The sequence below is a fragment of the Parasphingomonas caseinilytica genome, from assembly GCF_036663755.1.
In the GTDB taxonomy this organism is placed as follows: domain Bacteria; phylum Pseudomonadota; class Alphaproteobacteria; order Sphingomonadales; family Sphingomonadaceae; genus Sphingomonas.
This window is the reverse complement of the sequence record NZ_JAXOJL010000013.1, coordinates 1-52,175: the sequence shown is the minus strand read 5'-3', so window position 1 is coordinate 52,175 and position 52,175 is coordinate 1. Positions and strand designations below refer to the sequence as shown.

Genomic DNA, 52,175 nt, shown 5'->3' with positions numbered 1-52,175 from the left:
GGCCCAGCTCAGCGCCATCGCCCGACAGCTCAACGAGCGGCCGAGAAAAACCTTGATGTACCAAACGCCAGCTGAAATGTTCGCACAGAGCGTTGCGACGATCGGTTGAACCCACCGGCGTAAGCGGCCTGTCCGCTTTGACCATTGCCGCTGAACGTGCGGAACGTCCGATCCTGGATTAAGGGCGCAACTTAGCAGACGTTGCGCTCATTCAGTCGCCGCTGCCGCTTCATTTGTGATATGAACAATCCACCAAACAGGATCGCACAAGCTGGCCAGCCGAACTGCTGAACGCGAGCCAATGCATCCCATCGTGCAGCGATCTCCGCCACAACGCATCGCTCAATCTTCATGTCAGCAATTCTGAAGTGCGCAGGATCGTTCTGGCAACGTGCTGAGGGAAGATAGTGCGTGTCCCGCAGCATGACGTTCTCTTGTATGCCTGCCAACATGACTCCGAGGAAAAGGACGATAAGGGTGATCGCTGCTGCCGCCTCCAGACTCCTTTTCCCCCGACCAAATTGCTTTCTGAGCGTCCGCATACGGGTAAGCATAGGCACCTGCGTCACGACCGCAACTGGTAGTTAGCGGCCGATTGCAGAGCCGTTAGAGCAGACGCACTCCGATGTAACAGGATAAAAAAAACAAAATGACATAGAAGCCGATGACAAAGCGGAACAAGATCGGTTCGTCAATTCGATTGATCGGGGCAAAGCGAGCGGGGGCTTCATCGTTTCGAACGATGTAAGCGATAAATATGGCTATGCCGGCCGCCATAATCCACGGAGCGATTTTATAACCCACGGTTCACTCCGCTTCCTGCGCGACCAGGTTATAAGCGCGATCGTTAGTTGCCCTAATCGTCTTCGGCCATAGCAGTAAATTGGCACACCCAACGGATGACCACAATTGGGGCGTATGCGGAATGTCCGAAAGCGGACCTCCAGCAACCATGCTGCAAGGAGCATGGCGACGAAACCAACGCTCGCGGCAAGGATGACGAACCAAAAGCCAAGCGGTTCATTCTTCCGGCTAAGCCCTTCCCCCGCTGCCGCTTCGCCCCTGGTCAGCATGCTGATAATGCCAACCGCTAGGATTGCCGCCAAAATTGGAGCATCGTTGCGTGTCATCCCTGAGACGTATGTCGGCGCTCGCATTGTCCGCAAGTGGGCGTTTTCGGCCCGTCCGCTTTCGGGTATGTCCATCGGCATGCGGAACGACCGATTGTGGTGGAAAGGGAATGGCCGCTTTGCGGCAGGCTACCGCGACTAGCCTCCGGTGCGACGGCCAGCTTCTGTAGGATGCAAGTGGCTAGCGCAGATCATCGGCTTGCCGGTCGCGCCGTTTGGGATAAAGTCGCCTGACAGATAAACGATAGGCTGTACGTTACCGAATCTGTCAGTCCGCGCAGATTGCACGATCCGGTCGTAGGCTAGATCAACAGCCTTATTGCCTATGGCAAAGCCGACACCTGGGCAGTTTCGTCCTGAAACCGAGGCTCCGCATTCGATGCAACCGTCTTGCAGCGCGTGGGCGAAGAGGATGGCGGTGCCGTCGACCTTATTGCCGACAGGCACAGACCAGCACCTATCGGCAGCGATTTCGACCGGCTTGGCAGCAAACGATGCGAGCGCGACGGAGCTTAGCGACGAGAGAATGAAAGACCGCATTTCGGATCGTCACCCAACCATCGGAAGTCCGCAACTGGGCGAGCAGACCGGTAGACAATTCGAGCGAGCGCAAATCCGCGCGAGAAACTTCGCCGCGCTTCTGATAGTGTGAACGTCATGTTCTTCGACTCCACCGCGTGGCCACCACCGCCCGACGGCTTCGACCCGACGCCGCCTGCGCCGAGGCTCAACGCCAGGCAGGAGCGCATCATGCTTCGCATCATCGGCGTGTTTCTTGTCCTGTTGTTCCTGGGGCCACTCGCGGGGTCGTCAGTGCCAAACGCGGTCGTCGCGGTTGTACGCTCGACCTTTGCGGCACCGCGATAGGACGCGATACAGCTGGGATCCCTTAAGTACCGATGGAGCTGGCGGTTTAGGGCAATCTGTCTGGAAAAGGCTCTGTCAGGCTGACATGTTGGCCGGCGCGAAAAGACTTTGACCGTCGCAGATGCGCAGCAAGGTGAAGCCCCACCCGCCAGATTGGCGACGATCCGCTGCGTCTGACGCGTAAGGCGGATTTGTGGGAAGCGGCTTGTCTGCATCAAAGAAAAGTTAACAGAAAGCCGACTTGATATCGGTGTCACCACCTTTGGGTTGTGACACGCAAGACAACTTCACATCCGGCGCCTCGGTTGCGTCGGCCGCATAGACATCTGCTGTGCACAGCGCGCCCACACCGTAAGTATTTTCCCTTTATTGTTTCCAGAGAGTGTCGCAAAACGCGGGTCACGTAGGTCTGCCGCTACGATCTGCATGGACTTCGGGCAATTGCCGCCATCAGCGGCCTGTGCTGCTAGCGCCGCGGTGTCCTCGCCAAACGCAGCGCGTGTCAGAGGAGCATCTGCATGCGCCGGCATGGCTAAAAGCGCGATTGCTCCCGCTAACACTTTTGACTTACCGATCATCGCGACCGTTCCTTTGACGTGTGTCACCCAGATTTAGCAGCTCGAAGTTATGTGAGGTGTCGCAAAAAGGCAAACGAGATCACGCTCATGTCAACCGCCAATGCCGCCTGCAAATACCATCGCTATCGAGCAGTCGGCATCAAAACCGCTAAGTCGTAACGCGAATAGACGCACTCGCTGTAGTGCATCGCCACTTTTACCAGTCACCTGACATCACCTCTTTCGATATAGGTACCTTCGCGGAAAATCTGACCCTGGACGTCGTGGGCGCGAGCGGACGAACAGATCTTGCTGTCAAAATCGACGCCCAGCCATTGTTGATAGACCTCGCAGCAATCGTTTTCGCGCAACAGCCAGATATCAAACTGATCGTCACCTCGGGGGCAAAAACGTTCGCAGATAGCGAACTACCCGACCATGGGGTTTTCTTGTCGAAGCCTTATACCGGACGCTCGCTATCGCAGCTGGTTCAACAAAAGCTCGGCCCCGCCTGCTAATGCCAGCGGGTTTCTATCGCGAAAGAGCTTCGTCAAGCCATGTCGCCATATCATCGAGGGGCTTTTGCGCGACCGGGAGCAACTTGTCATTTTGCGGCGATATCGCTGCTCCGAGCGAATGTCCCAAGCCCGCATAAGTCACCAGCTTGACGCGCTTGCGAGCATCCGGTTGGCGAGCAAATCGTTGTGCCGCGCTGGAATCTATCATTGAATCGTTCAGTCCCTGAAGCATTAGTATCTGCGCGGTGGTTGCGGAAAACGCGTCCCTAACGCCCTTAAGCGCTCGTGCTGTGGACGCCATGCCAAGACCACTATTTGGTCCGTCGGCATACCAAGACCTAATAATAAGATCGGCTTCGGCGAAAGTGATGCGGCCGTCGGCATTACGGTCGAGCAACGGATTTACACGTTCGCCGGGTCGAAAGCCCCGAAACATTCTGACAAAGATATGAGCGAGATCACCGCCTGGACCAGCGTCGGCCCGTGCAATGGCTTTTGCATCAAGTCCCTGCGAACTGGCATAGCGCGCGAGATATGGCTTACCGATACGCTGGTACTGAGCCTGCGCTACCTGCGCTGGAGTATCGACAACGGGCGCCATCAAGACAAGCGCGCGAACTAAAGGATTTGTAGCGGCGACTGCCATTGCGACCGTCGTTCCCTCACTCCAACCCACAAGGCCCAGCGGAACTTTTTGAAGTTCAGCACGAGCTTTGACGAAAGCCACGGCGGCGCGACCGTCGGCTGCAAAATCAGCGCCATTCAGCGCGTCAAATTTTGCGCGATCTACCGTAGTCGGTCCGGTGACATAACGCTTATTGAAGCGAAACGAGGCGATCCCGGCACATGCTAAACGATTTGCGACCTGAAGCATCGGGCGGGAAATAATCGTGCCATTGACGCCCTCTATTGCGCCGTCCAGGTCGGCGACGTCGGACCCCGGGAAAAGCACCACTATTCCGCGTAGCCTTACCCCTTGCGGTGGGGTCACGAGTTCTGCGGCGCTCTCAAAAGCAGGGAGTGAAAGGCTTGCCGCCTCGCGGACCGGCGAGCACGGCTCGGCGAAGGCCGGGCGAGCCATGACGGCTACAATTGCAAATGCGGCGAGACGACAAAGACCTTGCACTGAACACTCTCCGGAGCTTCGTGGCCAAACGTACACTAATTCGCGTCCGCTTCTGTCAGGCCTTCGATGTTTCGGCAATCTCGGCTGTTGAGCGTAAGCGGAACGTCCGCTTTGGGGTGGCGATCGAGGGGGGGGGCTGAACGTTCGATTACAAGTGGATAGGGGACTGCCCTATGCTGCCTGGTTCCGGGTATAGCGGAGGACGGGTTTTGGAAAATTTGCCTACCAAAGTATTTTCAATAGGAAGCCGGAATCGCCCGTTCTCGGGCGAGTTTGGGAATCAACTGGGTGGAATGGACGCGACGGCGCTTGCTCTTACCTAATGTGCTGAAATATAATAATATTTCCGGAAGCGTGACTAGCCTTCGTAATGCGAGGGTCCCGCAAACGCTAGCGACCAATCCGGCAGTCGCCGCCGCGCTATGGCCTCGACCCTTAACAACGTTACGTTGGTATGGCGCTGATCGCCATCTATTCGGCGCATCAGGCAGTCGAGTATTGCGCCGTCTCCTTCCAAAAGCTGCGCATAATGATTGTGCGTGCTGGCAAGTGCGCCGGTGATGCCCAGCCGCTCGTTATAGAGCCGTGCTTCTGAGACGATACTTTCGACTGTAATCGCTGGATCGGTCGTTAGAGGCGCTCGCTTACTTACGTAAAGGATAGAGCGCTCCATTTACTGGCTCCAGCAGCGTTTAAAAAGGATTTGAATCACTTACGACCTCCCTGCTTTTTTGCACACGCAGAGCAGCTTTTTTGCACCGTGCGGCCTTTTTCAAAGTTCGTAAAAAGAGTGGTACGTTGGCCAGCAGACAAGCTTTATCGAAGCAGGCCGATGCTCCGGCCTTGAGAGCCAAATCGGTTTCGCCGGCACCTGCCCTCGAGACGGAAGAAACTACAACGATCGGAGGATGCCGCTTTTCCCGGACAATGCGGAGGAACTGTAGACCATCTATTCCTGGCATCGTCAGGTCGAGCGTGATCACGTCGGGGCGGCATGATGTCAAAAGGGCAAACGCCGTTTCGGCATTGGCTGCCACGCCGACAACCTGGCACTCGTGGTCGGCCGAGATGACCTGCTCGAGCATCGCCCGCATCGTCACCGAGTCGTCGATGATCAAAACGCGCACGATGGTCATGGCTTTGAAGGGCGAGCTGCCGAGGTCGCTGATAAAGCGTCAGCGTCGCGTTTGCCGAGGCTTCGGATGAGCGGTTGCAACGCGACACCATCGCCAGCCCAATTTCTCATGCCGGGCCGCCAGCATCGCTCCGTTGCCACATCGTTTGCGACGAGCGGGAAAAGTTCAGTCTCCTCGAGATTCATCTTATCGATCATCCGCCCGACGAGGGATTTGACGGCCAATTGAAACGCGGGCCAGCGGCTTTGAACGGTTGCAACGTCCCACTGCTCGACGTGCGTCTTATATAGGAAATGCAACTGCTCAACGCTGCGTTTCGCCCTCATGCTTGCCAGACGCACTTTGGATCGGGGGTCGGTCTCCAGGGGCGCGAAGAGGTGACGTTCCTCGTAGGCGAGGTGCATGTGTACCATCCGAGCGAGGTCCCAACGACGGCGAGCAAGCTCGTTTAAATCGCCCGGTTCACTAGTGGAAACAGCTTCAATAAGAGCAGCACTCAGTGACCGCAATTTGGAATGTTCGTTCAAAAGACGCGCAACGTCCATTCTCTATCCTTTCCGTGGTTCGGCGGCGACCTAACCTAGATGGCCGCCCTGTAAGTTGCCGTTCTCTGGACGGCTTTGGAGAGGGCATTCTCCCGATAGATAGCGGGTCGCACGTGAGTGGTTGCGACGCTTTTAAGGAGGAATACCGTAATTTTACGGTAGTGAGACGGCGTGACACGCTCGCGAAATAGGGCGATAATGCAGCTTGATGAGAGACGGCGATGTAGCCGTACAACAACAGGCGACGTTATGGGCGAAACGATCGATTCGAGCCGTTCACAATTCGATGCCGAGCAACGCGTCGAGCGATTCCGTAAAGCCCTCGGCCCATTCGTTGTCGCTGCCGAGACCACGCGCATGCCGATGGTTTTCACTGACGCCGAAGGGCATTTGAACCCAATCGTGTTCGTGAACGACAGCTTCATAGGCTTGACGGGATTCACTCGGGACGAAATCGTCGGTCAGGATCTTCTGTTTATTTTGCGAGATGTAACTGATCGGGGAACCCTGTCGTCGATCGAGCAGGCTCTGGTCGACGGGGCCGATGGAACATGGGAGTTACAATGCCGACGCGCCGACAGAAGCGAATTTTTGGCCGCTGTTTATCTTAGCCCTGTGCGTGACGAGCACGGCACTATCAAACAACATTTTTTATCGTTCATGGAGCTCGGTGGACATATCGACCGGATGCTGAAGCAGCGGAACGAGTTTCATGCGCTTTACAATCAGGCCCCTGGCTTCATTGCCACCTCCGAGGGCTCAGATCACCGATTTACCTTCGCCAATGCTTCTTACAAACGGCTGGTCGGACGCAATGACTTGGTCGGCAAAACGGTGGCCGATACGATGCCCGAAATTGCCGAGCAGGGCTTCATCGCAATTTTGGATCGAGTATTTCAAACGGGCGAACCGTATCTTGGCACGGGCATGCCGATCACGTTGCGGTCCCCAGAAAGCAAGTTGACAACGACCCGCTACATCAATTTCGTTTACCAGCCGGTTCGCAACGCCGGTAATGTCGTCACCGGTCTATTTTGCGAAGGCTATGACGTGACGGCCGAACGAGAGGCCGCTGAGGATCTAGCTTCCATGCAGGCGGAACTGGTTCATTTATCGCGCGTCAATGCGATGGGTGCGATGGCGACGACCTTAGCGCACGAACTCAACCAGCCTTTGGCTGCGATTTCCAGCTACGTGGCCGGTTGTCAGCGGCTCATTGATCCGAAAGCCGACAGCGCCGATCGCTTGCGTGAGGGGCTTCGCGCGACGGAGGAAGCATCGCAGCGCGCCGGGGATATTATCCGTCACCTTCGCGACCTTACCAGACGAGGAACGACCAGTAAGACTAGCTTCGACCTGAAGGCTGCAATTGGCGAGTGTCTGCGGCTGGTCGGTGCAACATGCGCGGAAAAGATCGCTCTTATTGACCTCACGGCGGACGGCCTCATGATGTTCGGAGATCGCGTGCAGATTCAGCAGGTCCTCATCAATCTCCTCCGAAATGCCTGTGAAGCAGTCGTCGTGGTCGAAGAGCACCGCGTGATGGTCCAAGCGATGATCGTCGGCGGTAACGCTACCGTGAGCGTGACCGACACTGGCGACGGCGTCCCCGCCCAGGCAGCGCACGGTATTTTCTCGTGGACCGCATCTGACAAGGAAGGCGGCATGGGACTGGGCCTGTCGATCTCGCGCACTATTATCGAGGGGCATGGCGGCCATATATGGCTCGAACGCAGCGATCGAACCGGATCGACCTTCTGCTTCTCGATTCCTCAGCAGCATGCAGAAGCGGCCTAGGTGATGGATACCGCCTTTCCTGCTAGCTGCGATCTTTTGCAATTAACGACGTGCAGCGATCGCATTCCTTCATCAGCGAACGTTTATATCGTTGACGATGACAGCATGGTCCGGCGCTCGCTGTCATTCTCGCTGAGCACTACGGCGTACTCGACGCGGACGTTTGCATCCGGCCGAGACTTTCTAGACGACGTCGACAAATTATCGCCGGGCTGTGTGTTGTTGGACATACGCATGCCGGAGATCGACGGTTTGGCCGTTCTCAGTGAGCTTGGCATCCGGATCAATCGCTTCGCCGTCGTCGCTATGACGGGGCACGGAGACATAGAGACCGCCGTCCAAGCGATGAAAAGTGGCGCGAAAGATTTTCTCGAAAAGCCATTTACGGATGCGATACTTATCGAGACATTGACGACTTTATTTGAAAGTTTGCCTGTAAATGTGGAAATTGCCTGTAGGCGCAAAGATGCAATTGCGCGGGTCGGTCGGTTAACGACTCGCGAACGAGAGGTATTGCAAGGCTTGATCGTAGGATGGTCGAATAAAGCACTGGCCATGAATCTCGGCATAAGTATCAGAACCGTAGAAATGCATCGCGCAAATCTTATGGGAAGGATGGGCGCGAAGTCAATTTCCGAGATCATACATCTGGCTGATCTGGCCGAAGTTATCGCATAGCTTAATTATTTATGAACTTATGATTTTAGAATCGGTAGCTTAATTACCGTCTGTCACAACGAGTGTTAATAAAAAGCCGACAATAACATGTTCATAGATCTCTCGCCAAACGGATGTCGAGAATATTGGTATCTATTAACATTTCGCTTTGTCACCGACTGCCGTCCCGCTCGTCAAAGCCGCAACGCATGAACCACCGTCGACGAAAGCAAGCTTTGCGAAATTATTCACCCGACCTGCCGGCGTCATTCAGACCGGACGTAAGCAACCATCCCTTTGCAAGACTTCTCGTCTCGCAAAGATAAAAAATCTGAACGGAAATCAGCTTTGTAAAGTCACACGCGTATAAACAACAACAAACGGGCATTTTCTTTCGGAAAAACGCTGGGAGGGCGAGGCTGTTTGGGCACGGCTTATGGTGCTTTAGGAAGGGTTGACCCCGAATGTTTGCCAGCAAATCGCTTTTTGAACATGCGTTGCGCGGTGTGATCGGCATTGGCGCCATACTTACGGCGATCGCTATCGGTCGCGAGACCGGCGTCATTGCACTGATTGCTTCGCTTGCGCTCGCCGCCGTCGCTCTGGCGGCGTTTCGAGGATGTCCGGTTTGCTGGACCATCGGGATGTTCATGACGGCAAGGAACGTGCATCCCGAGCGATACAAAAGCGTGAATCGTCAGGCACCTTTGCCGATAGGCCTTCTTGGGACCTGACGGCTCGCCCGGTGGACCGCACAAGCCGATGGGATGGTGACAACGGATAAGTATTGTCTTGCTCAGTCCAAATCAGGAGCTGTTTTTCGGGGATCGTAATGTGAACGAGCGGCAGGTATCCGGAAGCGTCGATGGCCGTCTGAACGTCGGACTATGGCTCGTCGTGGCCTGAGACAAACGTCGCGACGAAGCCATTCAGCCTCAAATTATTGATTAAAAACTTCAGCTTCCGTTTATAAGTCTTGCAGCGCCTAGGCGATTCGAGCGTGCAACCCAATATGCTTCCGGCGATCCCCATCATCTTCCCCAGCATCGCATAGTCCAGTGCTTGCGCATCCAGCAGTTGCCCCTGGCTGCGACCGAGCAGCTTTAGGATTACTGCTTCGCAGCGTCGGTCGCTGCCGGATGCCAATATCGCGCTAACCAGTCCTGCGATGCCGCGACCACCGTTACCGCCGCCGGGATCGCTACGGCCTGACCAAGCTCAGTGCTGATTTGACCGATCACATCGCCAGCGCGGATCAACGTCGCCGACGGAAGCGCCGTACTTGCGACCCGCATGATCGCGCCGTCGCGGGCGGGCGAGACGTAGACGCTGACTAGCAGGCCGTGGGGTGCCTTTTCGATATACCCAGGCGTGAAGACGATCGCAAAATTTAAGCCAACGCCGCCCCAGTCGATCTTACGCAAAGCGGGGATCAGCGCATGCACATCGACCCCCAACACTAATACCGTGATGCTGTCGCCGATTTTAAGACCGATAGCGGTGGCCATGTCCTCCAGCGAGACGAGCAGGGGGCTGCGATAATCGGCAGGCCACCAATTTCGGCCTCGGGAGGTGCCGTCATGATCTCCCTAGTGACGGCCCTTCGAACATCTGATTCCGCAAACATTCAACCAATAAGCTCTGAGTATGCGGACAAGCTCGCATCGCGCTTATGCGCGGGGAATTGGTCGCGCGTAGCGCTGTGACAGATGCTGCAAAAAGCATTTGAGAACGGGGCTGGTATTGGAGCGTCGCCAGTGCACCCCTTGGTCCAGCGCAGTCGGTCCTGAGGCATCATGGATTTCGTGATAGCTATGGGAACTGGGATCGACCATCAATTCGGGCGCTGCGCCAGCCATGACCGGCAGGTGCCCAATAGTCCCGAACTGAGCTAAATTCTCACGGCTAACGTCTTGCGAGATGATCGATGGGCAATGGCCTGGCACCGACAATCGCGCAATAATCATCGCGGCAATATCCGGTCCGGGATCGTTTGCTGTGACCATGAAGCCGTGGTCGCGAAGATCAGACCAATAGAGCGGCGCTCGCGCGGCAAGCGGATCGCCAGCCGGAACGGCGACTGTCAACGGATCCTTCCAGAAGGAGAGTGACTGAACGCCGCGACGTTCTGGGCGCCCGGCCAGGACCGCCACGTCGATCTCATCTCCCTCAAGTCTGTTGAGCAATCTCGTTCGCCCATTTTCCCGGGCTTCGATTTCAATGTCTGGAAAAACCTTACGGTAGCTTGCTAGCGTAGCCGAGAGGTCGCCAGTGGCAAGCGACCCACAGAAACCGAGACGCAATCGGCCAGCGTCCCCTTTCGCAAGCGCCCGCGACGCGCCGGTCAATGCATCTACGTCATCGAGAATGCGCCGCGCCATGGTCAGAAAGCGTTGACCGGAAGACGTTGGAACGACGCCTCTTGGCGAGCGCTGGAAGAGCAGGAGCCCTAGCCGCGCCTCGAAATAATGAACGCGTTTGCTTAGCGTCGATTGTTTGACGCCGAAAGTATCGGCGGCACGGCTGAAGCTGCCGGTATCGGCGGCGGCCAAAGCATACCGAAGCAGGGTAATATCGATCATGATGTGCCTCGCCACGTGCGGCCGTTCATTCGGGTAACACGGGCTACAGCAATGAAAACTCTGCGCTTCTTCCGATATTCCAAGGAATGGGGGGGTGAAGCGAATGCCCTCTCATCTGCCACCTTGCCATAAGACTCGGGGTCGGCTTAGTGTCATAACTGCGTAGCCTGCCGGGCGACGCCGAGGCGTGAGAACCTCGTTTGGGGGGATATCAGTGCTTGAGAATATCCGAAAAGCTGATCAAACCATCAAAAAGTGCGCGTACCGCGAGCATCGTGCGCTTTTGAACACCGTATCGCTCGCGCGCCATTTTGAGGTGCTGGATCACGGTTTCGTGACTGATGCCAAGGATGACGGATATCTCATAGTCGGTCTTGCCGCGTGCCGCCCAAAGGACGCAATCGACTTGGCGGTCAGTCAGTGTCGCGCGCCCTTCGGTCCAAATGTCGCGACTGTGAGAGATGCGTCTCGCAGCCTCAAAGGCAAATCCGCCAATGAGCTGAGCAATCGCGTAGAGCTGTGTCGGAAACTCTTCGCCAGCCATCACCGCGAACGAGCAGGAACCATTGATCTCTCCTGGCACATGCGCCGGTACGGTAAAGCCGTCGCCGATACCGACAATTTTGGCTTGGGAAAGTACGCTTTGATCTTTCGCAGTGAGTTTGATCATTCGCGGGACTGCAGACCATGCGAAGCCAATGCTTGCAGAATGACTCGCGCGCAGAATGGGATCCGACGTTCCAAGCTTGTTCTCATCGAACCAACCCTGCCAAGACGACGGATAATTGTGTAGACGGATAACTTCAGAATTCGCTAAAGCAAAATCGACATGATGCAACAGTGCGAAGTACCGGATTTTTATATCTGCGGAGCATTGTAGTAACGCGTCGTTGAGTTGATCCTGAGATGTAGCCTTCTTGGCGCACTCTAGAAACGCTTCCGCAATCGCAAGTCTCGGCATTGTGCTTATCGCCGACAGGGACGGTCCCAACTGCCTGTTCTGTCTAGCGTCCTTTTATGCCGGCTGCAGCTCAACTTCTCACGGTTAGCGCAGCGGCAGATTGTCGACTTGGTTTCAATATATTAGTAACATAAGTCAACAATGAAGCGGCGTAGGTCGGCTGCCAAAAGGCGCGCTGATAGATTATGACGCTGATGATCACGGTCTGCACCTTTGAGCTGCGCGCGGCCAGCGCGATGTAATGTTCCCTTACGTGCCGGTCCCAAGCGAGCGGTCTGTGGCTCGCCGAGAAGAGGGGAAGATCAACGGGGCCGGATTGCCGTTACTATCGGACCTATCGCAGCTATCTGCACAGCAAAGTCGATTCGCTGGCCGACCTTCACGGCCTTGAGCATCGTCGCTGGCGTCGCGGTGAACGCCATCGTCATCCCGGGCCAACCGAGCGCGGGGATCGGCCCATGCTGGATCGTCACCTTGGCAGTCTTGAGGTCGAGCCCCTTTACGATGCCGCTACCGTTGCCAGATTTCCCTGCTTTTGCCGCCATGCTGGGCATCGATTTCATCGTCTGGGACATGCCGTGGGTAGTGACAATGCTTGCGGCGATGATGAGATGGACGGTCTTCATGGGTTACTACTCGGTTGAAGTGGTTAGGTGCGAAGCCGTCGCTGCCGGTCGACGGAAGCGTCGTAGCAGCAGGTAAGCTGCGGGCAGCACGAGCATCGAGAGCAGCGGCGCGGTCAGCATCCCGCCGATCATCGGTGCCGCGATCCGACTCATGACCTCCGAACCGGTCCCCGTGCCGATTAGGATCGGGAACAGGCCGGCGAGGATGACCGCGACCGTCATCGCCTTTGGTCGCACCCGGAGCAGCGCGCCCTCGCGCACCGCCGCCTCGACGTCGGCGTCGTCCGGATCAGGCCCGTGCGCAGCCAGCGCATGCTTGAGGTAGATGAGCATGACGACGCCAAACTCGGCCGAGACGCCGGCCAGCGCGATGAACCCGACGCCGGTCGCGACCGACTGGTGGTAGCCGAGCAGATAGAGCAGCCAGAGCCCGCCGGTCAGCGCGAATGGCAGCGTGCCCATCACCAGCGCCGCTTCGTCCAACCGCCGGAAGGTCGCGTAGAGCAGCAGGAAGATGATCGCCACGGTCGCCGGCACGACGATCTTCAGCCGCTCGACCGCGCGCTGGAGATATTCGAACTGGCCGGTGTAGGTGACGCTGACGCCCGGCGGCAGCACAACCTTGGCGGCGATCGCGCGTTGCAGGTCGCCGACGATCGTCGTCAGCGCAGCGCCACGGCCATCGACATAGATCCACGTCACTGGTCGGCCATTCTCGCTGCGCAGCATCGGGGGACCGTCGGTGATCGACACATCGGCGACCGTGCCGAGCGTGATCTGCTGCTGCGACGGGGTCAGCACGGCCAAGTTGCGCAGACCGTCGATGCTGTCGCGCAATTCGCGCGGATAGCGCACGCTGATCGGATAGCGCGCCAGCCCCTCGACTGTCTGCCCGACCGTCTCGCCGCCGATCGCACTCGACACGATCGATTGGACGTCGGCGACGTTGAGGCCGTAACGCGCCGCAGCGGTCCGGTTGATCGCGACATCGATGTAGCGTCCGCCGGTCAGCCGCTCGGCCAGCGCCGAGCCGACGCCAGGGACGGTCTTGGCGACCTGCTCGATCTTGCGCGCGGTCGCGTCGATCTCGGCGAGATTCGCACCGCCCACCTTGATGCCGATCGGGCTCTTGATGCCGGTCGACAGCATCTCGATCCGGTTGCGAATCGGCGGGATCCAGAAATTGGCGAGGCCAGGCACCTTCACCGCCTTGTCGAGCGCATCGATGAGCTTGTCCTGCGTCATGCCCGGCCGCCAGTGGTCCTTGGGCTTGAAGCGGATCGTCGTCTCGAACATCTCGAGCGGCGCGGGGTCGGTCGCGGTGTCGGCGCGCCCGGCCTTGCCAAACACGCTCTCCACCTCGGGCACGGTCTTGATCAGCCGGTCGGTCAATTGCAGGAGCTGCCCGGCCTTGGCGGTCGAGATGCCCGGTAACGCCGAGGGCATGTAGAGCAGATCGCCCTCGTTCATTTGCGGAATGAACTCGCCGCCGAGCTGGCTGATCGGCCACAGGCTGGTCGCGAATACCAGCCCGGCGATGACCAGCGCCTGCTTCGGCCGCACCAGCACCCAGTCGAGCGCGGGACGATAGACGCGCGTAAGGAAGCGATTGATCGGATTGGCGTTCTCCGACGGAATTTTCCCACGGATCAGGAAGCCCATCAGCACCGGGATCAGCGTGATCGACAGGATCGCCGCGCCCGCCATCGCATAGGTCTTGGTGAAGGCAAGCGGGGCGAACAGCCGTCCTTCCTGACCTTGCAGCGAGAAGATCGGCACGAACGAGAAGGTGATGATGAGCAGCGACAGGAACAGCGCCGGGCCGACTTCGACCGCGGCGGCGGTGATGACGCGCCAGCGCTCGGGTCCGTTCAGCGTCTCGTCCGGATGATCGTGCGCCCAATGTTCCAGGTGCTTGTGCGCATTCTCGATCATGACGACCGCCGCATCGACCATCGCGCCGATCGCGATGGCGATACCGCCGAGCGAGAGGATGTTGGCGTTGAGCCCCTGCACGTGCATCGCGATGAACGCGGCGAGGATACCGAGCGGCAACGTCAGGATCGCCACCAGCGCCGAGCGGACGTGCCACAAGAACAGCGCACACACGATTGCGACGACGAGGAACTCCTCGATCAGTTTGCCGCGCAAATTCTCCACCGCGCGGTCGATCAGCCCGGAGCGGTCATAGGTGGTGACGACCTCGACGCCGGGCGGCAGGCTTTTCTTCAGCTCGGCGAGTTTGGTGCGGACCCCGTCGATCACGGCGCGCGCATTCTGGCCCTGACGCATGACGATCACGCCGCCGGCGACTTCGCCTTCGCCGTTCAGCTCGGCGAGTCCGCGCCGCATCTCGGGGCCGACCTGGATCGTCGCGACGTCGCCGAGCGTTACCGGCACGCCGCCGACGGTTTTCAGCGGCACGCTCCGGAAATCGTCGAGCGAGGTGAGGTAGCCCGTCGCGCGGACGATATATTCGGCCTCGGCCATTTCGAGGACCGAGCCGCCGCTCTCCTGATTGCCGCGCTTCAGCGCCTCCGTTACGGCGTCATGCGTGATGCCATAGGTCGCGAGTCTCTGCGGATCGAGAATCACCTGATATTGCTTCACCATGCCGCCGATGCTCGCGACTTCGGCGACGCCGGGCACAGTCTTCAGTTCATAGCGCAGGAACCAGTCCTGGATGCTGCGAAGCTGCGCCAGATCGTGATGGCCGCTCCGATCGACCAACGCATATTCGTAGATCCAGCCAACCCCGGTCGCATCGGGCCCGAGCGATGCGCGGGCACCCTCCGGTAGGCGGCTTTGCACCTGGCTCAGATATTCGAGGACGCGGCTGCGTGCCCAGTAGAGATCGGTGCTGTCGTCGAACAGGACATAGACGAAGCTGTCGCCGACGAACGAATAGCCGCGCACGACGCGCGCGCCGGGCACCGACAGCATCGTTGTCGCGATCGGGTAGGTCACCTGGTTCTCGACGATCTGTGGTGCCTGCCCCGGATAGGTCGTGCGGATGATGACCTGCACGTCCGACAGATCGGGCAGGGCATCGACCGCAGTCGAGCGCAGCGCGCCGACCCCGACGACGATCAACGCGAGCGCCGCGAGCAGGACCAGCCAGCGCGCCTTGACCGAAACGGCAATGATGCGCGCGATCATTTCGCGTCGCCCGCGAGCGGGCGCGCCGGCGCGCCAGTTAGGCTCGCCTCGCTATCGAGCAGGAACTGGCCCGAGGCCACGACCTTCTCGCCTGCCGCAAGCCCGGCGAGAATCTCGGTCCGCCCGCTTGCCTCGCGCCCCACGGTGACCTCGGCCGGGCGATAGTGGCCCTTGTCCTGCGCCAGCATCACCAGCATCCGCTTGCCGGTGCGGATCACCGCTTCGCTCGGCACCAGCAGCACGGTCTCGGACTTCGCTCCCAGATGAACCGTCGCGAACATGCCGGGACGCAGCCGCGCGCTGGCGTTGCGCAGTTCGATCCGAACCGTGAGCGTGCGGCTTTCCGCCTGTGTCGTCGGCAGGACGGCAATGACGCGCCCGGTAAAGCGCTCGCCGGGGAACGCCGCCAGATCGGCGATTGCGGTCTGGCCGACCTTGACGTCGGCGGCGCGCACTTCTGGAACAGCGGCGTTGAGCCAGACGGTGCCGAGGCCACTCACCTGCGCCAGCGTCTGCCCGGCGGAGAGTGTCACACCCGCGCGCGCATCCAGGGTCTGGATAACCCCGCTGATCGGGCTGCGCACCGTCGTCAGCCCGCGTCCCCGCGCCGTCCCACCGGGAATGCCAATCAGGCGAAGCCGTTGAGCAGCCGCAGCGATCAGCGCCTTGTCGCCGGCGCGGCGCACCGCTTCATATTCGGCCTGCGCACCGCCCCATTCGGGCACGAGCACATTGGCGATCGGCGCGCCTGCGGCGATGACGTCACCGGGCGCACGATTGTAAACGCGCTGGACGAAGCCGGCCGCACGCGCCTGGATGATCGCCACGTCGCGCTGGTTGAATTCGATCGCGCCGGTCGCGTCGAGCGTGCCGGCAAGCGTCCCCTCGGTCACGGTCGCCAGCCTGATGCCGAGGTTCTGCATGGCGGACGGATCGATTGAGACGCCGGGCGCCTGACCTGCCGCTGCGGGGGTCTCGTCGGCATATTTCGGGACGGTCTTCATGCCCATCGACGAAAGCGAATTGGGATTGTCGTAATGCTCCTGCGGCACCATCGGATCGTAATAATAAAGTGGTTTGCGCTTCGCGCGCTGATCGGCCGCGGCCGTCTGGGTTGGGCTCGTCGGATCCGTCAGCCGCGCGGCGACGAACCCGATGCTCCCACTGACAAGGACGGCGAGCACCGCGAGGCGGGCGGCGGGTGTGCGGGGCACGAAGTCGCGCGGGGTCATCGGATGTCACTTCCGTAGGTGAGGGCGAGGCGCGCGCCATCGATGGCGACTAGCGCCTCGCGGTCGAGCGTATCGAGGATGACGGTCGCCAGCGCGCCGTTGGCATCGACGACGTCGAGCAGGCCGGCGCGACCGGCCGCGTAACTCGCCGTCTCCAGATCGACCCGTTCTCGCGCCAGCGGCTCAAGCGTCTCTTTCGCGCGCATCCACTGCGCATGGTGCATGACGTGATCGGCGAGCCCGGCGTCGAGGCTTGCCGCCAGCTCACGCGCGGTGGCGTCCTGCTCGGCGCGGATTTTCGCCGCGTCGGCAGCGCGGGCCGCGATCAGCGGATTCTGACGGCGTTTCTGGAACAGCGGCAGCCCGATCGTGACGCCGGCCGAAACATAATCGCCGAAGCGCGGATCGCGGCGTTGATAGCTGACGTCCACGCCGAAATCGGGCCGACGCTGGGCTTCTGCCAGCCGCACGTCAGCGTCGGCCTGGCCGACGCGGGCGGCGACCGAAGCCAGCACGGGGTTGCGCTCCAGCGCAGCCCGCAAGCGCACCGGATCGACCGTGAACTCGGGCACCGGACCATCGATCGCCGACGACGGGTCGCCGGTCCATCGTGTCAGGACAGCACGCGCCCGCGCGACGGCCGACACCAGCTCGTCGCGGCGGTCTTCGAGCGCTGCCAGAGCCTGACGCCCTGCGAGTGTCTGTGCCGGACGGGCGCTGCCGCCCGAGAGCGCGCTCGGCGCGGTCCGTACGAGACGCTCCAGCCGTGCGCGCACCGCTTCGAGAGCGGCGAGCCGCCGCTCGGCATAGGCCAGCGTGATCCAGGCGATCGCCGTCTCGATCTCGACGGTGCGCGCTTCGGCGATTGTCTCGGCCTCTGCCGCCGCAATATCGGTGTCCGCCCGGGCCTGTTGGGCATGGCGTTTCGCGGCGTTCGGGATGTCCTGCGAAAGACCGACCCGCGCCCAGGTGAAATTGTCGCGATTGGGCTCGAACGCCAACGGCCCGGAAATTGGAAAGCTGTCGACGCCCAGCGCGAGCTTGGGATCGGGCAGGGCACCCGCAGCACCGCGCGCGGCCCGCGCGCTGTCAGTGCCGAGTGTCTTGGCGCGCAGCGAGGGAGCATGGTTTCGGGCGGCGGCAAGCGCTGCGTCGAACGTCAGCGGCTCGGCCTGGGCCACGCCAGCAAGAAGCGCGGCAACCAGCGCAGCGCCGAATAGGTTGAGTTTGGACATGGTTCCCCCACAGGCAGATCGGAAAATCGCTAAGCGCGACCGGCGGGATGAAACCCGCCGGTCGATACTTCCCGACCTTTGATTACGAGCGTTGATTCTCGCAGCAGGGCATTCCCTGAGCGTCGCCGTTGACCGCCATCTTGTGATCGCAAACACCGGCGCTCGCCGTCACCATCGACGGCACCCAGACCCGGCGCGGTGCCGTGATCGGCCCGCGAGGGCTGGGAGCCTGGACGTCGGGACGCCATTCATAACGACCCTCTTGGGCCATCGTGGAGGCGGACGCGGATGTCGCCGCCAGTAGGGCGGCAACGCCGGCGAGGACGCCGGAAATCTTGGTAGTCATGACGATATTCCTTGATCTGAGCATTGGTCGTCACGCCGTGCGCGCTCTTATGAGCAGCAACGGCAGACGGATTCCGGGTGTCAGATCAGGAAACTGGGCGGGTCGGGGTCGGGGCCGTAGGTCCGTCCATCAAGACGCGCGGTCAACGGCCAGGCCGGATCGAGACGATCGAGCTGACGTGTCTTGAGGGCAACGCTGACCGGCTCGGCGATCGCCGCGGCCGGGCAACCCATTGCCGCAATGCACTGGAGCGTCATCTTCTTGCACGGCACCGAGCCGTGCATCTGCCCCGATGTTATGCCGTCGCAGCATTCCATCGCCGCCATTGTCGCCATCGACATGGAATCGCTTTGAACGGGACTCATCGCCATCGCTGTCGTCTGTCCAAACAGCCCTACGACAGCGAACAAAAGCAAAAGAGGGCGAAGCAAGGCTGTCACGTCGTCCTGCAACCTAAGCCAACGGTGTTCCGAGTCAATTCGCCGCAGCCTGGATTTGGTTACGCACGAAATTCAACTTGATGATGTTCTTGCCGCCGCACCGCTAAACGGTCTCGAATGCAGCCAGTATCGGACATGGGCCTTCGATCCCCGACCCACATTCGTCCGCGAGCAGGCGTAATGATGCGCGAACCTGCTGAAGTTTCTCGATCCTGGCGTCGAGGGCGGCAATGCGCTCGGTGGCGAGTTGATGCGCACGCGCGCGGTCGTCGGTTGCGTCGAGCGCCAGCAGCTCCCCGATCTGCTCAAGCGTAAATCCTGCGGCCTGTGCGGAGCGAATGAAGCGAAGCCGACGCGCGTCCCCGACGCCGTAGCGTCGGATACCACCACTTGCTCCTGCGTTGTTCGGTCTGTCGGGCGTGTCGAGCAGCCCGCGGCGTTGGTAGTAGCGCACCGTTTCGATGCCGACACTGCCCGCCCGCGCAAGTCCCGCGATCGTCATGTCTTCCATGCCTTGACTCCGGACTATGGTACGGACCCTATATATGTGGGGCAAGCACGATGGAGAAGCATTATGGCGACCGCCCCCGCCAAGCAGGCCACGATCTACCGGATGGTGATGCCCGTACACACCTGTCCTTATGGTCTGAAGGCGAAAGACCTGCTGCGCCGGAAAGGCTATGCGGTCGAGGATCACTGGCTCCGCACGCGGGAGGAAACCGACGCCTTCAAGGCGAAGCATGGCGTCAAGACGACGCCGCAGACCTTCATCGCCGGCGAGCGGGTGGGCGGCTATGATGATCTGCGCCGCTTCTTCGGCAAGACGGTGCGCGATCCCAAGGCCGTCACCTATCGGCCGGTGATCGCGGTGTTCGCCATGACGGCGCTGATGGCGGTGGCGGTCAGCTACGCCATGTCCGGGACGCCGTTCACGGTGCGCGCGGGCGAATGGTTCATCGCCTTCTCGATGTGCATCCTCGCCATGCTCAAGCTCCAGAACGTCGAGAGCTTTTCGAGCATGTTCCTCAACTACGACCTGCTGGCAAAGCGCTGTGTGCCTTATTCCTACATCTACCCGTTCGCGGAAGGGGGAGCCGGCGTGCTGATGGCGGCGGGCGCGCTCACCTGGCTGTCGGTGCCGGTCGCCCTCGTCATCGGCACGATCGGCGCGGTGTCGGTGATCAAGGCCGTCTATATCGACAAGCGCGAGCTGAAATGCGCCTGTGTGGGCGGTGACAGCAACGTGCCGTTGGGCTTCATCTCGCTCACCGAGAACGTGATGATGGTCGCGATGGCCCTGTGGATGCTGGCGGCTCCGGCCTGGCTTGCGATGGCGCAGTAGGCGGCGGCAACGACCGATCGTCAGAACCAGATGCGCACGCCCGCGACGAAGCTCGTCGTGGTCGGGTCTTTGCCCTGGGCGCGCGTGAAGTCGACGGTGCGGCCGGCCTGCGCGAGATAGGAGATGCCGACATAGGGGGCGAATTGTCGCCGGATCTCGTAGCGGAGCCGTAGCCCCAACTCGGCGTCGGTCAGTCCGCGACCGATGCCATTCTCCGGCACGTCCTGCGCCGCCAGATTGAACTCGACGCGCGGCTGAAGGATCAGCCGCTGCGTGATACGCTGGTCGTAATAGCCTTCAAGGCGTCCGAGAACATCGCCCTTGTTCGACAGGAACAGCGCCCCCTCGACCTCGAACCAATAGGGTGCCAACCCCTCGAACCCGACGGTCGCGTAAGTGCGTTTCGGGGACGGCCCCAAGTCCTGACGGACGCCCGCCTGAAAATTGAAATAGGGTCCGACCGCCCGGCTGTAGAGCGCCTGCACTTCGGCGCTCTCGATACCTTCACGAAAAGCGCCTTCGCCCTCGCTTTTCAGCCAGAGGCGGTTGATGTCGCCGCCGAACCACGCCTCGCCGTCCCATCGATAGCCGTCGCGGCCCTGGCGGGCCTGATATTCTGCGAGGTTGAACAGCACTTGGTAGAAGGGCTGGCCGCCTTGCTCGAACATCATGTCCTTGCGCGCCTTCGCCATATCGGCCGGCGGGAACTGGCGATCGGCGTAATGGTCCATCGGCGGGGCGGGGGCGGGCGCATTGCCGGCCGGAAGCGCGGTGCCGGCCTGTGCCATGTCGGGCATCGCCATCCCGGTCATACCCGACATGCCCAGCATGTCGTGACCGCTTTGCTGGCCGGTGGGCATGGTCATCCCCGGCATCGCCGAATGGTCCATCCCCTGCATCGGCTGCGAAGAGCCCTCTGCGGGTTTCTGGCCGCTTAGGGGCGTCGGCATCCCCGGCATGGACTCCATGCCCTGCCGAGCGCCCTGAGCGGGCTGCTCGGCACTTCCGGACATATCCATTCCCGGCATCGCCGAATGGTCCATGCCCTTCATGCCCGCCATCGGTGCGGTCGAAGGCTTGGCGGGCGTTGCGCGTCGCACAGGCGGGCGCTTGGCCTTGGCGGGCTGCTTGGCCTTCGCGGCCGGTTTGGCGGCGGGTTTCTTGGCGGGCATGGACATACCGGGCATGTTCATGCCCTGCATCGACTGCGCCGCGACGGGGGCGGCGATGGCGAGCAAGGCGGTCGCTGCAAGCGCGAAAGCAAGACGGGTCATGCGGCGTCTCCGCGCGGGCGCACGCTCACGGTCCGCATCATGCCGGCGTGCATGTGGTAGAGGAGGTGGCAGTGGAACGCCCAATCGCCGACGGCATCGGCGGTGAAGTCCCATGTCACCTTGCCGCCCGGCTGAACGATAACGGTATGTTTTCGCGGAGCATGATCGCCGTGCCCCGTCACCAGCTCGAAGAAATGGCCGTGGATGTGGATCGGATGCCCCATCATGCTGTCGTTGATGAGGTTGATCCGCACCCGCTCGCCTTCGAGGAAGGGAATCGGCTCATGCACGTCGGACATCTTCTCACCATCGAACGACCACATGAACCGCTCCATGTTGCCGGTCAGGTGAATGTCGAGGCTGCGACCGGGCGCGCGCACGTCGGGGTTGCGTGTCAGCGCCATCAGGTCGCGATAGACGAGAACCTTATGTCCGACGTCCTCTAGCCCCTGGCCCGGCTCGCCGGTGCGATCCATCGGCATCGGCGAGATCGTCTGCACGCCCGGTCCCTTCTTCACCTGGGGAGCGTTCGAGAATTCGCGCATCTTCATGGACCCCATGTCCATCGCGCCCATGCTGCCCTGCTGGCCGCCCATCGCGCTATGGTCCATGCTGGCGATCCCGTCGGTGCTGCCGCTCGACCCCATCGCACCGTGATCCACGCCCGCGTGGTCCATGCCCGGCATGGCGCTCTGCTGGCCGCTCATCGCCATCGTGCCCATCGCCATGCCGGCGCCGGGTGTGGTGAGCTTGGCGGACCGGTTCTTCTCGGCCGTGGGATCGGGGCCGCGCATCTTTCCCATGTCGCCGCCCGACATCTCCATGCCGCCCATCGACGACATATCCATGCCCATGTCTTTCATCGTGGCGAGCGGGCGCTTGCGTAGCGCCGGCACCTCGGCCGCCATGCCCGCACGCGGCGCGAGCGTGGCGCGCGCGAGGCCCGATCGATCGATCGCCTCGCCGACCAGCGTGTAGGCGCGGTCGTCGGTCGGGGTGACGATGGCGTCATAGGTTTCGGCGACGCCGATCTGGAACTCGTCGACCTCGACCGGCATGACGTTGTTCCCGTCAGCCTGGACGATGGTGAGGCGAAGGCCGGGTATGCGGACGTTGAATGTGGTCATCGACGAGGCGTTGATGACCCGCAGTCGCACCCGCTGACCGGGGGTGAACAGCGCCGTCCAGTTGTCGCGCGGGCCGTGCCCGTTGACGAGATAGGTGTAGGCGGGGCCGGTCGCATCGGAGATGTCGGTGGGGTCCATCCGCATCTTGCCCCAATCGATGCGCTCCTCGCCAGTCTGGTCCTTGCCCGCCAACAGGCCGACGAGGGTTTGGCGCTGGTAGTTGAAGTGGCCAGGATCGACCTTCATGCGGCGGAAGATGCCCTCGGGGCTGATCTGGCTGTGGTCGGAAAGCACGATGACATGCTCGCGATCGGACTGCACCGGGTCGGCCCCGGCCGGGTCGATGACGATCGGCCCGTAATGGCCGAGCTGCTCCTGAAGCCCGGAATGGCTGTGATACCAGTAGGTGCCGTTCTGCCGAATCGGAAACTCGTAAAGGAAACTCGACCGTGCCCTGATGCCGGGAAACGACACACCGGGCACACCGTCAAATTGCGCCGGCACCAGCAGCCCATGCCAGTGGATCGAGCTGTCCTCGTCCAGGTCGTTGATGACGTTAAGCCGCACATTCTGGCCTTCGCGCAGCCGGATCAGCGGAGCGGGCACCGTGCCGTTGATGCCGATCGCCTTGGATGATCGGCCGTCGATCATCATCGTCTGGCGCGCGATCCGGAGCGTGATGTCGTTGCCGGTGATGGTTGGGAGCGGCGTGGTGATGCCTGCCGAATTGGTCTGCGCCCACGCCGGCGTATAGGCCGACAGGGCGAGGCCGCCGCCCGCAAGGGCGGCTCCACGAAGCATCTGGCGGCGATCGATGGTGCGGCTCATTCAGTCCTCAAGGCTTGCGGGGAGGCGTGCCCCTTACAGCCTTGATACGCGGTGCGGTGCGCTACCCCTTAGCTCTTTCCCAATTGCTCCAGCAGTTTCGCGCGAGCGCGGTATAGCCGGGTTTCGACCGCCTTTTCGCTGATCGACAGGATGGCTGCGGTCTCGGCCTGGCTCAGCCCCTCGATTGTCCGCAGCACGAGCGGTTCCTTCAAGGTGGTCGGAAGGTCGGCGATGGCCCTGGTCACGCGGCGCAGCTCCTGCCGGTCGCCCGCTGCCTCGTCGATCGCGCGGGCGTCGTCCGCCACCGCTTCCGCCTCCGCCCCGATCGGCAAGGCGAACGCGAAGAAGCGGCGCACCGTGCGCTTGCGCCCCCAATCCCGGCATTTGTTGAGCGCGATCGTCGATAGCCAGGCGCGCATCGATCGGTTGCCGTCGTAACGGGCGAGCGCCTGATGTGCGGCGACGAACGTCTCCTGCACCAGGTCCAGCGCCTCGTCGCTCTCGCCGACGCTCGCACGCACGATCCGGTAGATCGGCTGCCGATGGCGACGCATGATCTCAGCGAAGGCGGCATCGCGCCCGGCGATGGTAAGGGTTGCAAGCTCGCCTTCGGTCAGTGTCATCCAGTCAAGGCTCATGCGCCCGGACTCAACGCGCGTCGTCGGTCAGCGCCTTCACCACCGCCTGATCGAACTGCCTGGCCTGATCTGGCCGAAGGAGCTGCCGCATGACGAAGATGTGCGCGAGCGTCGCCTTTTGCAGCTCGCCCATGACGGCATGGCTGCGATCGACGGCAGCCGTGACACGTGGCCCGTTGCCATGTTCGGCCTCGATCGCCTCGGCGAGCCGGGCATTGTCGGCGCGCAATTCCAGCTCGAACGCGCGCCGCTGCACCGCGAACCTTTGTTCGAGTACCCGAAGGCGCGCCTCCTGCTCTGCGTCGAGCGCCAGCTTGTGATGCAGCACGTCATGCAGCTCCGCCCCCGGCTGTGCAGGCGCGGGCAATAGCTCGCGACCCAGGAACACACCGCCGATCGCGGCAATGAAACAGGCGATGGCGCACAATATGAGACGTGTCCGCCCGCTCACGGCGCGCCGCCAAGCAGGGTCGAGGGCGCAAGTGGCGATCCCGGCCCGAGTGGGGAAAAAGACGATATCGCGCGGGCCGGTTGTGCCGGGAAGCCGGCGCCGACAATCCCCATGACCAGCGCCGCTGCGATCGTCACTGCGCCAATACCCAATCCGGCATGTGCCGCCGGGCGTGCGGCAATGCGCGCCATCACTCTCGCTTCGATACCATCCAGGCTCGCGGGGACTGGCGCGTGCGCCAGCCTCGCCAAAGCTGTGTCGAGATCATCCATGTCGTTCACTCCACCCCTCTAGCATAGGTTACGCAAATGCGGTCGCTACCCCTCAAGACGGTCGCGCTGAGGGGTCGGCGCGCGGGCCGCGTAAAGAAGGGCAGGCCCACTTTGCGAAGGAACCTCTATGCGCCGTCTGTCCGTTCTGCTTGCCGCCGCCATCGCCTCGGTCGCGTTCGCTGGCGCTGCCCAAGCCCATCCCAAGCTGCTGTCCGCCACACCCGCCGCTAATGCGACCGTGGCGAAGCCGGCGAGGATCGAACTGCACTTCAGCGAAAAGCTGATGCCCGCCTTTTCCAAGGCCGATGTGACCATGGCCGCCATGCCCGGCATGGCGGCGATGAAGATGGCCAGCGCCGTCGCGGTGTCGCCCGATGGTCGCACGCTCGTCATCACGCCGAAGGCCCCGCTGCCCATGGGCCGCTACAGCGTTTCCTGGACCGTCGTATCGACCGACACGCACAAGGTCGCGGGAAGCTATGCCTTTGCGGTGAAGTGAGCCGTGGGGGACGGGTCGCTGATCGGCGTTCGCTTCGCGATCTATCTAACGCTCGCGGCGCTGTTCGGCCTGTCCGCCTTCAGCCTCTATGGTCTGCGGGCAGGCGAGCGCGGTGACGCGCTCGCCCTGCGACCCTGGATATTGACCTGTGCGAGCGTCGGGCTGCTGCTGTCGTTCGCCTGGGTCGTGCTGATGGCTTCCTCGATGGCGGGGACGCCGGCGTGGCCGATCGACGGCGAAGCGGTTGGCGCGCTGCTGATAGGCTCGGCGATCGGCACGGCCTGGAAGGTCCGGATGGCGGCGCTCGCCGTCGCGGCACTGGCAGCCACACGCGCGCCCGATCGCGGCATTGCGGTGTGGATCGTCGCGCTCTCCGCTGCGGTCGCGCTCGGGGCATTGGCGTGGACCGGGCATGGTGCGATGGACGACGCCGCGATCGGCTGGCTTCACCTCGCGGCCGACATCCTTCACCTGATTGCCTCGGGCCTATGGGTGGGCGCATTGCTCGGGCTGATCCTGCTGGTATCGCGGCGATCCGCGCGCGTCGATACGGCGCATCTCGCATTGACCCATCGCGCCCTGCACGGGTTCGGGGCAGTGGGGACGGTGGTAGTTGCCGCTATCGTCGTCACCGGCTTGGCCAACGGATGGATGCTGGTCGGCCTTGGAAATGTCGAAAGCCTTGCAACGACACTCTACGGCCAGCTTCTTTTGTTAAAATTAGCACTGTTCGTCGCTATGATGGGACTTGCTTCGCTCAATCGCTTCCGGCTGACGCCGGCCTTTGAACGTTCAATCGTTGCCGGCGATTACGTCCACGCGCTCAGCGCGCTGCGTGCGAGCCTTGTGGTCGAGACGGGCTGTGTCGCGGTGGTGCTGGGGCTTGTCGCGTGGCTCGGGACGCTGGCGCCGCTTGCCTCGGGCGGGTGAAGCGAGGCCGGGGCTAGAGCTAGAAATGAAACTTGTCGAGGCGTGTAGGAAAATGGGCGTCGCGGCTTGAAGACCACGACGCCCGCCTAATCACTCAAAGGTTGCCAGACTCTCGGAGCGTTGGTCAGCATTTTTGCGGCGCCTCGCAGCAAGACGAGATACCCAAGCTGCGATCGCCGGCAGCACCAGCAGGGTAAGCGCGGTCGACGAGATAAGGCCGCCGATGACCACGGTAGCCAAGGGCCGCTGCACCTCCGCGCCGGTGCCGGTCGCGAGCGCCATCGGCACGAAGCCGAGCGACGCCACCAGCGCGGTCATCAGCACGGGCCGGACCCGTTCCATCGCCCCATCGGCGATAGCCTTGTCATCGTTCTGGCCACCCTCGCGATGCTTGCCGATCGCGCTCATCATCACGAGTCCGTTCAGCACGGCGACGCCCGATAAGGCGATGAACCCGACCGCCGCGGTGATCGAGAACGGAATGCCGCGAAGTAATAGCGCGAACACACCACCCGCCAGCGCCATCGGCACGGCCGAAAACACGATTGCTGCCGGAATGAAACCGCCGAGCGCCAGATAGAGCAGAGCGTAGATGGCGAGGAAGCAGATCGGCACGACGATCATCAGGCGAAGGCGCGCCGATTGCAGGCTTTCGAACGTCCCGCCCCACTCGGTATACATGCCGGTGGGAAGCTGCATCTGCCCGATTTTCGCCTGCGCCTCCTCGACAAACCCGCCAAGATCGCGCCCGCGCACATTGACCTGGACGATCACCATGCGCTTGCCGTTCTCGCGGCTGATCTGGTTCAAGCCTTCAGTATAGCTGAACCGCGCGACCTCCCGGAGCGGGATCGAACGCGCGGCCTGGCCGTCGATCGTCGGCAACATGACGGGAATCGAGCCGAGTGCGTCGATGTCGTCGCGCTGCGCATCGGGAAGCCGGACCACCACGGCGAAACGACGGTCGCCCTCGAATAGCAACCCCGCCTCGCGACCGCCAAGCGCCGCGGCGACCGTGTTCGCCACGTCCTCCACCGTCAGGCCGTAGCGAGCGACCGCCTGCCGGTCGATCTTCACGTCGAATGTAGGCGCGCCGTCGGTTTGCTCCGCGCTTACGTCGGCCGCGCCGGGGATGGCGCGAACGGTTGCCGCGATCCGCTTGGCCTGCGCGGTCATCTGGTCGAGGTCGTCACCATAGAGCTTGATCGCCACGTCCGACCGGACGCCGGCGATCAGCTCGTTGAACCGCATCTGGATCGGCTGCTGGATCTCGGTGCGGTTGCCGATCAGCGGCTTCATCCGCTCCTCGATGCGACGCAAGATGTCCGCCTTGCTGCGAACCTCGGCCGGCCATTCGCTCTCCGGCTTCGGAATGACGTAGGTGTCGGACGCATTGGGCGGCATCGGGTCGGTGCCAAGATCGGCGTTGCCGTTCTTGGAGAAAACCAAGGCCACCTCCGGCAGCGTCTTCAACGCATTCTCGATTTGGAGCTGCATCTGCGTCGACTGGTCGATCGAGGCCGAGGGCACGCGGAAGTTGGTGACGGTGATGTCCTTTTCGTCGAGCTGCGGCATGAACTCCTCGCCAAGGAAGCCGAAACACAGGATCGCGGCGACGAAGACGCCGACACCGCCCAGGATGAACGGCACGGGGCGGCGGATCGCTTTGTCGAGCGCCGGCGCATATCTCTCCTTGAACCAGCGGATCGGCCGCACCTCCGTTTCACTGACCCGGCCCTTGATGAAGATCGCGATCATTGCCGGTACGAAGGTGAGCGACAGCACGAACGCGGAGGCGAGCGCGACCATCAACGTGACCGCCATAGGTGAGAAGGTTTTGCCCTCTATGCCCTGGAAGGTGAGCAGCGGTACGAATACGAGAAAGATGATGAGCTGGCCGAACACGGTCGGGCGGATCATTTCCTTTGAAGCGCCGATTACTTCGCTGAGGCGCTCTGGGAGCGTGAGCAACCGCTTTTCATGCTCCTGTCGTTCGGCAAGCCGTCGCAGCGTGTTCTCGACAATGATGACTGCGCCATCGACGATCAGGCCGAAGTCGAGCGCGCCAAGGCTCATCAGATTGCCCGATACCCCGAGGCCGTTCATGCCGGTCGCGGTCATCAGCATGGTGATCGGGATCACGGCCGCGGTGATAAGGGCGGCGCGCACATTGCCAAGCAGCAGGAACAGCACGACGATAACGAGCAGCGCACCTTCAATGAGGTTCTTTTCGACCGTCGCAATCGTCGCGTTGACGAGCTTGGAGCGGTTATAGACGGGTTCCGCGAATACATCGGGCGGGAGCGCCTTGTTGATGTCGGTCAGCTTCTCCGCGACGCTGGTCGCGACGATGCGACTGTTTTCGCCGACCAGCATCAGCACGGTCGAAATGACTGCCTCCGATCCCATGCGACTGCCGGAGCCTGTGCGCACCGCGCCTCCGATCACGACCTGGCCCACGTCCTTCACGCGCACGGGGACGCCGTTGCGGGTGGCAACCACGGCCTCCTGTATGTCTTCGATCGATTTCAGGCGCGCGTCGGCACGAACAAGGAAGCTCTCCCCGGCACGGCGGACATAGTTCGATCCGGCGGACAGGTTCGCCCGCTCCATCGCGTCGGCCAGTTCGGTGATCGAAAGCCCGTAGGAGGCGAGCGCATTGAGGTTCGGTTCGATCAGATATTGTTTGACGTAGCCGCCATTGGAATCGACCCCGGCAACGCCCTTCACGGTCCGCATCTGCGGCCGGATGATCCAGTCCTGCACCGTGCGAAGATAGGCGGCCTTCGCCAGCTCGGTGGTCAGCCGCTCCCCCTCGGGGGTGAGGTAGCTGCCGTCCGACTGCCAGCCCGGCTTGCCGTCGATATGTTCCACGCCGCCCTTGCTGTCGGGATGGCGGAAGGCGACCGAATAGAAGAAAATCTCGCCAAGCCCCGTGCTGAGGGGGGCAAGATTGGGCTGCACGCCCGCGGGCAGACTATTCTTGGCCTGTGCGAGCCGTTCTGTGACCTGCTGGCGGGCGAAGTAGATGTCGGTGGCGTCGGTGAACACCGCCGTCACCTGGCTGAACCCATTGCGCGAGAAGGAGCGCGTCAGTTCCAGGCCGGGGATGCCGGCGAGCGCCGTTTCGACCGGAAACGTCACCTGCTTCTCGATGTCGACCGGGCCAAGCGTCGGCGCGAAGGTGCTGATCTGCACCTGTCGATTGGTGACATCCGGCACGGCGTCGATCGGTAGCTTCGTGATCTGCCACACGCCGATGCCGACGACGACGAGCGTGAGGAAGGCGACCAGCCAGCGCAGATGCACTGAGGTCGATAGGATGCGCTCGATCATTCCTCGCCTCCCGCATTCTTCTCAAGCTCGGCTTTGAGCAGGAAGGCATTGGTCGTCGCGATCGGTGTGCCAGCGGCGAGGCCGCGGGCGACCGCGACCATACCGCTCGACCGACTGCCGATCTGAATCGGCTGCGCGCGGAAGCCGACACGCGTCCGCACGAACACCACGGTCTGATCGCCAAGCGTCTGAACGGCGTCCTGCGGCACCATCACCCCATCACTTGCCGCGCCGCCGCTGGCGAAGATGCGGGCTTGGATGAGTTGGCCGGGGACCAGCGTGCTGGTAACCGCGCTTGGCGTAACGACGACCGTCGCGCTGCGCGATTGCGGATCGACGACCCCCGTTGCCGACCTGACGCGACCGTCGATGGTGCGCCCGTCATTGGTCGACAGCTCCACCCGATCGCCAGCGCGGATGCGGCCCGCATCGGCGGGCGGCACGCTGACCGTGATCTGGAGGCGATGCGGATCGGCGACGCGAAACAGCTCGGTCTCAGCCGCGACGAATTGCCCGAGATTGGCCGCAGCGCTCGTCACCCGTCCGGAGACGGGGCTGATGACCGCAACCGAACGGCCGTCGCCCAAGACGCGCGCCGCCCCGGCTGCGGCGCTGGCGCGGCGCGAGTCGGCCTGCGCGACGGCAAGGTTCGCTTGCGCGGTTTCGAAGTCGGCACGAGGACTGACACCCTGATTGAGCAACGTCCGCTCACGTGCGAGCTGTCGCGCGGCGAGTGTCACCCGCGCCGACGCTGCAGCACGATCGGCGGCGATCTGCGAAGCGTCGCGGCTCTCAACGAGCGCGAGCGTCTGCCCGGCGCGGATGGGATCGCCGATGCGCGACAAGATGCGCGTTACGGTGCCGGGCGCGCGGGCCGTCAGCACCGCCTCGGCATCCGGTGTCGCTTCGACCGTGGCAGATGCCGGGATGGCAGCGTCGAGTTCTCCCGCCGCAGCGGAAGCGACCGTGATCTGCGACACGGTGATCGACTGCGGCGTCATTGTAACGGTCGTAGCCGGCTGCGCTGGCTTAGCGGCTGCGCTCGCGGGAGCGGAAGGTGGCGGTGCCTGGGTGAGGCGCGCTGCGCAGAAACCAAGTGACGCTGCGGCAACCAGGCCGATGGCGGCGCCGATGTAAAGACGATTTCTATCGGTCATTGGACCGCTTCTCCGGTGATGGTGAGACCCTGCAAGCGGGCCAGATTGGCGCGGATATCGAGACGGGCTGAGGCGGCATCGAGGATGACGCCGCGCGCCACCCCGAGATTGTGGCGTGCCACCAGCAGCTCGATCAGCGGCGACTTGCCCGCCTCGTAGGCAATGCGAGCAAGGCGATAGCCCTCTTCGGCTGTCGCCAGCGTGCGGTTGGCAGCGGCAGCGCGGACATCGGCCGCCGCGACCAGCGCCAACACGGCACCTGTGCCGGCCTGCGCTTCCAACCGTGCTGCGACGGCGCGTGCCTCGGCACCTTGCAGGTCAGCGCGCGCCGCTGCGATGTTGCCGCGATTGCGATCGAAGATCGGCAGCGGGAGCGAGAAACCGGCGACGATGGCGGGGCCGCTCGCGACCCGTAGCTGGCGGACACCGAGCTGGGCGGTGACATTGGGGATGGCAAGCCGCTGTTGAACCGTCACTGCCTTCGCGGCGGCATCGCGTTCCGCTTCGGCCAGCCGCACGGTGGTCGCCTGCATCGGATCGATCGGGCCATAGGTCGGCTTGGCGTCGAGCCGGTCGAGGAGCGATTCCGTGACGCCGGTGAACGGCGTCACGACCCCGGCCAGCGCCGACAGCCGCGCGAGCGCGGCAGTTTTCAAGGCGCGCGCGTTCTCGAGATCGGCTTGCAGCGTATTCAGCTCGGTTTCGGCTTGAACCTGCCGAAGCCGCGCTTCCTTGCCAGCGCCAACAAGCGCCTGCGCGACCTTCAGATCAGCAGTCGCTTCCTCCACCTCATCCTCGGCGAGGGCGATGCGCCGATCGGCGATTTCCGCACCCCCATAGGCGCGCGCCAGCTCGGTCGCATAGGTTAGGCGACCGTCGCGATTGCGCGCCTGCGCGGCGGCGATGCCGGCTTCTCCGGCGGCGATTCTGGCCGATCGCTTTCCGCCCAACTCGATGGGCTGGTCGATCTGGAACGTCGTCTGCTGCTGGCTTCGGGCGTTCGCGGTGAGATCCCCGGCGAAGTTCTCCGCATAGACGTTGATCGAGGGATTGGGGCGCGCACGCGCCTGTGCGGCGAGGCCGCGGGCGCGCGCCACGTCGGCATCCAGCGCCATGACACGCGGACTTTCGCGTGTCTGGCTCAATAGCTGTGCAAAGGGCGGCGCGGTCTGCGACCACGCCACGCCGGCGGGCCACAGCGCCGCCAGGGTGCCGGCGAGCGCGAATATGCGCTGCCAGCGAAAATTGCCGTTCATCATCATTGATCCTCCAGGGTGGGCCGATCGGCGGCAAGCGCCAGCGAGGCTTAGCCGCGTGGAGGTCGCAACAGCTCGGAAGGGTCGATTTCGCTACGGAGAAATGTATCGCGCGGCGACCAGCTCTGGTCAGACACGACCGCCACGGTAGGCGTCGCAAGCGGCCCGGCGAGCGCAATCAATTCGCCTGTCGCATGAGCGAGCATGTGAACCGGACCGTCCGGGTCGCTCGGCTTGGACCGATCATGATCATACTCGACCGACGCGGCATGGAACGGCTCGTGGTCGTGGACGATTGCACCATGCCATCCCGACAGGCCGGTCATGCACAACATCGCGACGACGGCCAACAGGGCGCCAGCGAACCTTGAGCGGAATCTACGAACCGCCATCACGCGAAGCGTAGGCGGCGCGAAAGTGCGGAGCAAGCGCATCACGCTTTGGGCCATCGCGAGTGCCGACGATCAATCACATACGGATGATCGCCGACCGCATGGACTTGTCGGTGCGGATCGTCGTCGGCGAGGTCACCATGCTCGTGCGCGATGACGTCGGGATCGTTCGATGGCCAGATCAGGAACGCCGCGACGACCCCGATCGCTGCAACCGCCGCCATCGCCGTGAAGGCGGCGGCCATGCCAACACGCGCGCCGAGCTGCCCGACAAGCGGGTAGCAGATCAACCAGCAGACATGGCTGAGCGCGAACTGCGCCGCAAAGAGCGCGGGCCGATCGTTGGCATTGGCCGAGCGCCGCAACAACCGTCCGGAGGGGGTCACGCACGCGGAATAGGCGACGCCCATCACCAGCCACCCCGCGAGCAGAACATGCCAGTAGGGCGTGCCTGGTGGCATCGTCGCGGTGATCGTCGCCAACAGGCCGAGCGTTATGGTCAGCGCGGCCGCGGCGATCAGCATGACGGTCCGGTCCGAGATCTGATCGAGGATGCGGGGCAGGGTCAGGGCAGCGGTGATCGAGCCGGCTCCGAATGCGGCGAGCGTCAGCGCGACGTCGCGCTGGCTCAGTCCCATTCCCCGCACGATGACGACGGTGTTGACGATGACCATCGCGCTTGCCGCAGCGGCGGTCAGCGACAGGGCGAGCAGGCCGCGGAGTCGGGGCGTGGCGAGATAGATGCGCGTGCCGCGTGTGGTCTTGTCGTAGATGCCGCCTTCGGCCTCGACAGGCGCGGGCCGCGGTAGGACCGTCGAGACGACCAGCAGTGCCGAGGCGACGAAGCCGACCGCTGTGCCGGAGAAAAGCCAATGGTAGCTCATCATGGTGAGGAGCCCGGCGGCAAGGATCGGGCTGGTCAGGCTCTCCATGTCGTAGGCGAGCCGCGACAGCGACAGGGCACGGGTATAGTCGCGCTCCTCGGGCAGCACGTCGGGAATTGTTGCCTGGAAGGTCGGCGTGAATGCGGCCGATGCCGATTGCAGCACGAAGATCAGAATATAGACCTGCCAGATCTGGTTCACGAAGGGCAGGCATAGCGCTACTGCCGCCCGGATCACGTCCATGCCAACCAGCAGCGCGCGGCGCGGCACACGATTGGCGAAGGCTCCAGCGATCGGCGCGACGCCGATATAGGCGATCATTTTGATGGCGAGTGCCGTTCCCAGCACCGCGCCAGCGCTACCTCCGGCAATGTCATAGGCGAGCAAGCCGAGCGCGACCGTCGCGAGACCCGTTCCGATCAGCGCAATGATCTGCGCGAGAAACAGGTGACGGTAGGTCCGGTTGGCGAGCACGCTGAGCATGGCGCTGCATATCCCCCATGGGGGATCGCGTCTATCCCCCTCGGGGGATACTCGACAATGATGGCTGATAGGCCTTACATAGCTTGATGGCCCATACCGCTCACACCAGTCACCCTGACATCATCAAACGGCTGAATCGCGCTGCCGGTCATCTGCGCAGTATCGTTGGCATGATCGACGATCAGCGTACCTGCGTCGATATTGCGCAGCAGCTTCAGGCAGTCGAGAATGCCGTCGCAAGCGCGAAACGGGCACTCATCAATGATCATATCGATCATTGCCTTGTCCATGCCGAAGAGGGTGAAGGGACCAAGCACGCCGTCGACCAGTTTCGGGCGATTTCGAAATATTGGTAGAATTGGCGGACTCTCGTGTGCTGCCCCGTTCTTTCCGCGATGCCCGACACGAGCGATAGCCCGTCGTCCGACGGCACGTGAATGATGCCTCGGCCGACGCTACGCTGCCGATGCGATTTCCGCCGCGATCAGTGCGCCATCGCTCCGAACTCGACTTTCTGTTCCAATTAGCACCGCATCGAGCCGATCCAATCGATGCGGTACGTCGTCGATTACCAGAATCGCTTCAGCCAAGGCGACCAGGATCGTCGTTTCGCTGGCTGTGACCTGGTCAATGCCTTCAAGACGCCGGAGGGCTCCGCTAAATGCGGATCGGCGCACCATCAAATTTATATCGTGGACCGGACCCTCGACGATGCGGCCGTAAACTGGCCGATCGCCAGGAAAACTGATCGGCGGACTGGCCATACCCAGAGGTTCGGAGGATTCTATGCCTTCAAGCAGAAGGCGACCGACCAGCACGGCGAGGTGACGATCGACTTCGCTGAAAACCGAGAAGGGACCGTCGTTTACAACTTCGGCTATGCTCAAGCGCCAGCTGAAACCATCGAGGTCGCTATCCGCCGGGAATAGTGCAATATCACGAGTAACACCGCCGCCATTCTTCCACCGCTGGGCAATACGCCTGGCGGCCGGAAGAAGAACCGGTATCGTCATGCGCGGATCCCCGGCAAATCGAGCCCCTTTTCCTGGGCACAGGCTTGCGCAATGTCGTAACCGGCATCGGCATGGCGCATCACGCCCGTTGCGGGATCGTTCCATAGCACACGCCCGATCCGGCGCGCCGCGTCCTCGGTGCCATCGGCGACGATCACCATGCCGCTATGTTGCGAATAGCCCATGCCCACGCCGCCGCCATGATGAAGCGACACCCAGGTTGCGCCCGAGGCGGTGTTGAGCAGCGCGTTGAGCAGTGGCCAATCCGATACGGCATCCGACCCGTCCAGCATCGCCTCGGTCTCGCGGTTGGGACTGGCGACGGAACCAGAATCGAGATGATCGCGACCGATCACGATCGGCGCCTTGAGCTCGCCAGATGCGACCATTTCGTTGAAGGCCAAGCCTAGGCGATGCCGGTCGCCGAGACCGACCCAGCAAATCCGCGCGGGCAGGCCCTGGAAATGGATACGCTCGCGCGCCATGTCCAGCCAGCGATGGAGGTGCGCATTGTTGGGCAGAAGCTCCTTCACCTTCGCATCCGTGCGATAGATATCCTCGGGATCGCCTGACAGCGCCGCCCAGCGGAACGGGCCGATGCCGCGGCAGAATAGCGGGCGGATATAGGCCGGGACGAACCCCGGGAACGCGAACGCATCTTCAACCCCTTCGTCGAGCGCGACCTGCCGGATATTGTTGCCATAATCGAGCACCGGCACGCCCGCGCGCCAGAAATCGAGCATCGCGCGGACATGCGTCGCCATCGATGCCTTGGCGGCGCGTTCCACCGATGCCGGGTCCGCGTCGCGCGCCGACGCCCAGCGATCGAGCGTCCAGCCCTGCGGCAGATAGCCGTTGAGCGGATCGTGCGCCGATGTCTGATCGGTCACGGCGTCGGGCCGGACGCCGCGGCGCACCAGTTCCGGGTAGACGTCCGCCGCGTTGCCGATCAGCCCTACGGAAACCGGCGATGTCGCGCTGTTGACGATATCGAGCGCCTCGTCGAGGCTGGCAGTCATCCGGTCGACATAGCCGGTCTTCAGCCGCATCTCGATCCGGCTTGGCTGGCATTCTACCGCGAGGCACGACGCGCCCGCCATCGTCGCCGCCAGCGGTTGCGCGCCGCCCATGCCACCCAAGCCGGCGGTCAGGATCCAGCGTCCCGACAGGTCGCCGCCATAATGCCGACGCCCGACCTCGACGAAGGTCTCGTAGGTGCCCTGCACGATGCCCTGCGTCCCGATATAGATCCACGAGCCGGCGGTCATCTGGCCGTACATCGCCAGCCCCTTGCGGTCGAGTTCGTGGAAATGCTCCCACGTCGCCCATTTCGGCACGAGGTTGGAATTGGCGATCAGCACGCGCGGGGCATCCTTGTGCGTGCGGAACACGCCGACCGGCTTGCCCGACTGGACGAGCAGCGTCTCGTCGTCCTCCAGGCGGCGCAGCGTCTCGACGATCCGGTCGTAGCTTTCCCAGTCCCGCGCGGCGCGACCGATGCCACCATAGACCACCAGTTCCTCGGGCCGCTCGGCGACGCCGGGGTCGAGATTGTTCATCAGCATCCTGAGCGCCGCTTCGGTTTGCCAGCTCTTGGCCGATCGCTCGGGGCCGGTCGGCGCATGGATCGAACGGCTGTTGTCGAGGCGGGTCATGCGGGGCCTTTCGTGAAATCGAGCGCAGCGCGCAGGATCTGAGCAAGATGTTTCCGCAACGGCGCGGCAAATTGCGGATCGTAGGCCGTTGGCCAGTTTTCCGGATCGACATCGGTCGACGGTTCGCGGAGATAGGCACGGATCGCAATTTCCATCTGAATCGCATGGACGCCGCCTTCGGGCCGCCCGTAATGCCGCGTCGTCCAGCCGCCGCGAAACCGGCCATCGAGCACATGACTGCGACCCGATGCCGCACACACCGTCGCGACCGCCGCGGCAAGCGCGGGATCGCACGTCGCGCCGCCATTGGTGCCGATATTGAAGGCGGGGAGTTCGCCGTCGAACAGTCGCGGGATGCGACTGCGGATCGAGTGGCAGTCATAGACGACGACCCTCGGGTGTTGTGCACGGAGCCGCGCGATCTCTTCGGATAAGGCCTCGTGATAGGGGCTGAACCAGCGATCGCGCCGATCGGCGATTTCCGCGTCGTCCGGCGCCATTCCCGGACGATAAAGCGGATCGCCGTCGAACGTCGTCGTCGGACACAATTCGGTCGTCGCCAGACCGGGATAGAGCGAACTGCCACTAGGATCGCGATTCACGTCGATTACGCTGCGCGACATCGATGTCGAGACGATCGTCGCCTCGGCCAGGCCGTCATAGAGGTCACCGATATGCCAGTTGGCATCGCGCGTCGCCGTCCAGTGCGACACGAACCGTGGCAACAGCGCAGCCGGAATGGTTCGCCCGCCATGCGGCATCGCCAGGATCAGCGGCGTATCCGCGCGGTCGATGTGCAGCCAGTCCGGCATTGTTATGCCGCGAGACCGGGGAGCGGCGGTGCCGTGGCGATAAGCCGGCCGTCTTTGATCAGGGCGATGGCGGCGGCCATATCCGGTGCCATGTGGCGATCGTCCGTGAGCGTCGGCACAGCGGCGCGCAGGAGCTTGCGCGCCGCTTCGACCGACGCGCTCGATTGGAGCGGCAGGTGGAAGTCGCAGCCCTGCACGCCGGCCAGCAATTCGATGCCGAGCACGGCATCGACATTGGCCGCCATCGCCAGCAGCCGTCGCGCGCCGTGCGCCGCCATCGACACATGGTCCTCCTGATTGGCCGAGGTCGGAATGGAGTCGACGCTGGCCGGATAGGCCCGCTGCTTGTTCTCCGACACGAGGGCTGCCGCTGTGACCTGCGGGATCATGAAGCCCGAATTGAGGCCGGGCTTGGGCGTCAGGAACGCAGGCAGACCGGACAGTGCCGGATCGACCAGCATCGCGATCCGGCGCTCGGCCAGCGATCCCATCTCGCACAGTGCCAGCGCGATCATGTCGGCGGCGAACGCGACGGGTTCGGCATGGAAGTTTCCGCCCGACAGCGCTTCGTCGGTGTCGGCGAAGATAAGCGGATTGTCGGACACGCCGTTCGCCTCGGTGATCAGCGTCGCACCTGCCTGGCGAAGTAGATCGAGCACTGCGCCCATCACCTGCGGCTGGCACCGGAGGCAGTACGGATCCTGGACGCGGACGTCGTCCTCGCGGTGGGAGGCGCGGATCGCCGATCCGGCCATCATCGCGCGCAACGCCGCCGCGGTCTCGATCTGTCCGCGATGGCCTCGCAGCGCGTGGATACGGGCATCGAACGGGGCATCGGACCCCTTGGCCGCTTCGGTTGACAGGATACCCGTGACCAGTGCCGAGCGATACAGGCGCTCCGCTTCGAACAGGCCGACCAGCGCATAACTGCACGAGAATTGCGTGCCATTCAGCAGTGCCAGACCTTCCTTTGGGCCAAGCGTGAGCGGTTGCAGACTGGCCTGCGCCAAGGCCTGATCGGCCGGCATGGCGGCTCCATCGACGATGATCTCGCCGACCCCGATCATCGCAGCGGTCATGTGCGCGAGGGGGGCGAGATCGCCACTCGCGCCGACCGATCCTTGCGCGGGAATGACCGGGGTCAGCCCGCTATCGAGCATCGCCTCGAGCAGCGCGATCGTCTCCGGCTTAACGCCCGACGCGCCCTGCGCCAGGCTGACGAGCTTGAGCGCCATCATCAGCCGCGCGACCGGGACCGGCATCGGATCGCCGACGCCCGCGGCATGGCTCAGGACGATGTTGCGCTGGAGCGTGGCGAGGTCGCCCGTTTCGATCCGCACCGTCGCCAGTTTCCCGAAGCCCGTATTGATGCCGTACACCGGTTCGCCGCGCGCCAGGATACGCGTCACCGCCGCCTCGCTTGCCGCGATCGCCGGGCGACACGCCGGATCGAGGCTGAACGCGACACCGTTGTAGATCGCCCGCCATTGATCGAAGGCGATGGCACCCGGGGTCAAGATCATCGGCCGTTCCTGACGCGTGCATGAAGGGGGTTGAAGCCGATCCGGTAGACCAGCTCCGCGGGATCGGAGATGTCCCAGATGGCAAGGTCGCAGGCCTTTCCCGCCTCAAGCGTGCCAATGTCGCTGCTCAGGCCGAGCGCCCGCGCGGCGTTTATCGTCACGCCCCGCAACGCCTCGTCGACGGTCAGGCGGAACAGCGTCGCGGCCATGTTGAGCACGAGCAGGATCGAGGTCAGCGGCGACGTGCCGGGATTGCAGTCGGTGGCGAGCGCGATCGGAACGCCGTGCTCGCGCAGCAGTGCGATCGGCGGGAGCGTCGTTTCTCGCATGAAGTAGTAGGCGCCCGGCAGCAGTACCGCGACGGTGCCGGCCTGCGCCATCGCTGCCACATCGCTCTCATCGGCATGTTCGAGATGATCGGCAGACAAAGCGCCATGCCGCGCGGCGAGGGTCGAGCCGTGCAACGTCGATAATTGTTCGGCGTGCAGCTTGACGGGCAGGCCGTGCGCGCGGGCGGCGGCGAACACCCGCTCCGTCTGGGCCGGCGAAAATCCGATGCGCTCGCAAAACGTATCGACCGCATCTGCAAGGCCCGCCGCAGCGACCGCCGGCATCATCGTCTCGCACACAAGATCGACATAGCCATCGGCGTCCCCAGCGAATTCGGGAGGCACCGCATGGGCACCGAGGAATGTTGTCGCAACACGCACGTCGCGCACCGTGCCGAGCCGCCGCGCGGCACGTAGCATCTTCGTTTCATCGGCGAGCGTCAGGCCATAGCCCGACTTCACCTCGATCGTGGTGACGCCTTCGGCCAGCAGCGCGTCGAGGCGGGGTAGCGCCAGTTCGACGAGATCGTTCTCGGTGGCGTCGCGTGTCGCGTGCATCGTCGAGACGATGCCGCCGTCGGCAAGGGCGATATCCTCATAGCTGGCACCGGCGAGCCGTGCCGCGAACTCCCCGGCACGATTGCCTGCATGAACGATATGCGTGTGGCAATCGATCAGGCCGGGCGTGATCCAACGACCGTTGCAATCATGCTCGACGGCTGCGGAAAAGGCTGGAGCGTCGGCGGCGGTGCCCGCAAACACGATGCGGCCCTCGCTCGCGGCGAGAACGCCATCGACGATCTCACCCGTCCGGTTGAGCCGGTCATCGTTGTAAGTCTGACGTTGCGCCAGACCGAGTCACACCGCAGCATGAGCCCCGTTTCATTTGTCTATACAAAAGCATGATGCCGGCTTAGTGTCCAGCCACCGCGCGGAGGAATTTATGCCGGCTCTTTGGTTTGACACAGCCTTGCTCCCCGATGGTTGGGCAACTCACGTGCGGATTTCGATCGTCGACGGCACGATCGTCGCCGTCGACACGGGCGTCGCCGCACAAGAAGGTGACGAGCGTCATGCCATTGCCATTCCCGGCCTCGCCAATCTCCACAGCCATTCCTTCCAACGCCTTATGGCGGGTTTGGCGGAAGGCCCATCGGCACCCGGGCAAGACGATTTCTGGGGTTGGCGCGAGCTGATGTACCGGCTCGTCGAGCGGCTTTCGCCCGACGATGTCGCAGCGATCGCAGCAATGGCGTTTATGGAGATGCTGGAGGGCGGGTTCACCCGCGTCGGCGAATTCCATTATCTGCATCATCAACCAGACGGCGACCCGTACGACGATCCAGCGGAAATGGCGGTCGCGATCACTGCCGCATCGGCCGAAACCGGGATCGGCCTGACGATCCTGCCGGTCTTCTACGCGCATTCGGGCTTCGGGGCCGCACCGCCCAAACCTGAGCAACGGCGCTTCGTTACCGATATCGACGGCTTCGCGCGCCTGCACGACGCGAGCCGCGCGGCGGTGAAGTCGCTGTCGGGCGCGATCGTCGGCATCGCGCCGCATTCACTCCGCGCGGTGGCGCCGGATGAACTAACGCGGCTTGCGATGCTCTTCAGCGACGGGCCCATCCACATCCACATCGCCGAGCAGGTAAAGGAGGTGGCGGACTGTGTCGCTTGGTCGGGGCAGCGCCCGGTGGCATGGCTGCTGGACCATATGCCGGTCGATCAGCGCTGGTGTCTGGTCCACGCAACGCATGTCGATGATCGCGAAGTGGCGGCGCTCGCCGCAAGTGGTGCCGTTGTCGGCCTCTGCCCGATCACCGAGGCCAATCTCGGCGACGGCCTGTTTCCGCTCGAGGCATTCGCCAAAGCGTCCGGACGGTTCGGCATTGGCTCGGATTCCAACGTCCGGATCGATGCGGCGGAGGAACTTCGGTTGCTCGAATATGGCCAGCGTCTTTCGCTGCGACGCCGTGGCGTCCTCGCGCGGGGCGGGGTATCGACGGGGCGCGCGCTTTTCGACGCGGCGCTGGACGGCGGAGCGATGGCACTGGGCGCGGCACCACCCTGCCTTGCACCGGGAATGTCGGCGGATATTGTCGCGCTGAAATCCGATCCGACTGCGATGGAGGACCAAGTGCTCGACCGCTGGATCTTCGCCCGCGGTGCCGGGGCGATCGAGGCCGTGTGGCGGAATGGTCGACAATATGTTGTCGAGGGCCGTCACATCCAGCGCGAGGCGATCGAGCGGCGCTTTGCCTTGGCGAGCGCCCGCGCGCTTGGATGATATCAGTCGAAGAGCGGTAGCGCTGTCGTCGATTTGATCTCCTGCATCGCAAAAGACGAGCTGACGTCGTGGAGATCGGCGACCTTGGTCAGCTTGCGATAAATGCGGTCATAGTCTGCGATATCGCGGGCGACGACCTTCAGCAGATAATCGATCTCGCCGCTCATCCGGTAAAACTCGACGACCTCGGGAATCCGAGCGACCCCTTCGGAAAAGGCTTCCAGCCACTCATCGCTGTGCCGGGCGGTTCGGATTGCCACGATGACGGTGACACCTAGCCCGAGCCGATCGCGATTGAGGATGGCAACCCGTCGTTCGATCAACCCCTCCCGCTCGAAGCGCTTGATCCGCTTCCAGCATGGAGTGGCCGACAACCCCACGCGCTCGGCCATGTCGGCGACCGAGATAGTGGCATCCTGTTGCATGATGGAGAGCAGCCGCTTGTCCACTGCGTCGAGAGAGATATTCTCCATAATCATCCTCAACCGAAAAAAATGACTACTACGCCTGCATATCGGCTATACAATAAGAAGCACATTCCTGCCGGTGCTGTCTATCTTGGTCGTCCAAGGAGGCTGGCATGATCGAGCGCTATTTTTTCGAGCACCCTCGGAGTGTGGGGGAAAAGTACACCGAGCATCTGCAGACTGCGGGCTCTTTCGGCACGACGATGATCGTCGCTGGCCTGGCCTGTCTCGTCCATGCCATCGTGCCGGGCCTCTTCGTCAAGACGGGCAGCGCGGCGATCGCTCGGCTTCATGATCGCATGATCGTGAATCGGAGCCGTACATCTTCGGTCGGCCCCGTCGAGGAACACCACCCTATCATGGCGGAATAGCCGGATGTTGACCGGCGACGGCGTACCGGCGCCCCACCTGGATCGGTCAGGTGATGCAGCATTACCAGTCGCGGTCACGAGGCCACCAATTCGCGCCCAGCGCAGGCTCCCATCATGGCGGCAGACCTGTTCGGCGACATTGAACCGACAGAGCGAACAACCGTCCGCGCCTATGTGCCAGGTCTGCTGATTGTTCTCCTCGGGACGCTCGCCGCCGCCTTCCTTTCAGATCGTTACGGCGCACCGCTTACGCTGATGGCGTTGCTCATCGGTTTGGCGCTGAACTTCCTGTCGGCCGATACGCGACTGACACCTGGGCTGGCGTTTGCATCGCGCTCGTTGTTGCGGTGGGGGATCGTCCTGGTCGGTGTGCGGATCACGTTCGGCCAAGTTGTCGCGCTCGGTCCGATCGCCTTGCTCGCTCTGCTGATGATCGTGGCAACAACGATTCTCGCAGGCGTCGCGGCTGCTCGGTATCTGGGCTTTTCGAACGCTTTCGGTGTTGTCGCTGGTGGAGCCGTAGCGATTTGCGGTGCCAGTGCGGCCATGGCACTGGCAACAACGCTCGGTGAGCGCCGCGTAAGTCAGGGCCAACTCACGCTCGTTCTGGTCGGCATATCGGCGATAAGCGCCGCTGCGATGGTCCTCTATCCCCTGCTCGCGCACGCTATGTCGCTGAATGACCTGAAAGCCGGCTTCATGCTTGGGGCCTCGATCCACGATGTGGCTCAGGCACTCGGGGCAGGCTATTCCTACTCCAAGAACGCAGGCGAGATCGCCGCTATCGTCAAACTCGCGCGCGTGGCGCTTCTAGCGCCGGTTCTAGCCATCATCGCATTGTTTCTACCGCGTGATATGACCGGCGTTCGCGAGCCTATGCTGCCTTGGTTCGTCGCCGGTTTTTTCGGTCTCGCCACGATCAATTCGTTCGGACTGATCCCGGTGATCGTAACCCGAGCCAGCGAAGCGGCCGCAACCGGAATGCTCGCTGCCGCCGTGACCGCGACCGCGATTCGCTCACCCCTGGCCCAATTGCGCGACGGTGGGATCCAACCGTTTCTCATCATTCTGTCGTCGTCGGCCGTAGCCCTTGTGTTGGCGTTGGCTGTCGCATTCTACCTCGTCCATTGATCGCCGAAGCGATCTGGATAGCGGCGCTACCAGGACGGTCTGAACTGGCCTTCGAGGCTATGTTCGTCGCCGGGATACCAGAATCGTCCAAGCGTTACCGGCACATCCCCATTCCAGGTGCGGCGTTCCACGACTAGGCAAGCTGTTCCGGCCTCGATATCCAAATGGCCCGCGACGACCGGGTTGGCACCCCGTGCGGCAATACTATGCTTCGCCTCCGTCCACGGAACATGTGCCAGAAGCCATTGTCCGGGGCTGACGTCCTCAAGCGGCTGACAGGTGATTTTCGGTGCCGCTTCGACATTGATCAATCGTTCCTCGAGCTGGAACGGGCGATCGTCGGACAGATGCAGGCAGAGCATCCGGATCATGGACGCCTTTGCTTCGACCGGGAGTTGGTCGCGAAACGGCGAATCGGCCGGGATCATACCGCACTCCAGCAAGCGATACCCATAATGACCTCCGCCCCGGCGAACTGCGTCCGCCGCGTCCCAGATTTCCATTACCGGCCGCTCACGGGCACGCCCGGTAACGACAGTGCCCGTCTTGGGTCTCCGTTCGACCAGTCCTTCGGTCGCTAGACTCTGGATGGCCTTGTTCACCGTCATACGCGACGTCGCATAGTGAACCGTCAGCAGCATTTCGGCAGGGACACGCGTGCCTGCTGGCCAATCACCGTTCAAAATCGATGCAGCCAGTGAGCGCCGAATTTGCAACCAGAGCGGGCCTTCACCGTCGAGCGGAGGCACCACAACCGTCTCAGATTGCGGCGTCGAGCATATGGCGGCGGCTTCGTCCGCAATGGCCAGCATCGTCATAGAGTCGCCTTGTTCCGTGTGTTCCTCGCGCAGCCGGATCATCAAGATGATCGTCACGTGGGCATCGTGCCCGAAGGTGATGCGCTTGCGCAATCTATTTCAAAAATGTTGCTGAGACCCCCTTGACTCGGTCCATTCCGCTCGTCAACTTGATTTGACTATACAAATAAAAAAGAGCCGTCGGAGGATACATTCTAACTCAAAAGGGGGGTACAACTATGCGCGCCACGCTTTCAAAGCAGAATATCCGAACGTCTCTTTCCGTAATCGCTTTCGTCTGGGCGAGCGCAGCCGCAGCGCAAGACGCGCCCCCCAAACCAGCGCCAACGGCGGACACGACGCAAACCGATGGCGAAGATATTACCGTAACAGGCTGGCGTCTTCGCCAGCTCGATGTCGCTACATCGACGGCGAGCCGCCTTGGCCTGTCGATCCGACAAACACCTGCGACGATTGATCAGATCGGCGCCGATGAAATCCTGACGCGCGGCATTCGAACCGTCGAAGAAGCCACTGATACCCTGCCGGGCGTCATTTCGGGCGGGTCGCCTGGTGATCCCTCGCTCTTTTCAATGCGCGGCTTTTCAGGCGAGCAGATCGAGATTCTGCACAACGGCCTTTATCTCGGGCCAGCGAACATGATCAATCGGCCCGGTAACACCTTCAACATTTCCAGCATCGATGTGCTGAAGGGGCCGGCATCGGTTCTTTATGGCCAAGGCGCCATCGGCGGCGCGGTGAATATCGTCAATAAGAGCCCAGACTTCAAAGCTGACAGCGGGCAGGCGCTCGCTTCCTATGCGTCGTTCAACACGGTGAGTGTTGGTCTCGGTGGCAATCACATCCTCAGCGACACGGTCGCGGCACGCTTAGACGCGAGCTATCATCGTACGGACGGCTATGTCGATCGGGCGGGTTCTAACTCATTCAACGCGACAGGAGCGCTGCTGTTCAAGCCGCAGGACAATCTATCGGTCGAACTCAGCGTCGATTTTCTCAAGGATAATCTGTCTACGTATTACGGCACCCCCTTGGTGCCGAAATCCTTCGCCGCCGATCCGATTGGCGGGATACTCTCGACACCGACTGGTTATGTCATCGACCGCCGGATGCAGTTCACCAATTACAACGTGTCGGACAACCGGGCAAAAAGCTGGCAGGTTTGGCCGCGAATGGTGGTCAATTGGTCGCCGACAGATAGCCTCACCATCTCAAATACAGCTTATTATTTTCATGCTGAACGGCAGTGGATCAACGCCGAGAATTACGTCTTCAACACCACCACCAAGCTAATCGACCGCGACCGCTTCTTCGTGTTCCACAATCAGGATCTGTTCGGGGATCAGTTTACCCTGACGCATAAGGACAAGCTGTTCGGGTTGGAAAACAAGCTTCTTGTCGGCGTCGATTATAGCCATCTCGACTTCATCCGCAGCCGCGGCTTTCCCGACGGTGACAGTGTCAATCCGATCAACCCGGCGCCCGGCCTGTTCGGCCCGATCCAGAAGCGCGTGAGCCCGACCCGTTGGGATCAGGTCGCCTTGTTCGGCGAGGACGTGTTGAACCTCACGCCCTCGCTCAAGCTGGTGACGGGCCTACGTGCCGAACGGCTCTATCTGACGCGCCAGAACTTCAACGTCGATGGCAGCTTCAACGCCGGATCGAGCTTCAACCGCACCTACAAGCTCTTCAATTGGCGCGCGGGTCTCGTCTACGATCTGACGCACAATATCACCGCCTATGCGTCTTACAGCACCGGTAAGGATCCGGTCGGATCAAACATCTTCCTCGTCAATGCCGGCCAGAATTTCGGGCTGAGCAGTTCGCGCCAGTTCGAGGGCGGCCTCAAGGCCGATCTGATGAATGGTCGGGGGTCGTTCACGCTCGCTGTCTATGACATCAAGCGGGAAAATATCCTGACGCAAATCGCGATCGATACCGTCAGCAATGTCGGCAGCCAGAAATCTCGCGGGGTCGAGGCGTCCGGCGAGATCAAGGTTACCCACGACTGGACCGTCATCGGCAGTGCAGCATATGTCGATGCGAAGTACGGTAACTTCGTCGATCCGAATTACGGCATCGCCGCATCGCGTAATCGGCCGCCTAACGTGCCGAAGTTCGTCGGCAACTTTTGGACCACGGTGCGCCACATCGGTGGCCTGCCGCTCGAGGCCGGCGGCGGCGTAAAATATATCAGCGACCGCTTTGGAAATACTGCAAACGACCTTGTGCTGAAGGGGTACGCGACCGGAATCGTCTATGCGACTTACGCGTTGTCGCCGAAACTTTCTTTGACCGGGCGTGTCAATAACGTCTGGAACAAGACCTTCGTGCAATGGGCGGATATCTATTATCCCGCCCAGGTCCAGCTTGGTGAACCCCGTCGCTATGAGGTTAGCATTCTTGCCCGTTTCTAAGTCGCGACGCTGGAAGGACGGCACGGTCAAGAAGCTCGCTTGGTTTCATCGCTGGCTCGGTGTCGCGACCTGCCTGGTTTTTGCCCTGTGGTTCGCGAGCGGCGCGGTGCTTCTGTTCAAGCCGTTCCCATCGCTGTCGCGCGCGGATCAAATGGCCTTACAGCTGCAGGTCGATCCCCGTGCCGTTACAGTCTCCCCCAGCCGTGCCGTCGCGACGGCCGGGGGAGAAGCGGTAGCGTTACGCCTGGTCGAGCGGGGAGGTACGCCGGCCTATATTGTCGACACGGGCAACAGCCTCGTCGCGGTCGATGCGCGCACCGGCGCGGCGCTGCCATTGCTCCCGGCTGGGCGCGCTCAGGCGATCACGGCGGGCATTGTCGGCGCATCCTCGTCGGTCGGCGCGCCATTCGCCTATGATCAGTGGGTCGTGCACAATCATTTCGATCCTTTGCGTCCCTTCTATCGGATCGATGTCGGCGATGGGCCAGGAACGCAGATATATGCGTCGGCCCGAACCGGGGAGTTCGTCCAGCGCACCAATTTTGCCGATCGGGCATGGAATTGGGTCGGCGCGGTTCTGCATTGGGCCTATTTCACACCGCTTCGATCGAGCTTTACGGCGTGGGATCGGACCGTCTGGATTCTGTCGTTCGTCGCGATGCTGGTTGCGATCGCCGGGACGATCCTCGGCGTGATCCGAACGATGGCCGCGCAGCGGCAACGCAAGCCATCCCTGAGCTTCTACCGACTGAAATGGATGCGCTGGCATCACATCCTCGGGCTGTTCGCAAGCCTGTTCGTGCTGACCTGGATCTTGAGCGGCTGGCTGTCGATGGATCACGGCCGATTGTTTTCACGCGGTCAGGCGACACCCGCCCAACTTGCCGCCTATCACGGTAGGCCGCTTGGGGCAGCGCTGGCAAACCTCGACGTGACGACGGTGGGGACATTGCCGCCGTCGCCGGAGATCGCCTTCGACGTCGTTGGCGGAAAACTGATAATTATCGTGTTCAGCCGGACCGGGGCGGTGGCATTGTACGATCGCAATGGCGTTGCCGTCACATCGGGCGAACTCGTTGAGCTGGCCAAGCGCGGGGTGGGTGCGGCGTGGCCGCAAATGCAGGTGGTTCGAGCCGCTACCGTTCCATCGACGGATGTGTACGCGCTGGCCGAGGGGTGGCCGGCGTCGGCAGTGCAGATCAATCTGGCCGGCGGAGATGCCCCGTCCGTCACGATCGATGGCAGCGATGGACGTCTCCTGACCGTGATGTCCAATAGCCGTGCCGCATACGCCTGGATTTATTACGCGCTCCACACGTTCAATTTCCCCGGCCTGACCACCCGACCTATGTTGCGGGACGTCCTCGTGATGATCCCGCTGATCTTTGGATTCCTGTTCAGTATCACCGGGGTTGTCATCGGCGTTCAGCGCCTTCGAAAATCCCTTTAGCATCTCTCACTAGCAAGGTGTCGTTATGTCGAAAGATCAGCTCTACCTGATGAAGCCCAATTTCATGAACGCCGGGCTTGGGCCATTTTATTGCGGCGACTCCGTAAGCGTGGAAGGTTTGCTGGGGTTTTTCCCCGAGCTTCGTGAAAAGGTCGATGTGACCTACATCGATTTTCCGCGCCCGCGACAGGCGCTGGTCGATGCGATCGGTGAAAACCAGCAATCCATTCCGGTGCTGATAATCGCGGCGGGAACGCCGGAGATCGCCGGGGTTGACGTCAAAAGTGCCAACGGCCGCCGCTTCATCAGCGACGAGAAAAGCATTCGCGAATATCTCTCGTTGCAGAACGGACTGCCGCGTAGCGGATGACTCATAAGGCCTGGCCGAGGTGAAAGCCGCGGGAGCATCTCGTCACGTTCGTCGAAGATGGTCCCGCGCATCTCCCCGCCTTCCAGCCGGCTCGATCAGGAATTGCGTGCCCAGCCTGATGGCGCCAATTCTGCCTTAGTAAGTTCGCGGTGGAACCCGGGCACTTCCTCGGTAATCCTTGCATAGGGTGGAGGGGTATGCTAATTGAGCTGATGCATACAGCTCATCACAAAGAAAAACTGCTTGCCCGCGTACGTCGGTTGAAAGGGCAAGTCGAAGCTATCGAACGCGCATTGGAAGGTGATGCTTCTTGCGGTTCGGTACTCCATCAGATCGCCGGTGCCCGCGGGGCGATGGCGGGGCTGATGGCAGAGGTGGTCGAGGATCACATCGTTTCGCATCTTGTCGATCCCGATACGCATCCCGGTGCACTGAACCGCGACGCGACGGAAGAATTGCTCGAAGTTGTCAGGGCCTATTTGAAATGACCAATCTACAATCTCCCCCGACTCCTACAGGGCCTGGGTCGCACGACCACGTTTTCCTCGGCGAGGGGCACGAACGCAACGAGCGGCGAACCTGGTTTGTTATCGTGCTCTGCGGCATCATGATGCTGATCGAGATTGTGGGCGGTATTCTCTACGGCTCGATCGCGCTCGTCGCCGATGGGCTGCATATGTCGACGCACGCCGGGGCGCTCTTGCTCGCGGCCTTGGCTTACACTTTTTCGCGCAAATATGCGGACGATCCGCGCTTCAGCTTCGGCACTGGCAAGCTCGGCGACTTGGCCGGGTTCACCAGCGCGATCGTGCTGGCGATGATCGCCCTGCTCATCGGCTACGAGTCCGTCACCCGCCTGTTGTCGCCGGTTCCTATTCACTTCGGTGAGGCGATCCCGATCGCGGTGCTGGGTCTGTTCGTCAACATCGCCAGCGCCTGGTTACTGAGCGCGGGTGGTCACGATCACGGGCATAGCCACGGCCACGGCCATTCGCACGGACACGACGGCGACGATCACGATGATGAAGTGCAGCCGATTACGGTCGCTGGTAGGCCGATGCTGCTCTCGATCTACGAGGACGGTGTACCCCCACGCTTTCGTCTCGCCAGCGGGGATGGGGGATCGCTCTTCTCCGAAGCGATGATCGACACGGTGCGGGAAGGTGGCGTCCGCCAGCAGTTCGCGATGGTGCCTCGGGAGGGCTATCTCGAGAGTCGCGACGAAATTCCTGAACCCCATGCTTTTGCTGTCCGTGTGAGTGCGGGCGGAGACGTGCAGGATGCCAAGTTCGAAGAGCATGACCACGATCACGGCGACCACCACCGCGACAACAATATGCGCGCCGCCGTCATCCATGTCGTCGCCGATGCAGCGGTTTCGGTGCTGGTGATCGCCGGCCTGATCCTCGCCCGAACCTTCGGTTGGCTATGGATGGATCCGATCGCGGGCTTGATCGGTGCTGTCGTCATTGCGAGCTGGTCCTATGGGCTGATCCGCGACACAGGCGCGATCCTGCTCGACATGCTTCCCAACGGGCGGACGGCGGAGCGCATCCGGCGCGAGATCGAAGATGACGGCGACCAGGTAATCGATCTGCATCTGTGGCGGCTTGGGCCGGGCCATCTCGGCGCCATCGTCGCCGTTGCGACAGGCGCTGATCGCGATCCGGGCTTTTACCGCGCGCGACTCGCACGCATTTCCTCCCTGTCGCACGTCACCGTCGAGGTGAACCGAGCAACCGCATGAACACAGCGGGCCTCTCGTTCGCTTTACTGGTAGGAGCTTCCGCGGCATCCGCTACGATCGTGGGTGGCATCCTCGCCATCCGCTTTCGCTCGGCCCAGGGGTTCCTGTTCAGGTTCAGCAGTGGCGCCGTGATCGGGGTAGCCTTGCTCGATCTTCTCCCAGAAGCATTCGACCTCGTCGGAACTGGCAGGTCGGCATTGACCGTGATGACGGCCACAGCGTGCGGCTTCGCTGGCTACCTGTTACTCGACCGTTCCTCGCTGATCTTGTTTGGCCAACGGGCGGGGCATGGTCGCCACCTCGGACCAGGTAGCCTCAGTATGCACAGCTTGATCGACGGCCTCGGTATTGGCCTCGCCTTTCAGGTGTCGTCAGCCGCAGGGATCATCGTGGCGATCGCTGTCCTCGCCCACGATTTTATGGACGGAGCAAATACCGTCACCTTGACCTTCGCCGGCGGAGGTGGGGTTCCCACTGCCCGTGCTTGGCTGGTCGTTGACGCGCTAGCGCCGCTTGCTGGGATCGTGCTCGCTCGCTCGCTGGCTGTACCGGCAGAGATCCTGGGTTTGTTGCTGGCCTTGTTCGCGGGAGGATTTTTGTACATCGGCGCGAGCGAACTGTTGCCGCGCAGTCGTGATGGAGACGCGAGTTTTGCCCGGGTCGGTGCTACAGGACTGGGTCTCGCCTTCATCTATGTGGTCGTGAGGCTGGCTGGTCGATGAAAAGTACTTGTGTCGATGTCTGCCGGTTTGACGGAAGGACGGGATGGTTTGTCGCGTGCGGCCGAACGCTCACCGAGGCGCGTGGGTGGCGCAAGAAATCCCGACCAAAGCTGCTTGCGATCATGGCAGAGTTACCACGTCGCCTCGCCAAGCTTTCCAGTCGGGACAAGCGCTCAGCGATTTACAACAACGACCGATTTGAACCACCCGATTGTGGAGACCTCCATGGCGAAACGTGATCATAGTGAAAATCACTTTGTAGGCCGCGTAGGATGGCTCAGGGCTGCGGTGCTCGGGGCAAACGATGGTCTTCTATCGACTTCCAGTCTGATAATCGGCGTCGCATCGGCTTCCACAGGCCGCTCCGGAGTCATCATCGCCGGCATTGCCGGATTGATCGCTGGCGCCATGTCGATGGCGGCGGGGGAGTATGTATCGGTGAGCTCACAGCGCGATGCGGAGAACGCCGATCTGGCGCGTGAAGCAGAGGAATTACGCATTAGTCCCATGGCAGAGCAACTTGAGCTTTCGGCCATTTACATCAAGCGCGGCTTGGACGCTAATCTAGCCCGCGAGGTGGCGCAGCAACTTATGGCGCATGATGCGCTTGGCGCGCATGCACGAGACGAACTGGGACTTTCGGAAGACACCGCAGCGAAGCCGGTTCAAGCCGCGCTGGCCTCTGCCGCCTCCTTCGCGGTCGGCGCTGCGCCGCCTCTCGTAATCGCAGTCTTTGTAACACAACCGCTCGTCGTTTGGAGTATCGCTGCGACATCGCTGGCGGCCCTTGCGATACTCGGTGCGCTAGGCGCCAAAGCAGGCGGTGCTCCATTGCGGGTCGCCGTAATCAGGGTCGTATTTTGGGGAGCGTTGGCAATGACGGTCACAGCGAGCATTGGCCGACTTTTCAGTACGGTGGTTTAAGCTTGAAGCTACAACGGGTTTTTCAGAGCCATTTCACGCGCTTGAATCTGATAAAAAGCAGCGTGCAGATTGTCGCGATCGTCGCCAGCACAACAAAATATCCATATTCCGTCTTCAACTCGGGCATATGCTCGAAGTTCATCCCGTAGATACCGGCAATGGCAGTCGGGACCGCTAGGATGGCGGCCCATGTCGCAAGCTGGCGGGTAATCTTGCCGGTCCGCTGTTGTTCTAGTTGTTTAGTCCCGGCATCTGGTGGATCGGATTGACGATGAACCGGTCTGGCTCTGACGTCCAGATCTTGGCGATGTATTCGTAGGGTGTGAGCCCGCTAAGCGTCTTCAGCCGGCGGG

51 protein-coding genes and 3 pseudogenes are annotated in these 52,175 nt (G+C 62.2%); 19 read left to right on the top strand and 35 right to left on the bottom strand.

All coding sequences use genetic code 11. The annotated features are described in order from the left end of the window. Window positions 1–191 precede the first annotated feature (191 nt). Window positions 192–542 carry a hypothetical protein gene (locus tag U1738_RS19435; protein ID WP_332790688.1) on the bottom strand — a complete coding sequence of 117 codons (351 nt, stop codon included), beginning with the start codon at window positions 540–542 and terminating at the stop codon, window positions 192–194. 64 nt (window positions 543–606) lie between these two features. Beyond that, entirely contained in the window at window positions 607–804 is a 198-nt protein-coding gene (locus U1738_RS19430) for a hypothetical protein (protein WP_332790687.1), read from the bottom strand. 1,953 nt (window positions 805–2,757) lie between these two features. Here U1738_RS19430 and U1738_RS19425 point away from each other — a divergent pair. After that, the gene (locus tag U1738_RS19425; RefSeq protein ID WP_332790686.1) at window positions 2,758–3,072 is read left to right on the top strand and encodes a hypothetical protein; all 315 of its coding nucleotides are present in this window, start codon (window positions 2,758–2,760) and stop codon (window positions 3,070–3,072) included. A gap of 13 nt (window positions 3,073–3,085) precedes the next feature. Here U1738_RS19425 and U1738_RS19420 read toward each other — a convergent pair whose 3' ends face one another. The 4 genes from U1738_RS19420 to U1738_RS19405 all read right to left on the bottom strand — a co-directional run bounded on the left by U1738_RS19420 (window position 3,086) and on the right by U1738_RS19405 (window position 5,879). Next, entirely contained in the window at window positions 3,086–4,153 is a 1,068-nt protein-coding gene (locus U1738_RS19420) for a serine aminopeptidase domain-containing protein (RefSeq protein WP_332790685.1), read from the bottom strand. A 403-nt stretch (window positions 4,154–4,556) separates the two neighbouring features. Beyond that, the gene (locus tag U1738_RS19415) at window positions 4,557–4,871 is read right to left on the bottom strand and encodes a BLUF domain-containing protein (RefSeq protein WP_332790684.1); all 315 of its coding nucleotides are present in this window, start codon (window positions 4,869–4,871) and stop codon (window positions 4,557–4,559) included. 19 nt (window positions 4,872–4,890) lie between these two features. Continuing rightward, on the bottom strand, window positions 4,891–5,334 hold the full coding sequence (locus tag U1738_RS19410; protein WP_332790683.1) for a response regulator: 444 nt from the start codon (window positions 5,332–5,334) through the stop codon (window positions 4,891–4,893). Continuing rightward, the gene (locus tag U1738_RS19405; RefSeq protein WP_332790682.1) at window positions 5,331–5,879 is read right to left on the bottom strand and encodes a hemerythrin domain-containing protein; all 549 of its coding nucleotides are present in this window, start codon (window positions 5,877–5,879) and stop codon (window positions 5,331–5,333) included. The genes U1738_RS19410 and U1738_RS19405 overlap by 4 nt, the downstream gene beginning before the upstream one ends. 249 nt (window positions 5,880–6,128) lie before the next feature. Here U1738_RS19405 and U1738_RS19400 point away from each other — a divergent pair, with 249 nt between their 5' ends. From U1738_RS19400 to U1738_RS19390, 3 genes are all read left to right on the top strand, one after another. Then, window positions 6,129–7,676 carry a sensor histidine kinase gene (locus tag U1738_RS19400; protein ID WP_332790681.1) on the top strand — a complete coding sequence of 516 codons (1,548 nt, stop codon included), beginning with the start codon at window positions 6,129–6,131 and terminating at the stop codon, window positions 7,674–7,676. A 3-nt stretch (window positions 7,677–7,679) separates the two neighbouring features. Further along, a complete protein-coding gene (locus U1738_RS19395) occupies window positions 7,680–8,354 on the top strand; it encodes a response regulator transcription factor (protein WP_332790680.1) in 675 nt (224 codons plus the stop codon). A 443-nt stretch (window positions 8,355–8,797) separates the two neighbouring features. Further along, entirely contained in the window at window positions 8,798–9,067 is a 270-nt protein-coding gene (locus tag U1738_RS19390) for a hypothetical protein (RefSeq protein ID WP_332790679.1), read from the top strand. Window positions 9,068–9,442: 375 nt separating this feature from the next. On the opposite strand, the gene U1738_RS19385 is transcribed toward U1738_RS19390, so the two are convergent. From U1738_RS19385 to U1738_RS19340, 10 genes are all read right to left on the bottom strand, one after another. After that, entirely contained in the window at window positions 9,443–9,841 is a 399-nt protein-coding gene (locus U1738_RS19385; protein WP_332790678.1) for a hypothetical protein, read from the bottom strand. A gap of 162 nt (window positions 9,842–10,003) precedes the next feature. Continuing rightward, complete coding sequence (locus U1738_RS19380; protein ID WP_332790677.1) at window positions 10,004–10,915, bottom strand: LysR family transcriptional regulator; 912 nt, start codon at window positions 10,913–10,915, stop codon at window positions 10,004–10,006. A 211-nt stretch (window positions 10,916–11,126) separates the two neighbouring features. Next, window positions 11,127–11,876, bottom strand: a complete 750-nt coding sequence (locus U1738_RS19375; protein ID WP_332790676.1) for a helix-turn-helix transcriptional regulator — start codon at window positions 11,874–11,876, stop codon at window positions 11,127–11,129. Window positions 11,877–12,178: 302 nt separating this feature from the next. Continuing rightward, window positions 12,179–12,502, bottom strand: a complete 324-nt coding sequence (locus U1738_RS19370) for a copper-binding protein (protein WP_332790675.1) — start codon at window positions 12,500–12,502, stop codon at window positions 12,179–12,181. Between the two features lie 6 nt (window positions 12,503–12,508). Further along, window positions 12,509–15,661 carry an efflux RND transporter permease subunit gene (locus tag U1738_RS19365; RefSeq protein ID WP_332790674.1) on the bottom strand — a complete coding sequence of 1,051 codons (3,153 nt, stop codon included), beginning with the start codon at window positions 15,659–15,661 and terminating at the stop codon, window positions 12,509–12,511. Continuing rightward, entirely contained in the window at window positions 15,658–16,893 is a 1,236-nt protein-coding gene (locus U1738_RS19360) for an efflux RND transporter periplasmic adaptor subunit (protein ID WP_332790673.1), read from the bottom strand. Before U1738_RS19360 ends, U1738_RS19365 begins: the two co-directional genes overlap by 4 nt. Then, entirely contained in the window at window positions 16,890–18,128 is a 1,239-nt protein-coding gene (locus U1738_RS19355) for a TolC family protein (RefSeq protein WP_332790672.1), read from the bottom strand. The genes U1738_RS19360 and U1738_RS19355 overlap by 4 nt, the downstream gene beginning before the upstream one ends. An 82-nt stretch (window positions 18,129–18,210) precedes the next feature. Next, window positions 18,211–18,474 carry a hypothetical protein gene (locus U1738_RS19350; protein ID WP_332790671.1) on the bottom strand — a complete coding sequence of 88 codons (264 nt, stop codon included), beginning with the start codon at window positions 18,472–18,474 and terminating at the stop codon, window positions 18,211–18,213. Between the two features lie 80 nt (window positions 18,475–18,554). Then, entirely contained in the window at window positions 18,555–18,815 is a 261-nt protein-coding gene (locus U1738_RS19345; protein WP_332790670.1) for a hypothetical protein, read from the bottom strand. A 202-nt stretch (window positions 18,816–19,017) separates the two neighbouring features. Further along, a complete protein-coding gene (locus tag U1738_RS19340; RefSeq protein ID WP_332790669.1) occupies window positions 19,018–19,425 on the bottom strand; it encodes a MerR family transcriptional regulator in 408 nt (135 codons plus the stop codon). A 63-nt stretch (window positions 19,426–19,488) separates the two neighbouring features. Between U1738_RS19340 and U1738_RS19335 the strand changes: the two genes are divergently transcribed. Further along, the gene (locus U1738_RS19335; protein ID WP_332790668.1) at window positions 19,489–20,256 is read left to right on the top strand and encodes a MauE/DoxX family redox-associated membrane protein; all 768 of its coding nucleotides are present in this window, start codon (window positions 19,489–19,491) and stop codon (window positions 20,254–20,256) included. Between the two features lie 20 nt (window positions 20,257–20,276). Here U1738_RS19335 and U1738_RS19330 read toward each other — a convergent pair whose 3' ends face one another. The 5 genes from U1738_RS19330 to U1738_RS19310 all read right to left on the bottom strand — a co-directional run bounded on the left by U1738_RS19330 (window position 20,277) and on the right by U1738_RS19310 (window position 24,846). Continuing rightward, entirely contained in the window at window positions 20,277–21,530 is a 1,254-nt protein-coding gene (locus tag U1738_RS19330) for a copper resistance protein B (protein ID WP_332790667.1), read from the bottom strand. Further along, window positions 21,527–23,485: a copper resistance system multicopper oxidase gene (locus U1738_RS19325; RefSeq protein ID WP_332790666.1), complete on the bottom strand. Its 1,959-nt coding sequence runs from the start codon at window positions 23,483–23,485 to the stop codon at window positions 21,527–21,529. The genes U1738_RS19330 and U1738_RS19325 overlap by 4 nt, the downstream gene beginning before the upstream one ends. Before the next feature lie 68 nt (window positions 23,486–23,553). Then, window positions 23,554–24,123: an RNA polymerase sigma factor gene (locus U1738_RS19320; RefSeq protein WP_332790665.1), complete on the bottom strand. Its 570-nt coding sequence runs from the start codon at window positions 24,121–24,123 to the stop codon at window positions 23,554–23,556. Between the two features lie 10 nt (window positions 24,124–24,133). After that, a complete protein-coding gene (locus U1738_RS19315) occupies window positions 24,134–24,574 on the bottom strand; it encodes a periplasmic heavy metal sensor (RefSeq protein ID WP_332790664.1) in 441 nt (146 codons plus the stop codon). Continuing rightward, window positions 24,571–24,846 (bottom strand): hypothetical protein, encoded by a 276-nt coding sequence (locus tag U1738_RS19310; RefSeq protein ID WP_332790663.1) that lies wholly within the window; start codon window positions 24,844–24,846, stop codon window positions 24,571–24,573. The genes U1738_RS19315 and U1738_RS19310 overlap by 4 nt, the downstream gene beginning before the upstream one ends. 127 nt (window positions 24,847–24,973) lie before the next feature. On the opposite strand from U1738_RS19310, the gene copC reads away from it, so the two are divergent. Together copC and copD are read left to right on the top strand one after the other, a co-directional pair. Then, window positions 24,974–25,345, top strand: a complete 372-nt coding sequence (copC, locus tag U1738_RS19305) for a copper homeostasis periplasmic binding protein CopC (protein WP_332790662.1) — start codon at window positions 24,974–24,976, stop codon at window positions 25,343–25,345. Window positions 25,346–25,348: 3 nt separating this feature from the next. After that, window positions 25,349–26,275 carry a copper homeostasis membrane protein CopD gene (copD, locus tag U1738_RS19300; RefSeq protein WP_332790661.1) on the top strand — a complete coding sequence of 309 codons (927 nt, stop codon included), beginning with the start codon at window positions 25,349–25,351 and terminating at the stop codon, window positions 26,273–26,275. A 90-nt stretch (window positions 26,276–26,365) separates the two neighbouring features. Here copD and U1738_RS19295 read toward each other — a convergent pair whose 3' ends face one another. The 5 genes from U1738_RS19295 to U1738_RS19275 form a co-directional block, all read right to left on the bottom strand. After that, a complete protein-coding gene (locus U1738_RS19295; protein WP_332790660.1) occupies window positions 26,366–29,611 on the bottom strand; it encodes an efflux RND transporter permease subunit in 3,246 nt (1,081 codons plus the stop codon). Beyond that, a complete protein-coding gene (locus U1738_RS19290) occupies window positions 29,608–30,768 on the bottom strand; it encodes an efflux RND transporter periplasmic adaptor subunit (RefSeq protein WP_332790659.1) in 1,161 nt (386 codons plus the stop codon). Before U1738_RS19290 ends, U1738_RS19295 begins: the two co-directional genes overlap by 4 nt. Then, a complete protein-coding gene (locus tag U1738_RS19285) occupies window positions 30,765–32,024 on the bottom strand; it encodes a TolC family protein (protein ID WP_332790658.1) in 1,260 nt (419 codons plus the stop codon). The genes U1738_RS19290 and U1738_RS19285 overlap by 4 nt, the downstream gene beginning before the upstream one ends. 50 nt (window positions 32,025–32,074) lie before the next feature. Next, entirely contained in the window at window positions 32,075–32,350 is a 276-nt protein-coding gene (locus tag U1738_RS19280) for a hypothetical protein (RefSeq protein ID WP_332790657.1), read from the bottom strand. A 107-nt stretch (window positions 32,351–32,457) separates the two neighbouring features. Continuing rightward, on the bottom strand, window positions 32,458–33,783 hold the full coding sequence (locus U1738_RS19275; RefSeq protein WP_332790656.1) for an MFS transporter: 1,326 nt from the start codon (window positions 33,781–33,783) through the stop codon (window positions 32,458–32,460). 86 nt (window positions 33,784–33,869) lie between these two features. Here U1738_RS19275 and U1738_RS19270 point away from each other — a divergent pair, with 86 nt between their 5' ends. After that, window positions 33,870–34,139, top strand: coding sequence for a metal-sensing transcriptional repressor (locus U1738_RS19270; protein ID WP_332790655.1), 270 nt, complete (start codon window positions 33,870–33,872; stop codon window positions 34,137–34,139). A 99-nt stretch (window positions 34,140–34,238) separates the two neighbouring features. On the opposite strand, the gene U1738_RS19265 is transcribed toward U1738_RS19270, so the two are convergent. From U1738_RS19265 to hutI, 5 genes and pseudogenes are all read right to left on the bottom strand, one after another. Further along, window positions 34,239–34,796, bottom strand: a complete 558-nt coding sequence (locus U1738_RS19265) for a HutD/Ves family protein (RefSeq protein ID WP_332790654.1) — start codon at window positions 34,794–34,796, stop codon at window positions 34,239–34,241. Further along, window positions 34,793–36,451, bottom strand: coding sequence for a urocanate hydratase (gene hutU / locus U1738_RS19260; RefSeq protein WP_332790653.1), 1,659 nt, complete (start codon window positions 36,449–36,451; stop codon window positions 34,793–34,795). The genes U1738_RS19265 and hutU overlap by 4 nt, the downstream gene beginning before the upstream one ends. Beyond that, window positions 36,448–37,263, bottom strand: a complete 816-nt coding sequence (hutG, locus tag U1738_RS19255) for an N-formylglutamate deformylase (protein ID WP_332790652.1) — start codon at window positions 37,261–37,263, stop codon at window positions 36,448–36,450. Before hutG ends, hutU begins: the two co-directional genes overlap by 4 nt. A 2-nt stretch (window positions 37,264–37,265) precedes the next feature. Then, on the bottom strand, window positions 37,266–38,786 hold the full coding sequence (gene hutH, locus U1738_RS19250; protein WP_332790651.1) for a histidine ammonia-lyase: 1,521 nt from the start codon (window positions 38,784–38,786) through the stop codon (window positions 37,266–37,268). Further along, window positions 38,783–39,984 (bottom strand): annotated as a pseudogene (gene hutI, locus U1738_RS19245) (imidazolonepropionase). Before hutI ends, hutH begins: the two are co-directional and overlap by 4 nt. Window positions 39,985–40,058: 74 nt before the next feature. Between hutI and U1738_RS19240 the strand changes: the two are divergent. Then, window positions 40,059–41,405: a formimidoylglutamate deiminase gene (locus tag U1738_RS19240; protein ID WP_332790650.1), complete on the top strand. Its 1,347-nt coding sequence runs from the start codon at window positions 40,059–40,061 to the stop codon at window positions 41,403–41,405. A gap of 2 nt (window positions 41,406–41,407) precedes the next feature. Here the strand turns inward: U1738_RS19240 and U1738_RS19235 are convergent, their stop codons facing one another. After that, window positions 41,408–41,854, bottom strand: a complete 447-nt coding sequence (locus U1738_RS19235; RefSeq protein WP_332790649.1) for an Lrp/AsnC family transcriptional regulator — start codon at window positions 41,852–41,854, stop codon at window positions 41,408–41,410. 131 nt (window positions 41,855–41,985) lie between these two features. Here U1738_RS19235 and U1738_RS19230 point away from each other — a divergent pair, with 131 nt between their 5' ends. After that, a complete protein-coding gene (locus U1738_RS19230) occupies window positions 41,986–42,243 on the top strand; it encodes a DUF6356 family protein (protein ID WP_332790648.1) in 258 nt (85 codons plus the stop codon). Between the two features lie 114 nt (window positions 42,244–42,357). After that, window positions 42,358–43,374 carry a YeiH family protein gene (locus U1738_RS19225; RefSeq protein ID WP_332790647.1) on the top strand — a complete coding sequence of 339 codons (1,017 nt, stop codon included), beginning with the start codon at window positions 42,358–42,360 and terminating at the stop codon, window positions 43,372–43,374. A 26-nt stretch (window positions 43,375–43,400) separates the two neighbouring features. Here the strand turns inward: U1738_RS19225 and hutC are convergent, their stop codons facing one another. Further along, a complete protein-coding gene (gene hutC / locus U1738_RS19220) occupies window positions 43,401–44,249 on the bottom strand; it encodes a histidine utilization transcriptional repressor HutC (RefSeq protein ID WP_332790646.1) in 849 nt (282 codons plus the stop codon). Between the two features lie 161 nt (window positions 44,250–44,410). On the opposite strand from hutC, the gene U1738_RS19215 reads away from it, so the two are divergent. The 8 genes from U1738_RS19215 to U1738_RS19180 all read left to right on the top strand — a co-directional run bounded on the left by U1738_RS19215 (window position 44,411) and on the right by U1738_RS19180 (window position 51,822). Next, window positions 44,411–46,609 carry a TonB-dependent receptor gene (locus tag U1738_RS19215; RefSeq protein WP_332790645.1) on the top strand — a complete coding sequence of 733 codons (2,199 nt, stop codon included), beginning with the start codon at window positions 44,411–44,413 and terminating at the stop codon, window positions 46,607–46,609. Further along, on the top strand, window positions 46,596–48,059 hold the full coding sequence (locus U1738_RS19210; protein ID WP_332790644.1) for a PepSY domain-containing protein: 1,464 nt from the start codon (window positions 46,596–46,598) through the stop codon (window positions 48,057–48,059). Before U1738_RS19215 ends, U1738_RS19210 begins: the two co-directional genes overlap by 14 nt. 25 nt (window positions 48,060–48,084) lie before the next feature. Next, window positions 48,085–48,429 (top strand): DUF3088 domain-containing protein, encoded by a 345-nt coding sequence (locus tag U1738_RS19205; protein ID WP_332790643.1) that lies wholly within the window; start codon window positions 48,085–48,087, stop codon window positions 48,427–48,429. 212 nt (window positions 48,430–48,641) lie between these two features. Next, window positions 48,642–48,917, top strand: a complete 276-nt coding sequence (locus tag U1738_RS19200) for a metal/formaldehyde-sensitive transcriptional repressor (RefSeq protein WP_332790642.1) — start codon at window positions 48,642–48,644, stop codon at window positions 48,915–48,917. After that, entirely contained in the window at window positions 48,914–50,176 is a 1,263-nt protein-coding gene (gene dmeF, locus U1738_RS19195) for a CDF family Co(II)/Ni(II) efflux transporter DmeF (protein ID WP_332790641.1), read from the top strand. The genes U1738_RS19200 and dmeF overlap by 4 nt, the downstream gene beginning before the upstream one ends. A gap of 59 nt (window positions 50,177–50,235) precedes the next feature. Next, window positions 50,236–50,898, top strand: a complete 663-nt coding sequence (locus tag U1738_RS19190) for a ZIP family metal transporter (RefSeq protein ID WP_332790640.1) — start codon at window positions 50,236–50,238, stop codon at window positions 50,896–50,898. Continuing rightward, entirely contained in the window at window positions 50,895–51,137 is a 243-nt protein-coding gene (locus U1738_RS19185; protein ID WP_332790639.1) for a DUF1289 domain-containing protein, read from the top strand. The genes U1738_RS19190 and U1738_RS19185 overlap by 4 nt, the downstream gene beginning before the upstream one ends. Then, window positions 51,124–51,822, top strand: a complete 699-nt coding sequence (locus U1738_RS19180) for a VIT1/CCC1 transporter family protein (protein WP_332790638.1) — start codon at window positions 51,124–51,126, stop codon at window positions 51,820–51,822. Before U1738_RS19185 ends, U1738_RS19180 begins: the two co-directional genes overlap by 14 nt. A gap of 22 nt (window positions 51,823–51,844) precedes the next feature. Here U1738_RS19180 and U1738_RS19175 read toward each other — a convergent pair. After that, window positions 51,845–52,057 (bottom strand): annotated as a pseudogene (locus U1738_RS19175) (CorA family divalent cation transporter); the annotation flags it as partial. Next, window positions 52,054–52,175: pseudogene (locus U1738_RS19170) on the bottom strand (IS481 family transposase); the annotation flags it as partial. The pseudogenes U1738_RS19170 and U1738_RS19175, both read right to left, overlap by 4 nt.

What these genes read in the sequence shown, in the direction of transcription:
- U1738_RS19435 (WP_332790688.1), bottom strand. Translation starts at nt 542, where the DNA reads ATGCGGACGCTCAGAAAGCAATTTGGTCGGGGGAAAAGGAGTCTGGAG.
- U1738_RS19420 (WP_332790685.1), bottom strand. Translation starts at nt 4,153, where the DNA reads ATGGCTCGCCCGGCCTTCGCCGAGCCGTGCTCGCCGGTCCGCGAGGCG.
- U1738_RS19415 (WP_332790684.1), bottom strand. Translation starts at nt 4,871, where the DNA reads ATGGAGCGCTCTATCCTTTACGTAAGTAAGCGAGCGCCTCTAACGACC.
- U1738_RS19410 (WP_332790683.1), bottom strand. Translation starts at nt 5,334, where the DNA reads ATGACCATCGTGCGCGTTTTGATCATCGACGACTCGGTGACGATGCGG.
- U1738_RS19405 (WP_332790682.1), bottom strand. Translation starts at nt 5,879, where the DNA reads ATGGACGTTGCGCGTCTTTTGAACGAACATTCCAAATTGCGGTCACTG.
- U1738_RS19400 (WP_332790681.1), top strand. Translation starts at nt 6,129, where the DNA reads ATGGGCGAAACGATCGATTCGAGCCGTTCACAATTCGATGCCGAGCAA.
- U1738_RS19395 (WP_332790680.1), top strand. Translation starts at nt 7,680, where the DNA reads ATGGATACCGCCTTTCCTGCTAGCTGCGATCTTTTGCAATTAACGACG.
- U1738_RS19390 (WP_332790679.1), top strand. Translation starts at nt 8,798, where the DNA reads ATGTTTGCCAGCAAATCGCTTTTTGAACATGCGTTGCGCGGTGTGATC.
- U1738_RS19385 (WP_332790678.1), bottom strand. Translation starts at nt 9,841, where the DNA reads ATGGCCACCGCTATCGGTCTTAAAATCGGCGACAGCATCACGGTATTA.
- U1738_RS19380 (WP_332790677.1), bottom strand. Translation starts at nt 10,915, where the DNA reads ATGATCGATATTACCCTGCTTCGGTATGCTTTGGCCGCCGCCGATACC.
- U1738_RS19375 (WP_332790676.1), bottom strand. Translation starts at nt 11,876, where the DNA reads ATGCCGAGACTTGCGATTGCGGAAGCGTTTCTAGAGTGCGCCAAGAAG.
- U1738_RS19370 (WP_332790675.1), bottom strand. Translation starts at nt 12,502, where the DNA reads ATGAAGACCGTCCATCTCATCATCGCCGCAAGCATTGTCACTACCCAC.
- U1738_RS19365 (WP_332790674.1), bottom strand. Translation starts at nt 15,661, where the DNA reads ATGATCGCGCGCATCATTGCCGTTTCGGTCAAGGCGCGCTGGCTGGTC.
- U1738_RS19360 (WP_332790673.1), bottom strand. Translation starts at nt 16,893, where the DNA reads ATGACCCCGCGCGACTTCGTGCCCCGCACACCCGCCGCCCGCCTCGCG.
- U1738_RS19355 (WP_332790672.1), bottom strand. Translation starts at nt 18,128, where the DNA reads ATGTCCAAACTCAACCTATTCGGCGCTGCGCTGGTTGCCGCGCTTCTT.
- U1738_RS19350 (WP_332790671.1), bottom strand. Translation starts at nt 18,474, where the DNA reads ATGACTACCAAGATTTCCGGCGTCCTCGCCGGCGTTGCCGCCCTACTG.
- U1738_RS19345 (WP_332790670.1), bottom strand. Translation starts at nt 18,815, where the DNA reads ATGTCGATGGCGACAATGGCGGCGATGGAATGCTGCGACGGCATAACA.
- U1738_RS19340 (WP_332790669.1), bottom strand. Translation starts at nt 19,425, where the DNA reads ATGGAAGACATGACGATCGCGGGACTTGCGCGGGCGGGCAGTGTCGGC.
- U1738_RS19335 (WP_332790668.1), top strand. Translation starts at nt 19,489, where the DNA reads ATGGCGACCGCCCCCGCCAAGCAGGCCACGATCTACCGGATGGTGATG.
- U1738_RS19330 (WP_332790667.1), bottom strand. Translation starts at nt 21,530, where the DNA reads ATGACCCGTCTTGCTTTCGCGCTTGCAGCGACCGCCTTGCTCGCCATC.
- U1738_RS19325 (WP_332790666.1), bottom strand. Translation starts at nt 23,485, where the DNA reads ATGAGCCGCACCATCGATCGCCGCCAGATGCTTCGTGGAGCCGCCCTT.
- U1738_RS19320 (WP_332790665.1), bottom strand. Translation starts at nt 24,123, where the DNA reads ATGAGCCTTGACTGGATGACACTGACCGAAGGCGAGCTTGCAACCCTT.
- U1738_RS19310 (WP_332790663.1), bottom strand. Translation starts at nt 24,846, where the DNA reads ATGGATGATCTCGACACAGCTTTGGCGAGGCTGGCGCACGCGCCAGTC.
- copC (WP_332790662.1), top strand. Translation starts at nt 24,974, where the DNA reads ATGCGCCGTCTGTCCGTTCTGCTTGCCGCCGCCATCGCCTCGGTCGCG.
- U1738_RS19295 (WP_332790660.1), bottom strand. Translation starts at nt 29,611, where the DNA reads ATGATCGAGCGCATCCTATCGACCTCAGTGCATCTGCGCTGGCTGGTC.
- U1738_RS19290 (WP_332790659.1), bottom strand. Translation starts at nt 30,768, where the DNA reads ATGACCGATAGAAATCGTCTTTACATCGGCGCCGCCATCGGCCTGGTT.
- U1738_RS19285 (WP_332790658.1), bottom strand. Translation starts at nt 32,024, where the DNA reads ATGAACGGCAATTTTCGCTGGCAGCGCATATTCGCGCTCGCCGGCACC.
- U1738_RS19280 (WP_332790657.1), bottom strand. Translation starts at nt 32,350, where the DNA reads ATGACCGGCCTGTCGGGATGGCATGGTGCAATCGTCCACGACCACGAG.
- U1738_RS19275 (WP_332790656.1), bottom strand. Translation starts at nt 33,783, where the DNA reads ATGCTCAGCGTGCTCGCCAACCGGACCTACCGTCACCTGTTTCTCGCG.
- U1738_RS19270 (WP_332790655.1), top strand. Translation starts at nt 33,870, where the DNA reads ATGGCCCATACCGCTCACACCAGTCACCCTGACATCATCAAACGGCTG.
- U1738_RS19265 (WP_332790654.1), bottom strand. Translation starts at nt 34,796, where the DNA reads ATGACGATACCGGTTCTTCTTCCGGCCGCCAGGCGTATTGCCCAGCGG.
- hutU (WP_332790653.1), bottom strand. Translation starts at nt 36,451, where the DNA reads ATGACCCGCCTCGACAACAGCCGTTCGATCCATGCGCCGACCGGCCCC.
- hutG (WP_332790652.1), bottom strand. Translation starts at nt 37,263, where the DNA reads ATGCCGGACTGGCTGCACATCGACCGCGCGGATACGCCGCTGATCCTG.
- hutH (WP_332790651.1), bottom strand. Translation starts at nt 38,786, where the DNA reads ATGATCTTGACCCCGGGTGCCATCGCCTTCGATCAATGGCGGGCGATC.
- U1738_RS19240 (WP_332790650.1), top strand. Translation starts at nt 40,059, where the DNA reads ATGCCGGCTCTTTGGTTTGACACAGCCTTGCTCCCCGATGGTTGGGCA.
- U1738_RS19230 (WP_332790648.1), top strand. Translation starts at nt 41,986, where the DNA reads ATGATCGAGCGCTATTTTTTCGAGCACCCTCGGAGTGTGGGGGAAAAG.
- U1738_RS19225 (WP_332790647.1), top strand. Translation starts at nt 42,358, where the DNA reads ATGGCGGCAGACCTGTTCGGCGACATTGAACCGACAGAGCGAACAACC.
- U1738_RS19215 (WP_332790645.1), top strand. Translation starts at nt 44,411, where the DNA reads ATGCGCGCCACGCTTTCAAAGCAGAATATCCGAACGTCTCTTTCCGTA.
- U1738_RS19205 (WP_332790643.1), top strand. Translation starts at nt 48,085, where the DNA reads ATGTCGAAAGATCAGCTCTACCTGATGAAGCCCAATTTCATGAACGCC.
- U1738_RS19200 (WP_332790642.1), top strand. Translation starts at nt 48,642, where the DNA reads ATGCATACAGCTCATCACAAAGAAAAACTGCTTGCCCGCGTACGTCGG.
- dmeF (WP_332790641.1), top strand. Translation starts at nt 48,914, where the DNA reads ATGACCAATCTACAATCTCCCCCGACTCCTACAGGGCCTGGGTCGCAC.
- U1738_RS19185 (WP_332790639.1), top strand. Translation starts at nt 50,895, where the DNA reads ATGAAAAGTACTTGTGTCGATGTCTGCCGGTTTGACGGAAGGACGGGA.
- U1738_RS19180 (WP_332790638.1), top strand. Translation starts at nt 51,124, where the DNA reads ATGGCGAAACGTGATCATAGTGAAAATCACTTTGTAGGCCGCGTAGGA.